The organism is Streptomyces sp. NPDC026538 (assembly GCF_055567535.1).
Genome location: NZ_JBVHQG010000005.1, coordinates 1 through 41,096, shown reverse-complemented (window position 1 = coordinate 41,096; position 41,096 = coordinate 1). Strand labels below are relative to the sequence as shown.

The 41,096-nt window shown below is 68.7% G+C and carries 47 protein-coding genes; 8 read left to right on the top strand and 39 right to left on the bottom strand.

The window, feature by feature from the left end; translation table 11 throughout:
- Nucleotides 1-110: 110 nt before the first annotated feature.
- Genes ACZ4N4_RS20645 through glmS form a run of 3 tightly spaced genes read right to left on the bottom strand, consistent with a single transcriptional unit; the run spans nucleotide 111 to nucleotide 3,889 of the window.
- Nucleotides 111-1,562, bottom strand: coding sequence for an NAD(P)H-hydrate dehydratase (locus tag ACZ4N4_RS20645; protein ID WP_467590712.1), 1,452 nt, complete (start codon nucleotides 1,560-1,562; stop codon nucleotides 111-113).
- A 54-nt stretch (nucleotides 1,563-1,616) separates the two neighbouring features.
- Nucleotides 1,617-1,988 carry a holo-ACP synthase gene (locus ACZ4N4_RS20640; RefSeq protein ID WP_453569179.1) on the bottom strand — a complete coding sequence of 124 codons (372 nt, stop codon included), beginning with the start codon at nucleotides 1,986-1,988 and terminating at the stop codon, nucleotides 1,617-1,619.
- A gap of 53 nt (nucleotides 1,989-2,041) precedes the next feature.
- The gene (gene glmS / locus ACZ4N4_RS20635) at nucleotides 2,042-3,889 is read right to left on the bottom strand and encodes a glutamine--fructose-6-phosphate transaminase (isomerizing) (RefSeq protein ID WP_453569181.1); all 1,848 of its coding nucleotides are present in this window, start codon (nucleotides 3,887-3,889) and stop codon (nucleotides 2,042-2,044) included.
- A gap of 526 nt (nucleotides 3,890-4,415) precedes the next feature.
- Between glmS and coaA the strand changes: the two genes are divergently transcribed.
- Both coaA and ACZ4N4_RS20625 read left to right on the top strand, forming a co-directional pair.
- Nucleotides 4,416-5,384 (top strand): type I pantothenate kinase, encoded by a 969-nt coding sequence (coaA, locus tag ACZ4N4_RS20630; RefSeq protein ID WP_453569182.1) that lies wholly within the window; start codon nucleotides 4,416-4,418, stop codon nucleotides 5,382-5,384.
- Nucleotides 5,385-5,421: 37 nt separating this feature from the next.
- Nucleotides 5,422-6,351 (top strand): DUF389 domain-containing protein, encoded by a 930-nt coding sequence (locus tag ACZ4N4_RS20625; RefSeq protein ID WP_467590708.1) that lies wholly within the window; start codon nucleotides 5,422-5,424, stop codon nucleotides 6,349-6,351.
- A gap of 112 nt (nucleotides 6,352-6,463) precedes the next feature.
- Here ACZ4N4_RS20625 and glmM read toward each other — a convergent pair whose 3' ends face one another.
- The 3 genes from glmM to rplM form a co-directional block, all read right to left on the bottom strand.
- The gene (gene glmM, locus ACZ4N4_RS20620; protein WP_450754208.1) at nucleotides 6,464-7,822 is read right to left on the bottom strand and encodes a phosphoglucosamine mutase; all 1,359 of its coding nucleotides are present in this window, start codon (nucleotides 7,820-7,822) and stop codon (nucleotides 6,464-6,466) included.
- 228 nt (nucleotides 7,823-8,050) lie between these two features.
- Complete coding sequence (rpsI, locus tag ACZ4N4_RS20615) at nucleotides 8,051-8,572, bottom strand: 30S ribosomal protein S9 (RefSeq protein ID WP_351714120.1); 522 nt, start codon at nucleotides 8,570-8,572, stop codon at nucleotides 8,051-8,053.
- 42 nt (nucleotides 8,573-8,614) lie between these two features.
- Complete coding sequence (gene rplM, locus ACZ4N4_RS20610) at nucleotides 8,615-9,058, bottom strand: 50S ribosomal protein L13 (RefSeq protein ID WP_046730621.1); 444 nt, start codon at nucleotides 9,056-9,058, stop codon at nucleotides 8,615-8,617.
- A 333-nt stretch (nucleotides 9,059-9,391) separates the two neighbouring features.
- Here rplM and ACZ4N4_RS20605 point away from each other — a divergent pair, with 333 nt between their 5' ends.
- The 6 genes from ACZ4N4_RS20605 to ACZ4N4_RS20580 all read left to right on the top strand — a co-directional run bounded on the left by ACZ4N4_RS20605 (nucleotide 9,392) and on the right by ACZ4N4_RS20580 (nucleotide 18,002).
- Nucleotides 9,392-10,270 (top strand): hypothetical protein, encoded by an 879-nt coding sequence (locus ACZ4N4_RS20605; RefSeq protein ID WP_453574744.1) that lies wholly within the window; start codon nucleotides 9,392-9,394, stop codon nucleotides 10,268-10,270.
- 154 nt (nucleotides 10,271-10,424) lie between these two features.
- A complete protein-coding gene (locus ACZ4N4_RS20600) occupies nucleotides 10,425-11,810 on the top strand; it encodes a glycoside hydrolase family 26 protein (protein ID WP_467590703.1) in 1,386 nt (461 codons plus the stop codon).
- A gap of 259 nt (nucleotides 11,811-12,069) precedes the next feature.
- Nucleotides 12,070-13,521, top strand: coding sequence for a glycosyltransferase family 2 protein (locus tag ACZ4N4_RS20595; RefSeq protein ID WP_453574740.1), 1,452 nt, complete (start codon nucleotides 12,070-12,072; stop codon nucleotides 13,519-13,521).
- A gap of 21 nt (nucleotides 13,522-13,542) precedes the next feature.
- Nucleotides 13,543-14,772, top strand: coding sequence for a glycoside hydrolase family 113 (locus ACZ4N4_RS20590; protein ID WP_467590700.1), 1,230 nt, complete (start codon nucleotides 13,543-13,545; stop codon nucleotides 14,770-14,772).
- 15 nt (nucleotides 14,773-14,787) lie between these two features.
- Nucleotides 14,788-15,885 (top strand): mannose-1-phosphate guanylyltransferase, encoded by a 1,098-nt coding sequence (manB, locus tag ACZ4N4_RS20585; RefSeq protein WP_467590697.1) that lies wholly within the window; start codon nucleotides 14,788-14,790, stop codon nucleotides 15,883-15,885.
- 35 nt (nucleotides 15,886-15,920) lie between these two features.
- The gene (locus ACZ4N4_RS20580) at nucleotides 15,921-18,002 is read left to right on the top strand and encodes an acyltransferase family protein (RefSeq protein ID WP_467590694.1); all 2,082 of its coding nucleotides are present in this window, start codon (nucleotides 15,921-15,923) and stop codon (nucleotides 18,000-18,002) included.
- A 13-nt stretch (nucleotides 18,003-18,015) separates the two neighbouring features.
- On the opposite strand, the gene truA is transcribed toward ACZ4N4_RS20580, so the two are convergent.
- The 33 genes from truA to ACZ4N4_RS20415 form a co-directional block, all read right to left on the bottom strand.
- Nucleotides 18,016-18,861, bottom strand: coding sequence for a tRNA pseudouridine(38-40) synthase TruA (truA, locus tag ACZ4N4_RS20575; RefSeq protein ID WP_467590691.1), 846 nt, complete (start codon nucleotides 18,859-18,861; stop codon nucleotides 18,016-18,018).
- Nucleotides 18,862-18,989: 128 nt separating this feature from the next.
- Entirely contained in the window at nucleotides 18,990-19,499 is a 510-nt protein-coding gene (gene rplQ / locus ACZ4N4_RS20570; RefSeq protein WP_453574730.1) for a 50S ribosomal protein L17, read from the bottom strand.
- Nucleotides 19,500-19,676: 177 nt separating this feature from the next.
- A complete protein-coding gene (locus tag ACZ4N4_RS20565) occupies nucleotides 19,677-20,699 on the bottom strand; it encodes a DNA-directed RNA polymerase subunit alpha (protein ID WP_003966937.1) in 1,023 nt (340 codons plus the stop codon).
- A 124-nt stretch (nucleotides 20,700-20,823) separates the two neighbouring features.
- Complete coding sequence (gene rpsK / locus ACZ4N4_RS20560; protein ID WP_003956432.1) at nucleotides 20,824-21,228, bottom strand: 30S ribosomal protein S11; 405 nt, start codon at nucleotides 21,226-21,228, stop codon at nucleotides 20,824-20,826.
- A gap of 70 nt (nucleotides 21,229-21,298) precedes the next feature.
- Nucleotides 21,299-21,679 (bottom strand): 30S ribosomal protein S13, encoded by a 381-nt coding sequence (rpsM, locus tag ACZ4N4_RS20555; protein WP_020941684.1) that lies wholly within the window; start codon nucleotides 21,677-21,679, stop codon nucleotides 21,299-21,301.
- Nucleotides 21,680-21,887: 208 nt separating this feature from the next.
- Nucleotides 21,888-22,001, bottom strand: coding sequence for a 50S ribosomal protein L36 (gene rpmJ, locus ACZ4N4_RS20550; protein WP_003998809.1), 114 nt, complete (start codon nucleotides 21,999-22,001; stop codon nucleotides 21,888-21,890).
- A 61-nt stretch (nucleotides 22,002-22,062) separates the two neighbouring features.
- The gene (infA, locus tag ACZ4N4_RS20545; RefSeq protein WP_003948620.1) at nucleotides 22,063-22,284 is read right to left on the bottom strand and encodes a translation initiation factor IF-1; all 222 of its coding nucleotides are present in this window, start codon (nucleotides 22,282-22,284) and stop codon (nucleotides 22,063-22,065) included.
- A 223-nt stretch (nucleotides 22,285-22,507) separates the two neighbouring features.
- Nucleotides 22,508-23,344: a type I methionyl aminopeptidase gene (map, locus tag ACZ4N4_RS20540; protein WP_453574728.1), complete on the bottom strand. Its 837-nt coding sequence runs from the start codon at nucleotides 23,342-23,344 to the stop codon at nucleotides 22,508-22,510.
- Between the two features lie 105 nt (nucleotides 23,345-23,449).
- Nucleotides 23,450-24,115, bottom strand: coding sequence for an adenylate kinase (locus ACZ4N4_RS20535; RefSeq protein WP_453574726.1), 666 nt, complete (start codon nucleotides 24,113-24,115; stop codon nucleotides 23,450-23,452).
- Entirely contained in the window at nucleotides 24,115-25,428 is a 1,314-nt protein-coding gene (gene secY, locus ACZ4N4_RS20530; RefSeq protein ID WP_450754184.1) for a preprotein translocase subunit SecY, read from the bottom strand. Before secY ends, ACZ4N4_RS20535 begins: the two co-directional genes overlap by 1 nt.
- Nucleotides 25,429-26,074: 646 nt before the next feature.
- On the bottom strand, nucleotides 26,075-26,530 hold the full coding sequence (gene rplO / locus ACZ4N4_RS20525; RefSeq protein WP_007443991.1) for a 50S ribosomal protein L15: 456 nt from the start codon (nucleotides 26,528-26,530) through the stop codon (nucleotides 26,075-26,077).
- 2 nt (nucleotides 26,531-26,532) lie between these two features.
- Complete coding sequence (gene rpmD / locus ACZ4N4_RS20520; protein ID WP_003974250.1) at nucleotides 26,533-26,715, bottom strand: 50S ribosomal protein L30; 183 nt, start codon at nucleotides 26,713-26,715, stop codon at nucleotides 26,533-26,535.
- Nucleotides 26,716-26,717: 2 nt separating this feature from the next.
- Complete coding sequence (gene rpsE / locus ACZ4N4_RS20515) at nucleotides 26,718-27,323, bottom strand: 30S ribosomal protein S5 (protein WP_016645168.1); 606 nt, start codon at nucleotides 27,321-27,323, stop codon at nucleotides 26,718-26,720.
- A gap of 36 nt (nucleotides 27,324-27,359) precedes the next feature.
- Entirely contained in the window at nucleotides 27,360-27,743 is a 384-nt protein-coding gene (rplR, locus tag ACZ4N4_RS20510) for a 50S ribosomal protein L18 (RefSeq protein WP_089099426.1), read from the bottom strand.
- 3 nt (nucleotides 27,744-27,746) lie between these two features.
- Nucleotides 27,747-28,286, bottom strand: a complete 540-nt coding sequence (rplF, locus tag ACZ4N4_RS20505; protein WP_360487416.1) for a 50S ribosomal protein L6 — start codon at nucleotides 28,284-28,286, stop codon at nucleotides 27,747-27,749.
- Between the two features lie 24 nt (nucleotides 28,287-28,310).
- Nucleotides 28,311-28,709, bottom strand: a complete 399-nt coding sequence (rpsH, locus tag ACZ4N4_RS20500) for a 30S ribosomal protein S8 (protein ID WP_089099428.1) — start codon at nucleotides 28,707-28,709, stop codon at nucleotides 28,311-28,313.
- A 213-nt stretch (nucleotides 28,710-28,922) separates the two neighbouring features.
- On the bottom strand, nucleotides 28,923-29,108 hold the full coding sequence (locus ACZ4N4_RS20495; RefSeq protein ID WP_003948630.1) for a type Z 30S ribosomal protein S14: 186 nt from the start codon (nucleotides 29,106-29,108) through the stop codon (nucleotides 28,923-28,925).
- Between the two features lie 5 nt (nucleotides 29,109-29,113).
- Nucleotides 29,114-29,671, bottom strand: coding sequence for a 50S ribosomal protein L5 (rplE, locus tag ACZ4N4_RS20490; protein ID WP_093499638.1), 558 nt, complete (start codon nucleotides 29,669-29,671; stop codon nucleotides 29,114-29,116).
- Nucleotides 29,671-29,994, bottom strand: coding sequence for a 50S ribosomal protein L24 (rplX, locus tag ACZ4N4_RS20485; RefSeq protein WP_030967306.1), 324 nt, complete (start codon nucleotides 29,992-29,994; stop codon nucleotides 29,671-29,673). The genes rplE and rplX overlap by 1 nt, the downstream gene beginning before the upstream one ends.
- A gap of 2 nt (nucleotides 29,995-29,996) precedes the next feature.
- A complete protein-coding gene (gene rplN / locus ACZ4N4_RS20480; RefSeq protein ID WP_003992364.1) occupies nucleotides 29,997-30,365 on the bottom strand; it encodes a 50S ribosomal protein L14 in 369 nt (122 codons plus the stop codon).
- Nucleotides 30,366-30,465: 100 nt separating this feature from the next.
- Nucleotides 30,466-30,753, bottom strand: coding sequence for a 30S ribosomal protein S17 (rpsQ, locus tag ACZ4N4_RS20475; protein ID WP_189268843.1), 288 nt, complete (start codon nucleotides 30,751-30,753; stop codon nucleotides 30,466-30,468).
- The gene (rpmC, locus tag ACZ4N4_RS20470; RefSeq protein ID WP_010036720.1) at nucleotides 30,753-30,977 is read right to left on the bottom strand and encodes a 50S ribosomal protein L29; all 225 of its coding nucleotides are present in this window, start codon (nucleotides 30,975-30,977) and stop codon (nucleotides 30,753-30,755) included. Before rpmC ends, rpsQ begins: the two co-directional genes overlap by 1 nt.
- Nucleotides 30,977-31,396 carry a 50S ribosomal protein L16 gene (gene rplP, locus ACZ4N4_RS20465; RefSeq protein ID WP_030788270.1) on the bottom strand — a complete coding sequence of 140 codons (420 nt, stop codon included), beginning with the start codon at nucleotides 31,394-31,396 and terminating at the stop codon, nucleotides 30,977-30,979. Before rplP ends, rpmC begins: the two co-directional genes overlap by 1 nt.
- A 5-nt stretch (nucleotides 31,397-31,401) precedes the next feature.
- Complete coding sequence (gene rpsC, locus ACZ4N4_RS20460; RefSeq protein ID WP_093499641.1) at nucleotides 31,402-32,229, bottom strand: 30S ribosomal protein S3; 828 nt, start codon at nucleotides 32,227-32,229, stop codon at nucleotides 31,402-31,404.
- Nucleotides 32,229-32,576, bottom strand: a complete 348-nt coding sequence (rplV, locus tag ACZ4N4_RS20455) for a 50S ribosomal protein L22 (protein WP_003974262.1) — start codon at nucleotides 32,574-32,576, stop codon at nucleotides 32,229-32,231. Before rplV ends, rpsC begins: the two co-directional genes overlap by 1 nt.
- A gap of 44 nt (nucleotides 32,577-32,620) precedes the next feature.
- Entirely contained in the window at nucleotides 32,621-32,902 is a 282-nt protein-coding gene (gene rpsS / locus ACZ4N4_RS20450) for a 30S ribosomal protein S19 (RefSeq protein WP_003992359.1), read from the bottom strand.
- Nucleotides 32,903-32,914: 12 nt separating this feature from the next.
- Nucleotides 32,915-33,751 (bottom strand): 50S ribosomal protein L2, encoded by an 837-nt coding sequence (gene rplB / locus ACZ4N4_RS20445; RefSeq protein WP_189268841.1) that lies wholly within the window; start codon nucleotides 33,749-33,751, stop codon nucleotides 32,915-32,917.
- 38 nt (nucleotides 33,752-33,789) lie between these two features.
- A complete protein-coding gene (rplW, locus tag ACZ4N4_RS20440) occupies nucleotides 33,790-34,209 on the bottom strand; it encodes a 50S ribosomal protein L23 (RefSeq protein ID WP_351318163.1) in 420 nt (139 codons plus the stop codon).
- Entirely contained in the window at nucleotides 34,209-34,865 is a 657-nt protein-coding gene (rplD, locus tag ACZ4N4_RS20435; RefSeq protein WP_351693717.1) for a 50S ribosomal protein L4, read from the bottom strand. The genes rplW and rplD overlap by 1 nt, the downstream gene beginning before the upstream one ends.
- An 8-nt stretch (nucleotides 34,866-34,873) precedes the next feature.
- Nucleotides 34,874-35,518 carry a 50S ribosomal protein L3 gene (gene rplC / locus ACZ4N4_RS20430; RefSeq protein ID WP_351318159.1) on the bottom strand — a complete coding sequence of 215 codons (645 nt, stop codon included), beginning with the start codon at nucleotides 35,516-35,518 and terminating at the stop codon, nucleotides 34,874-34,876.
- A gap of 17 nt (nucleotides 35,519-35,535) precedes the next feature.
- Nucleotides 35,536-35,844: a 30S ribosomal protein S10 gene (rpsJ, locus tag ACZ4N4_RS20425; protein WP_003948644.1), complete on the bottom strand. Its 309-nt coding sequence runs from the start codon at nucleotides 35,842-35,844 to the stop codon at nucleotides 35,536-35,538.
- 576 nt (nucleotides 35,845-36,420) lie between these two features.
- Nucleotides 36,421-37,011, bottom strand: a complete 591-nt coding sequence (locus ACZ4N4_RS20420; RefSeq protein WP_453574720.1) for a hypothetical protein — start codon at nucleotides 37,009-37,011, stop codon at nucleotides 36,421-36,423.
- Between the two features lie 41 nt (nucleotides 37,012-37,052).
- A partial coding sequence (locus ACZ4N4_RS20415; protein ID WP_467590674.1) for a DUF6531 domain-containing protein occupies nucleotides 37,053-41,096 on the bottom strand: 4,044 nt, incomplete at its 5' end.

Here is a 41,096-nt window from a genome sequence, read left to right as displayed (position 1 = left end):
TGCGCCCCCTCAGGGGCGCGGGGAACTGCGCGCTCAGCCCCCACCCACCCGCACCCGGACCACCCACCTGGCGGGACCGGGGCGGAGCTCCGTGACGGTGCGGTTCTCTCCTACCGAGTCGGGTGGGCGGGTGGGTAAACCCCCCGCCAGGCCGACGGCAACTCCGCAGCCACCGCAAGGGCGACCGTCGGCGCCCCCTCCGCCGCGAACCGCCCCGCGAGCCCGTGCAGATACGCCGCCACACTCCCCGCGTCCCGCCCGTCAAGACCGGACGCCAGCAGCGACCCCGCCAGCCCCGACAGCACGTCCCCACTCCCCGCGGTGGCCAGCCACGGCGTCCCCGTCGCGTTGACCCGCACGGCCGCCGCCCCGCCCGCCGCCGCCACCAGCGTCGTCGCCCCCTTCAGCAGCACCGTCGCCCGATACGCCGCCGCCAGCTCCCGCACCGCCGCGAGCCGGCCGGCCTCGACCTCCTCCCGCCGTACCCCCAACAGCGCCGCCGCCTCCCCGGCATGCGGCGTCATCAGCGTCGGCGCCGTACGAGCCCGCACCGCGTCCCGGTCGGCGAGCCGCAGCCCGTCCGCGTCCACCAGCACCGGCACGTCCGCCTCCAGCACCTCGGCGACGACCTCGGCATGGTCCCCGATTCCCGGGCCGGCCACCCACGCCTGCACCCGCCCGGCCTTGCGCGGCCCTCCCTCCGACACCAGCGTCTCGGGAAAGCGCGCCAGCACCTCGTCCGCGGCGGGCCCGACGTACCGCACGGCCCCGGCCCCGCCCCCCGACGCCCCCGCGACGGCGAGCACCGCGGCCCCGGGATAACGGGCCGAGCCGGCCGCGATCCCCACCACCCCACGCCGGTACTTGTCGCTCTCCGCCCCCGGCATCGGCAGCAGCCGCGCCACGTCCACGTCCTGCAACGCCTCCAGCTCGGCCTCCTCGGGCAGTTCGAGCCCGATGTCGACCAGCCGCACGGAACCGGCGTACTCCCGCGCCGGGTCGATCAGCAACCCCGGCTTGTGCGTCCCGAAGGTGACGGTCAGGTCCGCCCGTACGGCCGCTCCCCGCACCTCACCGCTGTCCGCCTCCACCCCGCTGGGCAGGTCCACGGCGACGACGGCGGCCCGCGACCGCTCCACCACGGCGACCAGCGCGGCCGCCTCGGGCCGCAGCCCGCCCGACCCGCCGATCCCCACGATCCCGTCCACGACGAGATCGGACCGCAGGATCAACTCCTCGGCGGCACCGGCGAGTACGGCCCTGCCGCCGGCCCGGCGCAGCGCCGCCAGGCCACCCGCGTGGGTGCGCTCCGGCGCCAGCAGTACGGCCGCGACCCCCGCGCCTCTCCGCGCCAGCCGCGCCCCGGCGTACAGTGCGTCGCCGCCGTTGTCACCGCTGCCGACCAGCAGCACCACCCGGCTGCCGTACACCCGTCCGAGCAACTCGGCGCAGGCGGCGGCCAGCCCCGCGGCGGCCCGCTGCATCAGCGCCCCTTCCGGCAGCCGCGCCATCAACTCCCGCTCGGCCGCCCGTACCGTCTCCACGCTGTAAGCAGTCCGCATGCCCCGAGTCTCCCCCGGAACCGCCGGGGGACGCATCCGCCCGCCGCGTCCGGGTCACCCCTCCGCGATCACCACCGCCGACGCCACCCCGGCGTCATGGCTGAGCGACACATGCCAGGACCGCACGCCGAGTTCCGCCGCACACGCGGCCACGCTCCCCTTCACGTGCAGGAGCGGCCGCCCGCTGTCCTCCACGACCACCTCCGCGTCCGTCCAGAGCAGTCCGGGCGGTGCGCCCAGCGCCTTGGCCAGCGCCTCCTTGGCCGCGAACCGGGCCGCGAGCGAGGCGATACCGCGCCGTTCGCCGCTCGAAAGGAACAACTCCCGCTCCACGAACAGCCGCCCGGCCAGCCCGGGAGTCCGCTCCAGCGACTCCCGGAACCGGTCGATCTCGGCGACGTCGATGCCTACCCCGATGATGCTCACCCGGGCACTCTACGAGCCGCCGGGCCGCCGCAGGGCCGCCCGGCCGCCTCGCCTCACTCCACCGTCACCGACTTCGCCAGGTTGCGGGGCTGGTCGACCTCGTTGCCGCGGGCCGTGGCCAGTTCGCAGGCGAAGACCTGGAGGGGGACCGTGGCGACGAGGGGCTGGAGCAGGGTGGGGGTGGCCGGGATGCGGATCAGGTGGTCGGCGTAGGGGACCACCGCCTCGTCCCCCTCCTCCGCGATCACGATGGTGCGCGCACCCCGGGCCCGGATCTCCTGGATGTTGGAGACGATCTTGTCGTACAGGACGGACCGGCCACGCGGCGACGGCACGACGACCACCACCGGCAGGTCCTCCTCGATCAGCGCGATCGGGCCGTGTTTCAGCTCGCCCGCCGCGAAGCCCTCGGCGTGCATGTACGCCAGTTCCTTGAGCTTCAGGGCGCCTTCGAGGGCGACCGGGTAGCCGACATGCCGGCCCAGGAACAGCACCGTCTTCTTGTCGGCGAGGGAGCGCGCGAGCGCCCGGACCGGCTCCATGGTCTCCAGGACCCGCTCGACCTCGCCGGAGATGTGCGACAGGTCCCGGATCACGGCGCTGACCTCGTCGCCCCACTTGGTGCCTCGTACCTGGCCGAGGTAGAGGGCGACCAGGTAGCAGGCCACCAACTGGGTGAGGAACGCCTTGGTCGAGGCGACCGCCACCTCCGGACCGGCGTGGGTGTACAGCACGGCGTCCGACTCGCGCGGGATCGTCGAGCCGTTGGTGTTGCAGATCGCCAGGACCTTTGAGCCCTGCTCCCTGGCGTGCCGCAGCGCCATCAGGGTGTCCATGGTCTCGCCGGACTGGGAGATGGCGATCACCAGGCTCCGCGAGTCCAGGATCGGGTCCCGGTACCGGAACTCGCTGGCCAGCTCCACCTCGCAGGGGATCCGGGTCCAGTGCTCGATCGCGTACTTGGCGATCAGGCCGGCGTGGAAGGCCGTACCGCAGGCGACGATGACGACCTTGTCCACCTCGCGCAGTTCGGCCGCGCCGATCCGGACCTCGTCCAGGGTCAGCGAGCCGTTGGCGTCGATGCGGCCCAGGAGGGTGTCGGCGACCGCCTTGGGCTGCTCGGCGATCTCCTTGAGCATGAAGTAGTCATAACCCCCCTTTTCCGCTGCCGACGCGTCCCAGTCGACGTGGTACGAGCGGACGTCCGCCGGGGCGCCGTCGAAGCCCGTCACCGTCACGCCGTCCCGGCGCAGCTCCACCACCTGGTCCTGGCCCAGCTCGATCGCCGCCCGCGTGTGGGCGATGAACGCGGCGACGTCCGACGCGAGAAAGGCCTCGCCCTCTCCAACGCCCACCACCAGCGGGGAGTTCCGGCGTGCGCCCACGACCACGTCCGGGTCGTCGGCGTGCACCGCGACCAGCGTGAACGCGCCCTCCAGACGCCGGCACACCAGCCGCATCGCCTCCGCGAGATCGGCGGTCACGGAGAACTCCTCCGCCAGCAGGTGCGCGACCACCTCGGTGTCCGTCTCGGAGGCCAGGTCGTGCCCGCGCTCCGCCAACTCGGCGCGCAGCGCGGCGAAGTTCTCGATGATCCCGTTGTGGACGACGGCGACCCGGCCCGCGTTGTCGAGATGCGGATGCGCGTTGGCGTCCGTCGGCCCGCCGTGCGTGGCCCAGCGGGTGTGCCCGATCCCGGTGGCACCGGCCGGCAGCGGCCGCTCCGTCAGCTCCTTCTCCAGGTTGACCAGCTTCCCGGCCTTCTTCGCCGAGGCCAGCCCGCCGTCGGCGAGTACGGCGACGCCCGCGGAGTCGTACCCGCGGTACTCCAGCCGCTTCAGCCCGGCGACCACCACATCGAGCGCCGACTGCGCCCCCACGTATCCCACGATTCCGCACATGAGCGGCAGCCTAAGTGCCGACCACCACCCGAACACGGCTCAGCGTGCCCGAAATCGGAAATTACACCGGGGTTCGCATCCGGCCGACCTCACACCACCGATACCGACCATCCGCACATCACCGACACGGGAACACCACAGGATCCCCAATCATCCCCCCTCGACGCACCCACCTCGGCGCCCTCGCCCGTGCGCGACTTCACGCCATCCATGCCTGAACCACTCGGTCGGCCAACGCGTGACGGTCGGCGAGAACTTCATCGGAGGCGCGGGGCGAGCCGACTCAAGGCGTATCCGAGTGCGGTCGAGCAGCTCCGCCGGCAGTGGCCGGCCGGTCAAGGCGACGGCCTGCTGGATTCGCTCGACAAGGACGGCCAGCCGACCGCCTACCTCTTCCGGTGCCGGGTCTGTGACACCCACCTCGCCCATGCCGAGGTCACATGATCAGAGCCGCACGTGACCCACCCCACCCCCCACCCCGTTCAAACTCCGTTAACAATGGAATGTGATCTCTCCGGTCTCCCCGATGCCCCGGAGCGCCCACCGGCACAGGCCGGAGGCGACTCCCTATGTCGATCTCACCCGTTCCGAGTGGAGCGCGCTGCGCGACAAGACGCCGTTGCCGCTCACCGCCGAGGAGGTCGAGAAGCTGCGTGGCCTCGGCGACGTCATCGACCTCGACGAGGTGCGGGACATCTATCTCCCGCTGTCCCGGCTGCTGAATCTGTACGTCGGGGCCACCGACCGGCTCAGAGGCGCCCTGAACACCTTCCTCGGCGAGCAGGGCTCCCAGGCCGGCACCCCGTTCGTCATAGGCGTGGCGGGCTCGGTGGCCGTCGGGAAGTCGACCGTCGCCCGCCTCCTGCAGGCCCTGCTCTCCCGCTGGCCCGAGCACCCGCGCGTCGAGCTGGTGACGACGGACGGCTTCCTGCTGCCTACCGAGGAGCTCGAAGCCCGCGGCCTGATGGCCCGCAAGGGCTTCCCCGAGTCGTACGACCGCCGGGCCCTGACCCGCTTCGTCGCCGACATCAAGGCCGGCAAGGACGAGGTCACCGCCCCCGTCTACTCCCACCTCATCTACGACATCGTCCCGGACCGCAAGCTCACCGTCCGGCGCCCGGACATCCTGATCGTCGAAGGACTCAACGTCCTCCAGCCCGCCCTCCCCGGCAAGGACGGCCGCACCCGGGTCGGCCTCGCCGACTACTTCGACTTCAGCGTGTACGTCGACGCGAGCGCCGAGGACATCGAGCGCTGGTACCTCAACCGCTTCCGCAAGCTGCGCGCGACCGCCTTCCAGAACCCGGACTCGTACTTCCGGAAGTACACCCAGGTCTCCGAGGAGGAGGCGGTCGACTACGCCCGCGGGCTGTGGCGCACCATCAACAAGCCCAACCTGGTCGAGAACATCGCCCCGACCCGCGGCCGCGCCACCCTGGTCGTCCGCAAGGGCCCGGACCACAAGGTGCAGCGACTGAGGCTGCGCAAGCTCTGAGACCCCGCCCGCCGGGAACGCCTGTTAGAAAGGCGCCATGCTGCATCTGCGCCTGATCACCCCGGCGGACCGCACGGACGCCGTGGTCCGGCTGATCGACACAACGGTCGGCACCACCCACCTCGTGGTTCTGCCGGGCGCCGCCCGCAACCCCGCCGGGGACGTCGTGATGTGCGACGTCGCCCGGGAGGCGGGCGACGAACTCATCGGCGCGCTCAGGGCGCTGGACCTCGACCGCACCGGCTCGATCGCCGTCGAGGACATCGACCTGAGCCTGTCGCACCGGGCCGACCGGGCCGAGGCGGAGGCACCGGGCGAGGCCGCGGACGCGGTGCTCTGGGAGGGGCTGACGGAGGCGACCCACGAGGAGTCCACGCTGTCGGTCACCTACGTCGCCTTCATCACCCTGGCCACGATGATCGCGGCCTGCGGTGTCGTTCTGGACAACGCGATCCTGATCGTCGGGGCGATGGCGGTGGGACCGGAGTTCGGCCCGCTGGCCGGCATCTGCACGGCGGTGGTGCGGCGCCGCCCCCGGCTGGCCCTGCGCTCCCTCACCGCACTGCTCGTCGGCTTCGCCGTGGCGATGCTGGGGACCGTCGGCTTCACCTATCTCATGGACGGACTGAACCTCTTCACCAGGGTGCAGCTGGCGGCGGAGCGCCCGAACACCAACTTCATCTACCGCCCCGACGCGTTCTCGTTCGTCGTGGCGGTCCTGGCCGGCATCGCCGGCATACTCTCCCTGACCTCGGCGAAGTCGGGCGCCCTGGTGGGCGTGGCGATCTCGGTGACAACGGTCCCGGCGGCCGCGAACGCGGCGGTGGCCTTCGCCTTCACCGAGTACCGCCAGGCCTGGGGCTCGGCGGAACAGCTGCTGCTGAACCTGCTGGGCATCGTGCTGGCGGGAACGGCGACGCTCATCGCCCAGAAGTACCTCTGGAAGCAGCAGCGTCAGCAGGCCTAGGGCGCGGGGCGGGGACATTTACGGCTCCGCCGCGTGGGCGCGCCCAGCCACGGACGACCCGCAGCCCGCAGCGCACACTCCCCGCCACCCACCCCGGACCCGGCGGGGCAACCTACCCCAGCGCGGACTTCACCGCGTCGGCCAGCCGCCCCGCCACTGACCGGGCCTGCTCGATGTCCGCAGCCTCGACCATCACCCGCACCAGCGGCTCGGTCCCCGAGGGACGCAGCAGCACGCGCCCCGTCTCCCCCAGCTCCCGCTCCGCCTCCGCGACCGCCGCCGCCAGGTCCCCGGAGGTCTTCACCCGGGACTTGTCGACGTCCGGCACGTTGATCAGCACCTGGGGCAGCCGTTCCATCACGCCCGCCAGCTCCCGCAGCGACCGCCCGGTCTGCGCGACCCGCGCGGCCAGCAGCAGCCCGGTCAGCGTGCCGTCACCGGTCGTCGCGTGGTCGAGGATGATGACGTGCCCGGACTGCTCGCCGCCGAGGGCGTACCCGTGCTCCTTCATCTCCTCCAGGACGTACCGGTCGCCGACCGCGGTCTGGACGAGGTGCAGCCCCTCCCGCTCCAGCGCCAGCTTGAAGCCGAGGTTGGACATGACGGTGGCGACGACGGTGTCGGCGCGCAGCACGCCCCGTTCGCGCATGGCCAGCGCCAGCACCGCCAGGATCTGGTCGCCGTCGACCTCCTCGCCGGTGTGGTCGACCGCGAGGCACCGGTCCGCGTCGCCGTCGTGGGCGATACCGAACGCGGCCCCGTGCTCGACGACCGCGGCCTTCAGCTTGCCGAGGTGCGTGGAGCCGCAGCCGTCGTTGATGTTGAGCCCGTCCGGCTCCGCGCCGATCGTGACGATCTCCGCGCCGGCCCGGCGGAACGCTTCCGGCGAGACCCCCGCGGCCGCGCCGTGCGCCTCGTCCAGGACGACCTTCAGCCCGTCGAGCCGGTTCGGGAGGACCGACAGCAGGTGGGCGACGTACTGCTCGGAGCCCTCGTCGTAGGACCGGACCCGGCCGACTCCCGAGCCGGTGGGCCGCTCCCAGGGCTCGCCGTGCCGGTGGGACTCGTAGACCGCCTCGATCCGGTCCTCCAGCTCGTCGGCGAGCTTGTGGCCGCCGCGGGCGAAGAACTTGATGCCGTTGTCGGGCATGGCGTTGTGGCTCGCGGAGAGCATGACACCGAGGTCGGCGCCGAGTGCGCCGGTCAGGTGGGCCACGGCGGGCGTCGGGAGGACACCGACCTTCAGCACGTCCACCCCGGCGCTGGCCAGGCCCGCGACCACGGCCGCCTCCAGGAACTCCCCGGACGCGCGTGGATCCCGTCCGACGACCGCCTTCGGCCGGTGGCCCTCGAACGTGCCCACCTCGGCCAGCACGTGCGCCGCCGCGACCGACAGCCCGAGCGCCATCTCGGCGGTCAGGTCCGCGTTGGCGACGCCGCGCACGCCGTCCGTGCCGAAGAGTCGTCCCACTTGTCCTCCTGAAGAAGCGTCCTTGCTGCCAGGAAATGATGGCAGGCGCTTAGTCATGCGATCACACCAGCCTTTGAGCGTCTTGTGTCGTTATACGCCCTTGACCGGGAGAAACGAACGCCCCGACGGCACATGTGGCGTGCCGCCGGGGCGTTCGGAGTACGCGCCGAGCCAGAACCCGGATGCGCGGGCCAGGCCCGTACGTGCGTACGAGCAGGCAGCGGGCGATTAACGCTTGCTGTACTGCGGAGCCTTGCGGGCCTTCTTCAGACCGGCCTTCTTACGCTCGACCGCACGGTCGTCGCGCTTGAGGAAGCCGGCCTTCTTGAGCGGGCCGCGGTTGTTGTCGACGTCGGCCTCGTTCAGCGCGCGGGCGACACCGAGACGGAGCGCACCGGCCTGACCGGAGACACCGCCACCGGCGATGCGGGCGACCACGTCGTAGCGGCCCTCGAGCTCCAGCACCTTGAAGGGCTCGTTGACTTCCTGCTGGTGCACCTTGTTGGGGAAGTAGTCCTCAAGGGTGCGACCGTTGATCTTCCACTTGCCGGTGCCCGGGACGATCCGGACGCGGGCGATGGCGTTCTTGCGACGGCCCAGGCCGGCGGCCGGCTGCGGGTCGCCGAAGCGGGAGGCGAGGGACTCGGAGGTGTACTCGCCCTCGACGGGGACGTCCGACTCGGTGGTGTAGCTGTCGATGTCGACGAGCTCAGTCTCTTCGACCGGCTGCTCAACAGTGGTCTCGGCCACGATTCTCCTCAGATTCTCTTCAGTCTTAGGGGGTGGCCGGACTTACTGCGCGACCTGGGTGATCTCGAACGGCACCGGCTGCTGCGCAGCGTGCGGGTGCACGTCACCCTTGTAGACCTTCAGCTTCGAGAGCATCTGACGGCCCAGCGTGTTCTTGGGGAGCATGCCCTTGACGGCCTTCTCGATGGCCTTCTCGGGGTTCTTGTCCAGCAGCTCGTCGTAGCGGACGGAGCGCAGACCACCCGGGTAGCCGGAGTGGCGGTACGCCATCTTCTGGGTCCGCTTGTTGCCGGACAGGTGCACCTTGTCGGCGTTGATGATGATGACGAAGTCACCGGTGTCGACGTGAGGGGCGTAGATCGGCTTGTGCTTGCCCCGCAGAAGGGACGCGGCGGTGGTGGCGAGACGACCCAGGACGATGTCCTGAGCGTCGATGACGTGCCACTGGCGCGTCACATCGCCGGGCTTGGGGCTGTACGTACGCACGGTTCGTAGCCTTCGCTTCGAGTGAATGGTCCTGAACAGGTCACCGAAACGATCACGACAGCCTGAGCCACTGCGGCGACGCATACCGCGTACGTGGGGTTGCTGGTCATCGGCCCGGTGGACCGGTGTAAGGGCCCGTCCCGTGAGAATGAGCAAGCCAATACACAACGAAGAGTCAGCGTACCGGGGCGCCCCCGGACGGGTCAAAACGAGCTCGCGCAGACATCGGAGGCGCGCGCCAGCGCCGGGATGCTCCACCGTGCCCCAAAGGTCCACTATCACCCTTCGTACTGTCGCACCGGCACCCCTCGACCCCCGTCTAAGATGCGCCCCATGAGCTATGGGCAGGGGGGACCCCAGTCCCAGTGGGATCCCTGGAAACCGCAGTCACAGCAGCCCTGGAGCGGCGGCGCCGACCAGACTCCGGACTGGGCCGCGCTCGCCGAGGCCTCGGAGACGCGCAACAAGCGGCGCAGAGTGCTGTTCATCGGCGGTGGCGTGGTCGCCACACTGGCGATCGGCACCGCCGTCGCCATGGCCGTGGTGTCCGCGAACGGCGACAACAACGCCTCCGGCACGCCCAGCAACCTGCCCGCGAGCGCCTCGCTGCCGAGCGAGTCGGTGGACCCGGCGCCGTCCTTCGCGCCGACCAGTGCGCCGCCGCCGCTGGATCCCGAGGACTTCATATCCAGCGCGAAGAAGGACACGGCGCCGCTCAGCGCCGAGACCCTCTTCCCGGGCACCCAGCTGACCATGGGCGAGACGGTGTACAAGAAGGGCGCCACGGCCGACACCAAGAAGTGCGCCACGGCCGCCAAGGGCACCCTGCCGAACGTCCTCACCAAGAACGACTGCACCCGGCTGCTGCGCGTCACCTACTTCAAGGACGGCGTCGCGGTCACGGTCGGCGTGGCGGTCTTCGACACCGACGCGCAGGCGGCCAAGGCCAAGACCGAGGCCGACAAGAAGGGCTTCGTCACCGCGCTGGCCGGTTCCGGGGCGAAGGCCTTCTGCGCCTCCGGCGTCTGCCGTACGACGACCAACTCCTACGGCCGGTACACCTACTTCACCACCGCCGGATTCCTCAACGGCAAGGACGTCACCACCAAGGACACCAAGGTCTTCCAGACCGGTGACGACCTGGCCGAGTTCACCTTCCGGCAGATCCGCAGGCGGGGCGAGGCCCAGGCGTCCGCGGCCGCGAACCGGTGACGTATCCCCGGAGCGCGTGAGAGCTCCAGGGCCCGACCGGTGATCTGAGCGACCGTCGCCCGGCTCACCGTCGCGCCCGCCCGGGCCCTGACCGGCGGCACAATGGCCTCCGGTTCGGTCGGGGCGGGAACGGGGGCGGGCGAGGGTCATGCGCATGCGGGGACGGGTCGGGCTCATCGGGGCGGGTGCGGCCGCCGGGCTGCTGGGGCCGCTGGCGCTGTGGCGGGTCTGGCGGGACGACGCGGACGGTGCGCGGGCCCCGCGGCTCGTCCCCACCGATCTGCGGGACCGCGACCCCGAGGCGACGCCCGCGGCACGCCGGGTCTACGCGCTGCTGGCCGGCCTGGAGAACGACGCCCGCCGCGGCCGTGCGAGCCGTACCGTCATCGGGCAGCACGTGGAGCTGCAGAACGAGCGCTACAACGCGGGGTACGGCGACTACCGGGGGACCAAACAGCCGGGCTACTACTACCGCAAGGCCCGGGACATCACCGGACGGCTGCCCGGTTTCGTGGAGCTGGACCTCGGGCCCGGTTACGGACAGCCGGGCTGGGCGGTGGGCACGGCACGCTCCTACTCCCGGGCCTGGCCGGCCTGCCGGCGCTTCTGGGGGTACACCGAGGACGCCGTGGACCTCGCGGTCGGCGTGTGGTCGGGCCTGCCCCGGGCCACCGACGGCTCCTACCGGCCCTCCGGCACGCACCAGGAGTGCGCCTCCGGCACCGAGGTCTCCCTGCCGCACAACGGCGGCGGCCCCGCGGGCCTGGTCGGCTTCTCCTTCCACCAGCCCTATCCGGGCAGCGCGGTCAAGGGGTTCGCGCAGACCCTGCTGCGCAACTCCCCCGGCGCGCGGGACAGCGGCTGGTTCGGCCGGGTGGTCACGGCGGGCAGCGCCGAGCACCGGGCCCTGCTGCACGATCTCGACTTTCTCGCGGACCACCTCGGCTATCTCGCCGACCAGGGGGTGCCGGTGCTGCTGCGCCCGTTCCACGAGATGAACACCCGGCCGGGCCACGGCTTCTGGTGGGCGGGGCAGGATCCCGCCGCCTTCCGGACGCTGTGGCGGATCGCCCACGACCACCTGGTGCACCGGCGCGGCCTGCACAACCTGATCTTCGTCTGGTCCCCGAGTTCCTGGGACGGTACCTACGGCCGGCACCCCGGGGCCTACTACCCGGGCGGCCGCTATGTCGACGTCGTCGGCGTGGACGCCTACAGCGACACCCCGGCCACACCGGCCGGCGGGGCCTGGACCGAGGTCTGGTACCGCGGCCTGGAGGAGTACCGCAGGCCGCGCGTCGTCGCCGAGTCCTTCTACGTCCCGCTGAACGCGGCCCAGCCCGAGACCCTCACCCGGACGCCGTGGGTGATGTGGACGGTGTGGGGCCAGGCGCTGTCGTACGACAATCTCGCCGCGCCCCGCGGGAAGAACGCCACGGCCGATGTGAAGCGGACCTACGCCTCACCGAGAGTGATCACCGGTGGACGCCCCGTCCGCGTTTGGGATGTGGACTGGGAGACGCTGCACAAAAGTCACTGAGGTTAACGTCTGAACACAATTTCCACACCCGCATTCCCATGTACCGCACATACATGCAAGGATCGCTGTTCTGTTCGGTCAGTGGTTCGGGCGCCCGGGGGGGCATCTGAGAGGCGGCTGACCGAGGCGCCTTCAAGAAGGCGCGGGGGGATCGATTCCCGGAACAGCACAGCGGTCATGGCGTGCTCCGCCCTGCCGCGGCCCAGGTCCGTCGATGCCTCCGCGCGCCACCGCTCTCACGGGGAGTTCCACAGCCGTCATGGCATCGACAACGGTCGACGGTGGTGCGCCGCAGTCGCGGCACACCACGAAACTGGCGAAGCGCACCGCTGCCTGGAAACCGGGCATCCTGCCGTTCCTGATCCCGCTGGTCTTCCTGACCCTGTTCAGCCTGTGGTCGTACACACCCAGCCACTCGCCGCTGGCGTGGCTCATCACCATCTGCTGGGCGCTCCCGGTTCCCGGTGTACTCGTGTCAGTCCAGGGGTTCTTCCTCATCCGCCGCCGGCTCCGCAAGTCGCACCTGATGACCCCGCCGGCCCAGGTGGACCAGGACTTCCTGATCGTCCTCGTCCCCACCATCGGACGGCACGACACCTACCCGGCCCTGGAGCGCTCCGTCCTCTCCTACGTGGAGCACCTCCCGGAGTGGTTCCCGTACATGCGCGTGGACGTGCTCACCGAGGAGGGCTGCGAGGCCGGCCAGCGGATCGACGAGCTGGCCGCGGTCAGTCCGCTGATCCGCGTGGTCACCGTCCCCAAGGCGTACGAGACCGAGAACGGCACCCGTTTCAAGGCCCGTGCCAACAACTACGCCCACGAGCTGCGCATCGAGGAGCGCGAGGCGCTCGACCACGTCTGGGTGCTGCACATGGACGACGACACCGGTGTCGGTCCCGACACCTCGGCTTCCCTCGCCCAGTTCATCAACCGCCAGCGCCGTGCGACCCCCGAAGAGGTCAAGCACATGGCGCAGGGCATCCTGACCTACCCGCGCGAGAACGCGGTGAGCCTGCTCACCTGGTTCGCCGACGCCATCCGCCCCGCCGACGACATCGCGCGCTTCCGGGCCTTCACCGGCCTCGGCACCCCGGCCGCCGGTGTGCACGGTGAGCTGCTCGTCATCCGGGCCTCCATCGAGGCCGAGATCGGCTGGGACTTCGGCCCCAAGGAGATCGTCGAGGACGCCCGGCTCGCCCTGACCTTCTGCCGTCTCTACCCGGGTCGCAGCGACTGGTTCAACGGCCGCTGCTACGGCGCCTCACCGGCCAACGCCAAGGACTTCATCAAGCAGCGTGAGCGCTGGGCCTGGGGCCTGGTCGCCCTCTGCTTCAACCGCAGGGTCCCGCTGCGCTACCGCTGGTTCCTGACCATCTGCGTGACGAGCTGGATCCTCGGGCCTCTTCAGCACGTCGGCACGATCATCTTCGTCGCCTGGTTCATCGGCGACATGAACACCTCGCCCGTGACCCAGTCCGTGGTCATTCTGTGGTCGATCAGCTTCGCGTACGTGATCTGGGCGTACTGGGAAGGGCTGCGGCTCAACGCGATCGCCTCCCTCAGCGGCCGGCGCAGGTGGTGGGAGCCCGTGGCGGTCCTCCTGCTGCTGCCCTACTTCTCCCTCATCGAAGGAATCGGGGGCATCAAGGGCCTCTGGAAGTTCCTCCGCCGCGAGGAGAACAAGTTCGTCGTCATCGCCAAGCCCGCCTGATCCGGAAGAGACCTCACACCCATGAAGCGCGCACGCCTGCCCATGCTCGCCGTGCTCCCCGTCACCGTCATCTCCCTCGTGGTCGCGGCACCCTTCGTGATCGGCGACCACCCCCTGCAGTGGTCGTCCGGATCCCTCATGCCCCACCTGGTGCTCGACGGCAGCGAGCCCACCCACCCGGCCGGGTCCAAGTCCGGCACCGGCACCGGCACCGCGGCCGCTCCGGGGAACACCGAAATCGCCAAGGTCGACAAGGAGTGGAAGAAGGGCATGCCGCAGTGGGGCGTCCAGCTCTACTGGGAGGACAACCCCGAGCACGCCCTCGACTACGTGGAGAAGCAGGCCCGGGTCCAGGCGAACTACCTGGTCGGCCTGCACGCCAACGCCGTCAGCGTCTCCTTCCCGTTCTTCACCGGGACCAAGTCCTCGACGAAGATCGTCGGCGGCACCAAGACCCCCACCCCCGAGCGGCTCGCCCGGGTACTGGCGATCTTCCACGAGGCCGGACTGCGCACGACCGTACGGCCGCTCATGGACGAGACATCGCTCGACATCGCGGACGGCAACTGGCGCGGGAACATCGCGCCCTCCAGCCGTGACGCCTGGTTCGCCTCGTACGAGAAGTTCCTGACGCCCTACCTGAAGGCGGCCCAGGGCGAGAAGGCGGCGACCTTCGTCATCGGCACCGAGCTGAACTCCATGGAGGGCGACGAGCGCTGGAACGCGCTCGTGGACAGGGCCGAGAAGGAGTTCACCGGTGAGGTCGCGTACGACGCGAACTGGGACAACTACGTCAGCGGCCCGATCTCCATGCCCGTCAGCCACCTCGGCATCGACGCGTACTTCCCCGTCAAGGTCGACGACGACGCCCCGGTGGACACCCTCGTCAACGGCTGGGACCACTGGCTGGACAAGAAGGCCACCGGCACCCTGCCGAAGATCACCGTCGCCGAGGCCGGCATCGGCGCCATGAACGGCGCCTACCACTCCCCCGGCAACTTCTACACCAAGCGCGCCGTCAACCTCCGGGTGCAGGCCAACTGGTACACCGCCGTCTGCCGGGTGGTCCAGGAACGGAAGATGAGCGGCGTCTACTGGTGGTCGATCTACTTCGACGACAACCCCAACGACAAGCCCGACGACAAGGTTGCCTCCCGGCTCGACTTCGCCGGTCGCCCCCTCTCCGAGAAGGCGATCAAGTCCTGTTTCACCTCCGACTACGCGGGCCCCGGGACTGACACCGCTAGCTGACCGAGCGAGGCAATCATGCAAGAAGCCATCATTCTGGTGGGCGGCAAGGGAACCCGCCTGCGCCCACTGACCAACCACACCCCGAAGCCGCTTCTCGGCGTCGCGGGCTCCTCCTTCATCCGCCACCAGGTGGCCAAGCTGATGGAGGCCGGGGTCGAGCACCTGGTGTTCGCCACCTCGTATCTCGCCAACCTCTTCGAGGACGAGTTCCGGGGCTTCTCCCGGGACCTGGAGATCTCCTACGCCGTCGAGGGGGTGCCGCTCGGCACCGGCGGCGCCATCCGCAACGCCGGCCGCCTGCTGCGCGGTCCGTCCGACGCCCCGGTGCTCGTCCTCAACGGCGACATCCTCTCCGGCGTGGACCTGCGCGCGATCCTGGACCGGCACGAGGCCCGGGAGGCGGACGTCACCCTGCACCTCACCCGGGTCGCCGATCCGCGCGCCTTCGGCCTCGTCCCCACCGACGGGAGCGGCCGGGTGCTCTCCTTCCTGGAGAAGCCGAAGACGGCCGAGGAGTGCGTCACCGACCAGATCAACGCCGGTTGCTACGTCTTCCGCCGATCGGTCCTCGACGCCATCCCCGCCGACCGCGAGGTCTCGGTCGAGCAGGAGACCTTCCCGGAGCTCGTCGCCCGGGGCGGCCGCGTCTTCGGCCACACCACCACCGACTACTGGCGTGACCTCGGCACCCCGCTGGCCTTCGTGCACGGCTCCGCCGACCTGGTCACCGGCCGGGCGACCTCGCCGCTGGTGGGCCCGCCCGCCGAGGCCCTGGTCCACCCCACGGCCACCGTCGACCCGACCGCCCGCGTCACCGGCGGCTCGACCGTCGGCCCGTACGCCGTCATCGGCCCGCACGTGGTCGTCGACCGCTCCATCGTCGGCGAGCGCGTCACCGTGGCCGAGGGCGCCCGGATCCATGAGTCCGTGGTGGACCACGACGCCTCCATCGGCAGCGAATCGATTCTTCGCGAGGCCGTGGTGGGCTGCCACTCCCACGTCGGCGCCGAGAACGAGCTGCCCGCCCAGTTGCGGCTGTCCTGCGGCATCCGCATTCCCGCCCAGGGGGTGCGCGTCAGCGGTACGGCTGCCGCCTGCCCGACGGCCCACTGAATTCCCCGGCTCGACCGGACAGTTACTGGAGAGACGTGACCACCCATCAAGCCACCCCGGTAGGCGACCCGACGGAGCCGCCCGCGCACCGGCCGGACCAGCGCCTCCACGGCGCCCCGAGGGAAGACCGGCTGCGGAAGTACCGCCCCGACCTGCAGGGTCTGCGTGCCGTGGCGATCACGATGGTCGTCCTGATGCACACGGGCATCCTCGGCATCCACGGCGGCGTCGACGTCAGCTTCACGCTCAGCGGCTTCCTCATCGGCAGCCAGCTGCTCGCGGAGATCGACAAGACCGGCAAGGTGTCGCTCGGCAAGTTCTGGGCCCGCCGGTTCCGGCGGCTCGCGCCGGGCGCCTCCCTCGTCATCGTCGTGACGGCCGTCGTGGCCTGGATCTACGCCAGCCCGTTCCGTTTCCGCGACTACATGTCGGACGGCTTCGCGGCTTCGCTGAGCTTCATCAACTGGCGCCTCGCCGAGAACGGCACCGACTACTTCGCCAACGACGGCAGCCAGTCGCCGTACCAGCACTTCTGGTCGCTGGGCATCGAGGAGCAGTTCTACGTCGTCGCGCCGCTCGCGCTCGTCGTCGTCGCCTGGTTCAGCCGGGTCGTCTTCCGCAGCCGCTTCTTCATCGGGCTCTTCCTGGCCACCGTGATCGGCGGCTCGCTCTATCTGTCGGTCACGCAGACCCACACCAACCAGCCGCTCGCCTACTTCGGCACCCAGACCCGCGTGTGGGAACTCGCCCTCGGCGTCTTCGTCGCCCTCAACGCCCGGCTCCTGTCCCGCATGAACCAGGGCCTGGCGGCGTTCCTCACCTGGGCCGGACTCGGCACCACCCTGGTCACCGCCCTCCTCATCACGGAGAAGACCCCGCTGCCCGGATACGCCGTGGGCGGCCCGGTGCTGGGCGCCGCCCTGGTCATCGCGGGCGGCTGCGCGGCGCCCCGCCACGGCGTCGAGCGGGTCCTGTTCAACCCCGTGACCGACTTCGTGGGCAACGTCAGCTACGGCTGGTACCTCTGGCACTGGCCGATGCTGATCCTCTGGCCCGAGATCGTCACCCGCGAGTTCACCTACTCCGACCGCTTCCGGGTCGCTGCGGGCTCCTTCGTGCTGGCCATCGCCACGCACTATCTGATCGAACGGCGACTGAAGGCCAACGCCAAGCTCGTGCAGATCCCGTGGCGCGGCATCCTCATCGGCCTGACCCTGACCGGCACCGCGGCCGCCGCCACGACCCTCGCCGTACGGGTGCCGCTCAACCTGTCGGTCCAGACCGCCTCCGGCGCCGCCGCCAACGGCTACCAGGGCATCGCCTCCGTCGAACAGGCCGTGAAGGAGCGCGACCATCCCCGGATCAGCGAGTCCGCCCTGCTCAAGGCCCCCCACGACCGCGGCGACCACGGCTGCATCGACGACCTGCTCATCACCGGCTACACCCTGCGCGACGAGTGCGTCATCGGCGACACCACGGCCAAGCGGACGATGGTGCTCATGGGTGACTCGCACGCCTACCAGTGGGGGAACGCGTTCAACGAACTCGGCAAGAAGCTGCACGTCAAGGTCATCACCGTGATCAAGAGCGGCTGCACCCCGGAGGCGTACCAGATCACCCGCGAGGACCTCGGACGCGACTACAGCGAGTGCACCAGCTGGCGGAAGACGGCCCTCGACAAGATCGACCAGCTCAAGCCGGACGTGCTCGTCGTCGCCAACCGGGTCCAGGGGACCACCACCGAGGAAGGCGCGGACCAGACCTTCAAGCGGCTGAAGGCCACCGGCGCGAAGCTGGTCTACCTCACGGACACGCCGTACCCGAACCGCTCCGTCCCGGACTGCCTCGCCCAGAACTCCGCCGACATCGGCACCTGCAGCCGTCCGTCCACGGAAATGATCGACCACGCCGAGTTCCGCCTCATGGAACGGGAGGCGGCCCAGAAGTACGGGTTCAAGGTCATCGACACGATTCCGGCCTTCTGCGCCGACGGGTACTGCCCGGCCGTGATCGGCGGACACGTCGTCTACTGGGACTACAGCCACATGAGCGGCAGCTACGCCCTTTCCCTGGCCCCGTACCTGGAGCCGAAGTTCAAGACGGTCCTCGCCGGCTGATCCGTCGCATCCGTCAGATCGACCGCACGCGCACCCGGCGCGCCTCCCGCTGCCTCTCCAGCAGCAGGCCGGCCGCCGGGTACGCGACCTCCTCCAGCGTCAGCCCGTGCGGCCGCACGACATGTACGGCGCTGTCCCGCACGCCCGCGTCAAGAACGCGCCGCGGCCACTCCACGCCCCGGTGCCCGTCCCCCACGAACAACAACGCCCCGACCATGGACCGCACCTGGTTGTGGCAGAAGGCGTCGGCCCGGACCTCGATCTCGACGACCCCGTCCGCCCGCCGGCTCACCCCGAAGCCGAGGATCTCGCGAATGGTCGTCGCCCCCTCCCGCTTCTTCGCGTACGCGGCGAAGTCGTGCTCCCCCACAAGGGACTTGGCCGCGGCGTCCATCGCCTCGACGTCCAACTCCCAGTCGTGCCACAGGACGTGATTGCGCAGCAGCGGATCCACACCCCCCGGCCGGTCCCCGACCCGGTACACGTACCGTCGCCACAGCGCCGCGAACCGCGCGTTGAACCCCGTCGGCGCCTCACCCAGCGCCCACACCCGCACATCCTTCGGCAGCCGCCCCGCGAGCCGCTTCAGCAGCTTCTCGCGCTGCTCCTCCCACACCCCGGCCGGCAGATCGACATGCGCGACCTGCCCCCGCGCGTGCACCCCGGCGTCCGTTCGCCCGGCCACGGTCAGGTCGTACGTCGTCTCCTGTGACCGGGTGACGATCCGCAGCGCCTCCTCGATCTCCCCCTGCACGGTCCGTTTCCCCCCGGCCTGCTTCGCCCAGCCGTGGAAGTGGGAGCCGTCGTAGGACAGGTCGAGACGGACGCGGACATAGCCGGGCTGAACTTCGTCACTCACACGGAGATCCTCTCAGGAACACAGAAGCGGGCCCGCCCCTCGAAAGGAACGGGCCCACTGAGGCGCCCCGATAGGGGCGCGGGGAACTGCGCGACCAGCCACTGAGGCGCCGCAGCCAAAGGACGGCCTTACGCCTCCTTCGACTCCTCGCCCTCGTCGGACTTGGCGTCCTCGACGACCTCGGTCTCCTCGACCTTGGTCTCCTCGGGCTTGACCTCGGCGTCCTTGGCGGCACGCTTCGTCGCGGCCTCGGCCTCACCCGTCGCCTGCTGCGCGACCGTCAGCGCCTCGACCAGCTCGATGACAGCCATGGGCGCGTTGTCGCCACGACGGTTACCGATCTTGGTGATACGGGTGTAGCCACCCGGACGGTTCTCGTACCGCGGGCCGATCTCGGTGAAGAGCGTGTGCACGATGCTCTTGTCCGTGATGACCTGGAGCACCTGACGGCGGTTGTGAAGGTCGCCCTTCTTCGCCTTGGTGACCAGACGCTCGGCGTACGGCCGCAGACGGCGGGCCTTCGCCTCGGTGGTGGTGATACGGCCGTGCTCGAACAGCGACTTCGCGAGGTTCGCGAGGAGCAGCTTCTCGTGCGCGGCGCTGCCGCCCAGACGGGCACCCTTGGTGGGCTTCGGCATGGTTCTTCTCCTGTGTGTCTGCTCCGGCCGTATCAGGTACCGGAGTCAGTATCCGAGCGGGCGGTCGCCCGTCGGAGATCCGGGGCGTCCCCGAAGGGGCGTCCCGGAGGGGGCGCGGGGAACTGCGCGATCAAGCACAGCGCACCCGCACCCGAGTACGGACCGCGGCCCGAGCTCTTAGTACTGCTCGGTCTCCACGAAGCCCGCGTCCGCGTCGTCGTCGGCACCGAAGGCGTCGGCGGCGGCGGTCGGGTCGAATCCGGGCGGGCTGTCCTTGAGGGCCAGGCCCATGCCGGCCAGCTTCGCCTTGACCTCGTCGATGGACTTCGCACCGAAGTTGCGGATGTCCAGGAGGTCGGCCTCGGAGCGCGCCACGAGCTCACCCACGGAGTGGATGCCCTCACGCTTGAGGCAGTTGTAGGAGCGGACCGTGAGCTCCAGCTCCTCGATCGGCAGCGCCAGGTCGGCGGCGAGGGCGGCGTCCGTCGGGGACGGGCCCATGTCGATGCCCTCGGCGTCGATGTTCAGCTCGCGGGCGAGACCGAACAGCTCGACCAGGGTCTTTCCGGCCGACGCCATGGCGTCACGCGGCCGCATGGCCTGCTTCGTCTCGACGTCGACGATCAGCTTGTCGAAGTCGGTGCGCTGCTCGACACGGGTCGCCTCGACCTTGTACGTGACCTTGAGCACCGGCGAGTAGATGGAGTCGACCGGGATACGGCCGATCTCCTGGCCCACCTGCTTGTTCTGCACGGCGGAGACGTAACCGCGGCCACGCTCGACCGTCAGCTCCATCTCCAGCTTGCCCTTGCCGTTGAGCGTGGCGAGGACCAGGTCGGGGTTGTGCACCTCGACGCCGGCCGGGGGCGCGATGTCGGCGGCGGTGACCAGACCCGGGCCCTGCTTGCGCAGGTACATCACGACCGGCTCGTCGTGCTCCGAGGAGACGACCAGCTGCTTGATGTTGAGGATCAGGTCGGTGACGTCCTCCTTGACGCCCGGCACGGTGGTGAACTCGTGCAGGACACCGTCGATGCGGATGCTGGTGACAGCAGCGCCGGGGATCGACGACAGGAGGGTGCGACGCAGGGAGTTGCCGAGGGTGTAGCCGAAGCCCGGCTCCAGCGGCTCGATCACGAACCGGGAGCGGAACTCGTCGACGACCTCTTCGGTCAACGAGGGACGCTGAGCGATCAGCATGTTGTGGATCCTTCAGTTGCGGGCGCCCGCTATTTGACGCCCTACTGGTACTGCAAGGGTACGGGCGATACGGCCCTTTTACGGAGCCGTACCGCCCGGAAACCTCAGGCCCGAAGGCGTCGCGTCAGACGCGGCGGCGCTTCGGCGGACGGCAGCCGTTGTGCGGGGTCGGGGTGACGTCCTGGATGGAGCCGACCTCGAGGCCCGTGGCCTGCAGGGAACGGATCGCGGTCTCACGACCGGAACCCGGGCCCTTCACGAACACGTCGACCTTGCGCATGCCGTGCTCCTGGGCGCGGCGGGCAGCCGACTCGGCGGCCATCTGCGCGGCGAACGGCGTGGACTTCCGGGAGCCCTTGAAGCCGACGTGGCCGGCGGAGGCCCAGGAGATCACGTTGCCGGACGGGTCCGTGATGGAGACGATCGTGTTGTTGAACGTGCTCTTGATGTGCGCGTGGCCGTGAGCGACGTTCTTCTTTTCCTTGCGGCGCACCTTCTTGGCAGCGCCCTGACGACCCTTGGGGGGCATCTAGTAACTCCTACGGGGAGGTGGTCGGTCCTACAGCGAAGACCGCTGATGAAGCGTTGTCCGCTGAGGACTACTTCTTGCCCGGCTTCTTCTTGCCGGCGATGGCGCGACGCGGGCCCTTGCGGGTGCGGGCGTTGGTGCTGGTGCGCTGACCGCGGACGGGCAGACCGCGGCGGTGACGCAGACCCTGGTAGCAGCCGATCTCGACCTTGCGGCGGATGTCGGCCTGGATCTCGCGACGGAGGTCACCCTCGGTCTTGATGTTGTTGTCGACGTACTCACGAATCGCGACCAGCTGCTCTTCAGTCAGGTCACGGACGCGGGTGTTCGGGTCGATGCCGGTCTCGGCCAGCGTCAGCTGGGAGAGCGTACGGCCGATGCCGAACACATAGGTGAGGGCGACTTCCACACGCTTTTCGCGCGGGATGTCAACACCGGAAACGCGTGCCACTTCAATGGCTCCTGGTGATCTTCGGAGGTCTTCCGCAGGACCGGATCCCAGCCGCCGGCCTCTTCTGTTTCAAAGAGTAGGTACGACCTGGGTCCCCGGCCTCCGAACCGGGGGTGTCGAGCCGTGTTCGGCTCGGGCCCTGCGTATGAACAAATTCAGCTTGCGTCGCGCGAATCTCTGCGATGGGTGCAGAGGGATCGGTCGTGCGTCAGCCCTGGCGCTGCTTGTGGCGCGGGTTCTCGCAAATGACCATGACCCGACCGTGACGGCGGATCACCCTGCACTTGTCGCAGATCTTCTTGACGCTCGGCTTGACCTTCATGGGATTGAGGTTCTCCGGGTCAGTTGCCGGCAGCCCCGCTCACACGGGACCTGGGCAAGATCTACTTGTATCGGTAGACGATCCGGCCACGCGTCAGGTCGTACGGAGACAGCTCCACCACGACCCGGTCGTCAGGGAGGATGCGGATGTAGTGCATACGCATCTTGCCGCTGATGTGTGCCAGGACCTGGTGGCCGTTCTGGAGCTCGACCTTGAACATCGCGTTCGGAAGAGACTCGACGACAGTGCCCTCGATCTCGATGGCACCTTGCTTCTTGGCCACGCTTCGCCCTTCGAATCGACTACCTTGATCGACTCCCGCACTTTCCCTTTCGGGCGCATGCGGACATGCGGGTGCACGAGAGCCGACGAGTCAGTCTACGTCAGCGCACCCCGAAAGACGAATCGAGAGATCCTGCCCCAGAAGACAGATCGTTAAGCGCGACCCGAAGGGGCGCGGGGAACTGCGCGAGCGACCCCCACGGCCCGCGGTGTCGAAAAAGTGCTCAGCCCAGGGGATCCGGCGCAGCCGTGATCCCGTGCTCCGCCAGCTTCGCCCTGCCCCCGTCGGGAGACGTCAGCACCAGGGGACCCTCTTCGGTCAGCGCAACGCTGTGCTCCCAGTGCGAGGACCAGGTCCCGTCGGTCGTGATGACCGTCCAGTCGTCCTCCAGCACCTCGGTCCGCGGCGTCCCCAGCGACACCATCGGCTCGATGGCCAGGCAGAACCCAGGGACCAGCTTCGGCCCCTTCCCTCGCCGCCGGTCGACGTAGTTCAGCAGGTGCGGGTCCATGTGCATCTCGGTGCCGATACCGTGGCCGCCGTAGTCCTCGATGATCCCGTACCGTCCGCCGCCGGGCTTCGGCTGCCGGCGGATGTACGTCTCGATCGCCCGGGAGACGTCGACGAGCCGGCTGCCCTGCTTCATCGCCGCGATGCCGGCCCACATCGACTCCTCGGTCACCCGGGAGAGTTCGATCAGCTCCGGAGCGTGACCGGAGCCCACGAAGGCCGTGTAGGCCGCGTCACCGTGCCAGCCGTCGACGATCGCACCGCAGTCGATGGAGATGATGTCGCCGTCCTTGAGGACGACGTCGTCGGCGGGGATGCCGTGGACGACCACGTCGTTGACGGACGTGCAGATGGTGGCCGGGAAGCCGCCGTACCCGAGGAAGTTCGACCTGGCGCCGTGCTCGGCGAGGACCTTGCGGGCCACCTCGTCCAGGTCCTTGGTGCTGGCACCGGGGACCGCCACTTCGCGGGTGGCCGCGTGGATCGCGGCTACGACCAGGCCCGCCGCCCGCATCTTGGCGATCTGCTCGGGGGTCTTGATCTGCACCATGGGGGGCCTGCGCTCTCCGTCACTCGCGTCAACGTCAACCGGATACCTGTACAACAGTACGGCCGCGGCACCCGAGGGGGCGCCGCGGCCGAAACCGCCGCAGAACTACTTCTTCTCGTCCTCGTCCCACCCGAGCGCTTCCAGCGCCCGCCGGGTGACCTCGTCCACCGGGCCCAGCGAGGAGATCGTACGGACCAGGCCCTGCGACTTGTAGTAGTCGATGATGGGCTCGGTCTGCGTGTGGTAGACCTCCAGCCGCGTACGGACGGTGTCCTCGGAGTCGTCGTCGCGCTGGTAGAGCTCGCCGCCGCAGATGTCACAGACACCCTCGACCTTCGGCGGGGTGTACGTGACGTGGAAGACGTGGGCGGAGTCGTTGCGGCAGATGCGGCGGCCCGCGATCCGCTTGACGACCTCGTCCTCGGAGACCTCCAGGTCGAGTACGGCGTCGAGCTTGATGCCCTCGCTCTTCAGCAGCTCGTCGAGAGCCTCGGCCTGCGAGACGTTGCGCGGGAACCCGTCCAGCAGGAAACCGCGGGTCGCGTCCGGCTGCTCCATGCGGTCCTTGGCCATGGCGATGGTGACCTCGTCCGGGACGAGGTTGCCGGCGTCCATGTAGGACTTCGCGAGTTTCCCGAGATCCGTCTGCTGGCTGATGTTGGCCCGGAACAGGTCGCCCGTGGAGATGTGCGGGATCTTCAGCTTCTCGGCGAGGCGAACGGCTTGCGTTCCCTTACCGGCACCAGGCGGCCCGACGAGGACGATTCGCATCAGCGGAGGAACCCTTCGTAATTGCGCTGCTGAAGCTGGCTCTCGATCTGCTTCACCGTCTCCAGTCCCACACCCACGATGATGAGGATGCTGGTACCACCGAACGGGAAGTTGTTGCTTGCCCCAAAGCCCACCAACGCCATCGTCGGCACGAGAGCGATCAGCCCCAGATACAGCGAACCCGGCCAGGTGATCCGGTTGAGCACGTACGAGAGGTACTCAGCGGTCGGTCGGCCAGCCCGGATGCCCGGGATGAAGCCACCATACTTCTTCATGTTGTCGGCTACTTCTTCGGGGTTGAAGGAGATAGCGACGTAGAAGAACGCGAAGAAAACGATGAGCAAGAAGTACGAAACGATGTAAACCGGGTGGTCGCCCTTGGTGAGGTTCGTGCTGATCCACTGCTTCCAGCCCGAGTTGCCGCCGGCGAACTGCGCCACGAGTGCCGGGATGTAGAGCAGCGACGAGGCGAAGATGACCGGGATCACACCGGCCTGGTTCACCTTGAGCGGGATGTACGTCGACGTACCGCCGTAGGACCGGCGGCCGATCATGCGCTTCGCGTACTGGACCGGGATCCGGCGCTGAGCCTGCTCGACGAAGACCACCAGGGCGACCATGACCAGGCCGACCGCGATGACGCTGCCGAACTCGATCCAGCCGCCGGCCAGGGTGCCCTGCTTCTTGATGGCCCACAGCGCGGACGGGAAGGTCGCGGCGATCGAGATGAACATCAGGATCGACATGCCGTTGCCGATGCCACGGTCGGTGATCAGCTCACCGAGCCACATGACGACGGCCGTACCGGCGGTCATGCAGATCACCATCGTGATGGTGGTGAAGATCGCCTGGTCCGGCACGATGCTGGAGGCGACCGTGCAGCCGTTGAAGAGCGCGCCGCTGCGGGCGGTGGCGACCAGGCCGGTGCCCTGCAGGATGGCCAGTGCCACCGTCAGGTAACGGGTGTACTGCGTGATCTTCGTCGTGCCCGCCTGGCCCTCCTTCTTCAGGGCTTCCAGGCGCGGGATGACCACGGTCAGCAGCTGCAGAATGATGCTGGCGGTGATGTACGGCATGATGCCGAGCGCGAAGATCGTGATCTGGAGCAGCGCACCACCGCTGAACATGTTGACGAGACCGAACAGGCCCTGGTTGCCGGAGGCCTCGTTCACACACGTCTGAACGGCTTTGTAGTTGACGCCGGGGATCGGGATATGGGTGCCGACCCGGTAGACCACGATGATGGCCAGCGTGAAGAGCAGTTTCTTGCGCAGGTCGGGCGTCCTGAACGCCCGGGCGAACGCGGTGAGCACGGTGCCTCCTGCGACCCCCGCGTGTGCGCGCGTGAGGTGGATGACTAAGGGTTTGATGGCCTGTGGAACGAGATTACGGCATGCCAAGACGGCGCTGGATACCAGCGGCCCAGCCTACCCATAGAGAGGTCCCTGCGGGACACCGTTCCGCATGGCTCTTCCGGAGCAATGTCTCGAACACGTGCGCCGTCGGGCCGCTTCCGGCCCCCGCAGTCCGAGTTCGGCCGCCGAGTCCGCCGCGGCCGGCCGGCCGACGTCCGCGTCGGTCCGCGACACCTCCTGTCGTGCAGCAGGGGGCCGCACTGCTGGTGAGGCGGGGGGTCACACGGCGTCTATCGCCGTCCCCGACCCGGATCCCGGGCTGGACGACGTCCCGGGCGTCCCACGGCCCAGCCGCCCGTGCGCGGCGTCCCCACCGCGCCTGCGTGCTCTCGGCCACCGCCGCCATTCCGGCACGGATTTCGGCGAACAGGTCGTGACCGTCACCCGTGTGGCGGGAAACAGTGGCGGCGGAAAGCACGGAACGCCCGTAGGGCCGTGAAAAAAAGCCCCTGGCGCCGTGAAGAAATGAGAACGGCCGGGGACGCCCTCTTGCGAGGGCCGTCCCCGGCCGTTTTCGCTGACCTGGGTCAGGTGTCTACCGGGCTCAGACGAGCTCGGTGACGGTGCCGCCGGCGGCGGTGATCTTCTCCTTGGCGGAGCCGGAGACGGCGTCGACCGTCACCTGGAGCGCCACGGAGACCTCACCCTGGCCGAGCACCTTGACGAGGCTGTTCTTGCGAACGGCACCCTTGGCGACGAGCCCCTCGACGGTGACCTCGCCACCCTCCGGGTACAGCGCGGCCAGCTTGTCGAGGTTCACGACCTGGAACTCGGTCTTGAACGGGTTCTTGAAGCCCTTCAGCTTCGGAAGACGCATGTGGAGGGGCATCTGGCCACCCTCGAAGCGCTCCGGAACCTGGTAACGGGCCTTCGTACCCTTGGTACCACGACCAGCCGTCTTACCCTTCGACGCCTCACCACGACCCACACGGGTCTTGGCGGTCTTGGCGCCCGGGGCGGGACGGAGGTTGTGGATCTTGAGCGGGTTGTTCTCCGCCATGATCAGTCGACCTCCTCGACCGTCACGAGGTGGCGGACGGTGTGCACCATGCCGCGGAACTCGGGGCGGTCCTCCTTGACGACCTGCGTGTTGATGCCCTTGAGACCAAGGGAACGCAGGGTGTCACGGTGGTTCTGCTTGCTGCCGATGTAGGACTTGACCTGCGTAATCTTGAGCTGCGCCATGATTACGCACCCGCCCCGGCACGTGCACGGAGAAGAGCCGCGGGGGCGACGTCCTCGAGGGGCAGACCACGGCGGGCCGCGATCTCCTCGGGACGCTGCAGGCCCTTGAGGGCCGCCACGGTCGCGTGCACGATGTTGATCGCGTTGTCGGAGCCCAGGGACTTCGACAGGATGTCGTGAACGCCGGCGCACTCGAGCACGGCACGCACCGGGCCACCGGCGATAACACCGGTACCGGGGGAAGCCGGCTTGAGCAGGACGACGCCCGCGGCCTTCTCACCCTGGATCGGGTGCGGGATGGTGCCCTGGATACGGGGGACCTTGAAGAAGTGCTTCTTGGCCTCCTCAACACCCTTGGCGATGGCGGCCGGCACCTCCTTGGCCTTGCCGTAACCGACACCCACGGTGCCGTCACCGTCGCCCACCACGACCAGCGCGGTGAAGCTGAAGCGACGACCACCCTTCACAACCTTGGCGACGCGGTTGATCGCGACAACGCGCTCAACGTACGCGGTCTTCTCGGCGGCAGCAGCGCCGCCGTCACGGCCCTTCCGGTCCCGCCGCTCGCCGCCACCGGCACCGCCACCGCGGCGCTGGGGTCCAGCCATTGGATTACCTCTCTCTTTCCGCTAGCTACAAGCGGCTCAGAACTTGAGCCCGGCTTCGCGGGCGGCGTCCGCCAGGGCGGCAATGCGCCCGGCGTACTGGTTGCCACCACGGTCGAACACCACGGCCTCGACACCGGCGGCCTTGGCACGCTCGGCGACCAGAGCGCCGACCTGCTTGGCCTGCGCGGACTTGTCACCCTCGCCACCGCGGACCGAGGTGTCCAGCGTGGACGCCGACGCCAGGGTGTGACCCTTGATGTCGTCGATCACCTGGGCCACGATGTGGCGGTTCGAGCGGGTAACTACCAGACGGGGACGCTCCGCCGTACCGGAAATGTTCTTACGGATCCGGATGTGGCGGCGCTTGATCGCGGCGCGCTTGTAGGCGTCGCCCTTGAGGATCTTCTGTCCGTATGCCATGGCTTACTTACCCGCCTTTCCGACCTTGCGGCGGATGACTTCGCCCTCGTACTTGACGCCCTTGGCCTTGTACGGGTCGGGCTTGCGCAGCTTGCGGATGTTGGCCGCAACCTCGCCGACCTTCTGCTTGTCGATGCCCTCGACCTGGAAGCGGGTCGGGTTCTCCACCTTGAAGGAGATGCCCTCGGGGGCCTCGACCAGGATCGGGTGGCTGTAACCGAGCGCGAACTCGAGGTTCGCACCCTTGGCGGTCACGCGGTAACCGACACCACTGATTTCGAGCTTCTTCACGTAACCCTGGGTCACGCCGGTGATCATGTTCGCCACCAGCGTGCGGGACAGGCCGTGCAAGGCCTTGCTCTGACGCTCGTCGTTGGGGCGGGTCACCGCGAGAGTGCCGTCCTCGCCCTTGGCGATGTCGATCGGAGCCACGATGGTGTGGGTCAGCTCGCCCTTGGGGCCCTTGACCTTCACCGTGCGACCGTCGATGGTGACGTCCACGCCGGCGGGAACCGCGATGGGGAGCTTGCCGATACGCGACATAGCTGTTTCCTCCGTTCCCTTCTGCTACCAGACGTAGGCGAGGACTTCCCCGCCTACGCCCTTCTTGCCGGCCTGCTTGTCGGTGAGGAGCCCGTGGGACGTGGAGATGATCGCCACGCCGAGGCCGCCCAGCACCTTGGGCAGGGAGGTGGACTTCGCGTACACCCGGAGACCGGGCTTGGAGATCCGCTTGATGCCCGCGATGGAGCGCTCACGGTTGGGACCGAACTTCAGGTCCAGCACGAGGTTCTTGCCGACCTCGGCGTCCTCGACCTTCCAGCCCGTGATGAAGCCCTCCTGCTGGAGGATCTCCGCGATGTGAGACTTGATCTTGGACGCCGGCATCGTCACGGAGTCGTGGTACGCCGAGTTCGCGTTCCGCAGACGCGTCAGCATGTCTGCGATCGGATCAGTCATGGTCATGAATTGGCCTGTGGCCTCTCTCGCCGGGGTTTCCTGGTGCGCCATCCCTCTCCCCGATCCGAGACGGGGCGGGTGCGGCGCGGTGGACCTACGGCGTAGTAAGTCGTACGGGCGACTGTCAGGCGCCCAACCCTCCAAGCCTAAGCCATGAAGGGGTGGGCGCCTGACACGCCCATTGCTTACCGAGAGCCTCCGGAATCCCTAAAAGGGGGATTACCAGGAGCTCTTGGTCACGCCCGGCAGCTCGCCGCGGTGAGCCATCTCACGAAGGCACACGCGGCACAGGCCGAACTTGCGGTACACGGAGTGCGGGCGGCCACAGCGCTGGCAGCGGGTGTAGCCACGCACACCGAACTTCGGCTTGCGAGCAGCCTTGGCAATCAGAGCCTTCTTCGCCATCTCGCTCACGCCTCCTTGAAGGGGAAGCCGAGGTGACGAAGGAGCGCGCGGCCCTCAGCGTCGTTGGTCGCCGTGGTCACCACGGTGATGTCCATACCCCGGGTGCGGTCGATCTTGTCCTGGTCGATCTCGTGGAACATGACCTGCTCCGTGAGACCGAAGGTGTAGTTGCCACGGCCGTCGAACTGCTTGGGGGACAGACCACGGAAGTCGCGGATGCGCGGCAGCGCGAGCGACAGGGTGCGGTCCAGGAACTCCCACATGCGGTCGCCACGGAGCGTGACGTGGGCACCGATCGGCTGACCCTCACGCAGCTTGAACTGCGCGATGGACTTGCGGGCCTTGGTGACGGCCGGCTTCTGACCGGTGATGGTGGTCAGGTCGCGGATCGCGCCCTCGATCAGCTTCGAGTCACGGGCGGCGTCGCCGACACCCATGTTGACCACGATCTTGACGAGGCCGGGGATCTGCATGACGTTCTCGTACTTGAACTCGTCACGCAGCTTGCCCGCGATCTCCTCGCGGTACTTCAGCTTCAGACGCGGAGCAGTGGTGGTAGCCATCAGATGTCCTCACCCGTCCGCTTGGCAACGCGGATCTTGTTGCCTTCGTCGTCGAAGCGGTAACCGACACGCGTGACAACCTTGTTGCCGTCCTTCTCAACGACCAGCTGGACGTTGGAGACGTGGACGGGCGCCTCGGTCGTGACGATGCCGCCGGCCTGCGAACCGCGAGCGGTCGGACCGGCCTTGGTGTGCTTCTTGACCCGGTTGACACCCTCGACCAGGACGCGGTCCTCGCGGGGGTAGGCCGCGATGACCTTGCCCTGCTTGCCCTTGTCCTTACCGGTGATGACCTGGACCAGGTCGCCCTTCTTGATCTTCATGCTTACAGCACCTCCGGAGCCAGCGAGATGATCTTCATGAACTTCTTCTCGCGCAGCTCACGGCCGACCGGGCCGAAGATACGGGTGCCACGAGGGTCGCCGTCGTTCTTCAGAATGACGGCGGCGTTCTCGTCGAAGCGGATGTACGAGCCGTCCGGACGGCGGCGCTCCTTGACGGTGCGAACGATGACCGCCTTGATGACGTCACCCTTCTTCACGTTGCCGCCGGGGATCGCGTCCTTGACGGTGGCGACGATGACGTCACCGATGCCCGCGTAGCGGCGACCGGAGCCACCGAGCACACGGATGCAAAGGATTTCCTTCGCCCCCGTGTTGTCGGCGACGCGCAGTCGCGACTCCTGCTGGATCACGTCTATCTCCTGTGTGTCTGCCGGTTCCCCGGGGGCCGTTCAGAGGAACGGCCCCCGGAGCCTGGCGGAACTGTCCTGCGAGGGGTGCCCCGCAGGAGACTTACTTGGCCTTCTCGAGGATCTCGACGACGCGCCAGCGCTTCGTCGCGGACAGCGGCCGGGTCTCCATGAGGAGGACACGGTCGCCGACGCCCGCGGCGTTCTGCTCGTCGTGCGCCTTGAGCTTGTTGGTACGGCGGATGACCTTGCCGTACAGCGCGTGCTTGACGCGGTCCTCGACGGCGACGACGACGGTCTTGTCCATCTTGTCGCTGACGACGAGACCCTCACGGGTCTTGCGGAAGCTGCCGCGCGCCTCAGTGTTCTCAGTCACGTTGCTCTCGCTCATCAGGCGCTCTCCACCGTCTCGATGCCCAGCTCGCGCTCACGCATCAGGGTGTAGATCCGCGCGATGTCCTTACGGACGGCCTTGAGCCGACCGTGGTTCTCGAGCTGACCCGTCGCCGCCTGGAAGCGGAGGTTGAACAGCTCTTCCTTGGCCTCGCGGAGCTTGTTCAGCAGCTCCTCGTTGCCCAGCTCGCGCAGCTCGGACGCCTTGGTACCGGCCGACATCACGCTTCACCTGCCTCGCGCTTGACGATCCGGCACTTCATCGGCAGCTTGTGGGCTGCGCGAGTCAGGGCCTCACGGGCGATCTTCTCGTTGGGGTAGGACAGCTCGAACATGACCCGGCCCGGGTGCACGTTCGCGATCCACCACTCCGGAGAACCCTTACCGGAACCCATGCGGGTCTCGGCAGGCTTCTTCGTCAGCGGGCGGTCCGGGTAGATGTTGATCCAGACCTTGCCGCCACGCTTGATGTGGCGGGTCATCGCGATACGAGCGGCCTCGATCTGGCGGTTGGTCACGTACGCCGGCGTGAGGGCCTGGATGCCGTACTCGCCGAACGCGACCGTGGTACCGCCCTTGGCCTCACCACGACGCTTCGGGTGGTGCTGCTTGCGGTGCTTGACCCTACGGGGGATCAGCATGTCGGTCAGGCCTCCGTTCCGGTGCTCTCAGCAGCCGGAGCGGCAGCGGCCTCGGCCTGGGGGGCCTCGGCAGCGGGAGCCTGCTGCGGCTTGCGACCGCGCCGCTCGCCACCACGGCCACCACGGGCCGGGCGGTCACCAGCGCCACCGCCACGGGCCGGGCGGTTGCCGGCGCGGGCTGCGGCGTTCTCGGCGCGGACCTCGGCGATGTTCTTGACATCGCCCTTGTAGATCCAGACCTTCACACCGATGCGGCCGAAGGTCGTCTTGGCCTCGAAGAAGCCGTAGTCCACGTTCGCGCGGAGCGTGTGCAGGGGCACACGGCCCTCGCGGTAGAACTCCGAGCGGGACATCTCGGCGCCGCCGAGGCGGCCACCGCACTGGATCTTGATGCCCTTGGCGCCGGCCTTCATGGCGGACTGCATGCTCTTGCGCATGGCCCGACGGAAGGAGACGCGGGAGGAGAGCTGCTCGGCGACGGCCTGGGCCACCAGCTGAGCGTCCGTCTCCGGGTTCTTGACCTCGAGGATGTTCAGCTGGACCTGCTTGCCGGTCAGCTTCTCCAGGTCACCGCGGATGCGGTCGGCCTCGGCGCCGCGGCGGCCGATGACGATGCCCGGACGCGCGGTGTGGATGTCCACGCGGACACGGTCACGGGTGCGCTCGATCTCAACCTTCGAGATACCGGCGCGCTCCATGCCGGACGTCATCATCCGACGGATGGCGACGTCTTCCTTGACGTAGTCCTTGTACAGCTTGTCGGCGTACCACCGGGACTTGAAGTCCGTGGTGACACCGAGCCGGAACCCATGCGGGTTAACCTTCTGGCCCATTACCGGGTTCCTTCCTTGCTGCTGACGACCACGGTGATGTGGCTGGTCCGCTTGCGGATCCGGTAGGCACGGCCCTGAGCACGCGGACGGAACCGCTTCAGGGTCGGACCCTCGTCGACGTACGCCTCGGAGATGAAGAGGCTGTCGGCGTCGGTGTGGTCGTAGTTGTGCGCGGCGTTGGCGATGGCGCTGTCGAGCACCTTGCCGACCGGCACGGAGGCTGCCTGCGGAGCGAATCGCAGAACAGCCTGAGCCTCCGTGGCATCCATGCCACGGATAAGGTCCACCACGCGGCGGGCCTTCATGGGCGTAACGCGGATGTACCGCGCCTGGGCCCTGGCTTCCATGGTTGTCCCTCTCAGTTACTTACGTGTCTGAATGCGATCCGCTACTAGCGGCGCTTCGACTTCCGGTCGTCCTTGACGTGGCCCCGGAAGGTGCGGGTCGGCGAGAACTCGCCGAGCTTGTGGCCGACCATCGACTCGGTGACGAACACCGGGATGTGGGTCTTGCCGTTGTGCACCGCGAGGGTGTGACCCAGCATGGCCGGGACGATCATCGAGCGGCGGGACCAGGTCTTGATGACGTTCTTGGTGCCGGCTTCGTTCTGGGCGTCCACCTTCTTGATCAGGTGGTCGTCGACGAAGGGCCCCTTCTTCAAGCTACGAGGCATCTCAACCAGTCCTTAACGCTTCTTGTTCGTCTTGCGGCGGCGGACGATGTACTTGTTCGACGCCTTCTTGGGCGAACGAGTACGACCTTCCTTCTTGCCCCACGGGGAGACGGGGTGACGACCACCGGACGTCCGGCCCTCACCACCACCGTGCGGGTGGTCGACCGGGTTCATGACGACACCACGGACGGTCGGGCGAACGCCCAGCCACCGCTTGCGGCCGGCCTTGCCCCAGTTGATGTTCGACTGCTCGGCGTTGCCGACCTCACCGACGGTGGCGCGGCAGCGCGCGTCCACCATGCGGATCTCGCCGGACGGCATACGGAGGGTCGCCATGGCGCCCTCACGGGCGAGCAGCTGCACCGAGGCACCCGCGGAACGGGCGAACTTGGCGCCACCACCGGGACGGAGCTCGATCGCGTGGATCGTGGTACCGACCGGGATGTTGCGGAGGGCCAGGTTGTTGCCCGGCTTGATGTCGGCCCCGGGACCGTTCTCCACGGTGTCGCCCTGCTGCAGGTTGCGCGGGGCGAGGATGTAGCGCTTCTCGCCGTCCGCGTAGTGCAGCAGCGCGATGCGCGCGGTGCGGTTGGGGTCGTACTCGATGTGCGCGACCTTCGCCGGCACGCCGTCCTTGTCGTGACGACGGAAGTCGATCACTCGGAAGGCGCGCTTGTGTCCGCCACCCTGGTGGCGAACGGTCACACGACCGGCGTTGTTACGGCCGCCCTTGCTGTGCAGCGGGCGGACCAGCGACTTCTCCGGCGTGGACCGCGTGACCTCGACGAAGTCGGCGACGCTGGCGCCACGACGGCCCGGCGTAGTCGGCTTGTACTTGCGGATTCCCATTTCTCAGTCCTCGTCCGATATCGGACGATCCGACCCGCTTACGCGGTCGGACCGCCGAAGATGTCGATACGGTCGCCCTCGGCGAGGGTCACGATCGCGCGCTTGGAGCCCGCGCGCTGACCGAAACCGGTCTTGGTGCGCTTGCGCTTGCCCTGGCGGTTGAGGGTGTTGACCCCGGTGACCTTGACGTCGAAGACCGCCTGGACGGCCTGCTTGATCTGGGTCTTGTTGGCGCCCGGGGCGACGATGAACGTGTACTTGCCCTCGTCCAGAAGCGCGTAGCTCTTCTCCGAGACGACCGGCTTGAGCAGCACGTCACGGTGGTCCGTGAAGGACTTGCTCAGCGGGGTCTCGACGGTGTTCTTGCCCTCGGCGGCGTGACGGCGCGCCTTGGCGACGCGCGCGGCCTTGGCGGCCTTGGCAGCCTTCGAGGCGATGCTCGGGTGACGGGTAGCCATCAGACCTCGGTCCCTTCGGTGTCGTTGGCCTTCGGGCCGGCGACGAAGGACTCGAGAGCGGCCTGGGTGAAGACCACGTCGTCCGAGACGATCACGTCGTACGTGTTCAGCTGGCCCGGCTCCAGGATGTGGACCTGGGGCAGGTTGCGGGCGGACAGCCACGCGGCCTCGTCGGCGCGGTCGACGACCAGGAGCAGGTTCTTGCGCTCCGAGATCTTGCCGAACAGCGTGCGAGCGGCCTTGGTGCTGGGGTTCTCGCCCTCGACCACGCCGGAGACGACGTGGATGCGGTTGTGGCGCGCCCGGTCGGTGAGGGCGTGACGCAGAGCGGCAGCCTTCATCTTCTTCGGGGTGCGCTGCGAGTAGTCACGCGGCTGCGGGCCGTGGACGACGCCACCGCCGGCGAACTGCGGGGCGCGGGTCGAGCCCTGACGGGCGCGGCCGGTGCCCTTCTGGCGGTACGGCTTCTTGCCGCCACCACGGACCTCGCCACGGGTCTTCGTCTTGTGCGTGCCCTGGCGGGCGGCCGCGTTCTGCGCGACGACGACCTGGTGGATCAGCGGGATGCTGACCTTCTCCACGCCGAAGATCTCCGCGGGGAGCTCGACGCTTCCGGTCTTCTCGCCGGCAGGCGAAAGGATGTCAACAGTGCTCATCGGTTACCTCAGGCCCCCTTGGCCGCGGTGCGGACCAGGACGAGGCCGCCGTTCGGACCGGGAACCGCGCCCTTGATGAGCAGCAGACCCTTCTCCGCGTCAACGGCGTGGACGGTCAGGTTCTGGGTGGTGACACGCTCGTTGCCCATGCGACCCGCCATGCGGAGGCCCTTGAACACGCGGCCCGGGGTGGCGCAGCCACCGATGGAACCGGGAGAGCGGTGCTTGCGCTGGGTGCCGTGACCGGCGCCGAGGCCCTTGAAGTTGTGACGCTTCATGACACCGGCGAAGCCCTTGCCCTTGCTCTTGCCGGTGACGTCGACCTTCACGCCGGCCTCGAAGACCTCGGCGGTGACTTCCTGACCGAGGGTGTACTCGGTGGCGTCGGCCGTCCGGATCTCGACGAGGTGACGACGGGGGGTGACGTCGGCCTTCGCGAAGTGACCCTTGAGGGGCTTGTTCACCTTGCGCGGGTCGATCTCGCCGAAGGCGAGCTGGACGGACTCGTAGCCGTCGACGTCGTTGGTGCGGACCTGGGTGACGATGTTGGGGCCGGCCTTGACGACGGTGACCGGGACGACACGGTTGTTCTCGTCCCACACCTGCGTCATGCCGAGCTTCTCGCCCAGGATGCCCTTGATCTGCTTAGCCATTCTCAGATCACCGGCCCTCAGAGCTTGATCTCGATGTCGACACCGGCCGGGAGGTCGAGTCGCATCAGAGAGTCAACGGTCTTGGGGGTCGGGTCGAGGATGTCGATCAGGCGCTTGTGCGTGCGCATCTCGAAGTGCTCGCGCGAGTCCTTGTACTTGTGCGGCGACTTGATGACGCAGTACACGTTCTTCTCAGTGGGCAGCGGCACCGGGCCCGCGACCGACGCACCAGTGCGGGTCACCGTCTCGACGATCTTCTTCGCCGAGGAGTCGATGACCTCGTGGTCGTAGGCCTTGAGCCGGATGCGGATCTTCTGTCCCGCCATGGCTACTCAGTAGTCCTGTCTCTTCTTACGCTCCGGAACCCGGCGGATTCCCTCTGCTGCCTTCGTTCTCTCCGACCCACGCGGTCGGGCGTGTCGCGCTCCCGCTGACACAGATGCCCCTTGTTCGAACATCCCTGCGGGGAATGCACACGGCCCTTCCGGAACCGCAAGCCGGGGGCGGAAGGCCCACCGGGCGCCTGGTCGGTGCCGCACTCCACTTCCCGAAAGATTCCCGTACGTCCGCCCCAGTGCTGCCGTGGTGGCAGTTAGGACGACGAGTACTGTGGGACTCGCTTCCGGTCCTCCCGGCGGGAGGCGCGCAGCATCAACACTCGACCGAGCAACTCCGACAGTCTGCCATACGGGACAGGGGGCTGGCCAATCGAGCCGGAGACAATACCCCCAGGGTGACGTAGGTCAAACACCTGCCCAGACCATCGCCGTCCCGCTGCCGGTCCCGCGAGGGTGACTCCCTTGTGATTCCGTACCTGCCTCGTCGCAGGACAGGCTGGTTTTCGTCTTGATCAGGGCACGCACGCCGGGAGGTCCGTCGTCGTTGCCGAGGCCCGCTGTCGGTCAGAATCCCCACGGGTCGGGATGGGGCTTGGCCGCGGGCTCCTCCGACCAGGTCAGGCGGGCCTCGATCTGGTCCCCGGTGAGCCCGAGGAGCCGATCGGCGGCCCAGCCGTTCCACTGAACGGCGCGGGGGAACTGCGGCAGCCGGAAGGCGGGCAGCCGGGTCGGCAGTGCCTCGGGACGGTACACGGGCTTCTTGATCTCGCCGTTCCGCTTCGGCTTGGACGACCTGCGGAGATCGAGGCAGTCGACCACCTGGTCGACGAGGTACAGGACGTAGTCGTCGCCCTTGCCGTTGCGGATCTCGACGGGTACCAGGCTCCCGGCCGACAGCAGCTCGTCCCCGAACCCCTCGGCCAGACGGCGGCTGAGCACGGGCGCTCCGGGACTGCCACTGGGGAACTCGCTCCTGGGCGCGGAGTCGTCCATCCATTCGGCACGCAGCCCGGTGGGCCGGTCCGCTTCGTCCCCGCTCCGCTGCCACCGCATCAGCCTGCTCTGGTCGGCACCATCCAGACGCAGCGTCTCGTAGTCGCTCAGGCTCGGCAGGAGCCGGTAGACCGCCAGACTCCGCTGTGGCACGTCAGACATCGCGTCACCATCCGTGTTCGTCGTCGCGTCGGCAGACCTCATCATGGCCCCGTCCAGACCGCACCCGGTCCCGGCTGCCCGCCCGCCAGTTCCTTCTCGACCTGCTGACCGATGGACCGCAGTTCCCGGCGCAGCGCACCGCGGATGGCTCGCGCGCCGTATCCGTCGTCCTTCATCGTCCGCTCCACGGTCTCCAGCCGGGTGTTCAGACGCTGCAGGAACGCCTTGCGGTGGGTGAAGTTGTGCGGTCGCGGATGCCCCAGCGGTATGCCGTTCGCCGCGTCGTTGATGTCGACGCCGTACTTCTCCAGGAGCGCCCGGCTCGCCGCCGCCCCGTTGCGCTTCATGCCGGACGGCACGATGTGCGCTGCGGCCTCGCCCGCGCTTTTCGCACGGCCTTCCCGCGCCAGGTTCTTGGCGAGCAGGTCCGCGTTCTCGGCACAGGTGAGAAGGCCCAGGTAGTCGAGCCAGCACAGCGGGTTGGGCACATAGGCACGAGGGTTCGGGCCGGCGTCGAGGCCCAGCGGGTCGGCGGTGACGTAGGCAGCGGTGACCGGGTCGTAGTAGCGGAAGAAGTTGTGGTGGAGCTGCGATTCGGGGTCGAAGTACTGGCCCGGGAAGCGCAGCGGGGTGGACGCGGCGTGAGTGCCCTCCCGCCCGGTGAGGCCCCACAGGGTGGTGTCCGCGCGCCAGGCGACGGCACCGTCCTCGGTGAGGAGTTCGGTGGGGGTGCCGACGACGTCGGTGACGATGGCGTAGAAGTGCTCGTCGATCACTTCCTGTGGGGCGTCGGCCGGGCTGGTGCGGTGCGTCTGGCTCAGCGGCCGGACGCCGTCGCGCTCCCAGGTGAGCGTGGTGGACCCGCCGGAGTCGGCCTGGACCGTGGTCTGCTCGACGAGGTGTGCCCCGTCCCAGGTGAAGCGGGTCTCTTCGGCGACCCGCTGCCCGTCGGCCGTCAGCCGCTGCTTGGCGATACGGCGGCCCAGCGGGTCGTGGAGATAGCGCCACACCGTGCCGTCGGGGGTGACGACCGAGGTGAGCCGGTCGTCCGCGTCCCAGCTGTAGTGCCAGATGTCGGGTTTTCTGGACAGCCGCGTCCTGCGGCGCATGACGACACGTCCGGCCGCGTCGTACTCGTAGTGGATCCCGCCCGCGCGCAGCACACGGTCGCCCTGGTGGGCTCGTGCGCCACGAGCCTCCGCGGCCGGGTAGCGGTCGGGCCAGGTGGCGCTGGTCTGGTTGCCCTGCTCGTCGTAGGCGTAGGACTCCGTCCACTCCGCCGCGCGCACCTTGAGGACACGCCCGGCCGGATCGAGGTCGAAGGTACGGCGTCCGGTCGCGCGGTCGTCGAGCGCGGTCACGTGGCCGTCGGGACGGTAGGTGTAGGTCCGGTGAGTCAGCGGCTGCGGGCTGCCCTCGGATGTGGTCCGCTGTTCGGTGAGCCGGTCGCCGCTGTCCCAGGCGTGGGTGAGGGTCAGTGCCGGACCCATCGTCCTGGTGGTCTCACGTCCCAGGCCGTCATGGGCGAAGGCCAGGACATGGCCGTCTGCGGTCAGTTCCGTGCGTTGCCCGGCCGCGTCGTAGGTGTACATCGTGACGGTGCCGCTCGGGGTTGTCCGGCGGACCGGGTGGCCCAGTACGTCATACGCCGTGGCCAGGGTCCGCCCGTCGACGGTCTCGGCCGTGATGCGACCCGCGCGGTCGTAACTGCAGGAGAGGGTGGCCTCCGGAGCCACCGCGTGCAGCAGTCGGCCGGCGCGGTCGTGCCGGTAGGTGGTGGTACTGCCGTCCAGCGTGGCGCTGATCTGGTTGCCGGCGTCGTCGTACGCGAACTCCGCACGCTGGCCGACGGCGTTTGTCCGGCTGAGCAGCTGACCTGCGGGGTCGTACGCGTAGGCGAGCGTACGACCGTCGAAGTCGGACTCCGCGACCAGGTTGCCGACGGCGTCGTAGCGGTAGTCCCAGCTCCGTCCGTGGGGCCCGGTCACTTGGAGGAGCCGCAGTTCCGTGTCGTGGAGGAAGGTGTGGCGGACCCCCTCGGGTGTGGTGCGGGCGGTGATCAGGTCGAAAGGCCCGTAGCTGAAGCGGGTGGTGCGGCCCAGCGGGTCGGTGTGCGTGAGCTGGTTGCCCTCCCCGTCGTAGGACCAGCGCCACGTGCTGCCGTCCGGATCGGTGCGCGAGGTGAGGTGGCCCTCCGTGGAGTAGGACCGCAGGGTGGTCCCGCCCATCGGGTCGGCTACGGATGTGCACCGGCCGAAGGCGTCGTACCCGTACGTGAAGCGGGCGCCGAGCGGGTCGGTGGCGGAGGTCCGCTGTCCTGCCGCGTTGCTGGTGAAGGTGTGGACCGCGCCGGCGGCGTCGGTCAGCGAGGCGAGGGCACCCGTCCGCTCACGGGTGAAGACGGTGACCGCTCCGTCGGCCGTCGTCAGCGAGGTGCAGTTGCCGTGGTCGTCCCAGTCCTGCCGCAGCACCGCTCCGTCGTACTCGGTGATCTCCACCGGGAGCCCGAGGTCGTTGTAGCGGGTTGTCGATACCGATCCGTCGGGGAGCCGCACGGCGGTCAACAGGCCCGCGCCGTCCCAGTCCATGCGCAGCGTCCGGCCGAGCTGGTCCGTGCGGCTCAGCAGCCGGTCCCGGTGGTCCCATTCCTGGGTCACGGTGTGGCCGAGGGCGTCGGTCTCGGCGATCAGCTGATAGGCGTCGTTGAACCGGTAGTACGTGGCATGGCCCAGCGAGTCGACGGCGACCGTGCGGTGGGCCTCGTCGTCGTAGGCGAAGGTGTAGGAGAGACACCCGTCCATGCCGTGTCCGGCCACGCACCGGCCCGTGTCGTCGTACTCGAACCGGTACCAGACGCCGTTGCGGTCCTCCCAGCGTGTGATGCGCCGGGCGTCGTCGTACGCGAAACGCAGAGGCCGGTCGAAGGAGTTGTGGACGGCCGACAGGTTGCCCCGGTCGTCGTAGCCGTAACGGACCAGGGCCGGCCGCTCGGGATGGCTGACCAGCGCGAGTTCGATGATCCGGCCGCTCTCGCAGGTGACCCCGATGCGGTAGCCGCCGTGGTGGAGGATCTCCCTCGGTGTGCCGTCCTCGCGGTAGGCGACGCGGATCGTGTTGCCGTTGCGGTCGGCGACCTCCGCCAGAGGAAGCTCGCCGACGGGCTGCTCGGGCAGCGGCCGGAAGCGCAGGGTCTGCCCGGTCTCGGGCCGGTAGACGGCGTATCCGCTCGGATCGCCACGGTCCAGGCTGAGCGGCCAGGCGGGGCCTTCCACCGGCAGCACGGGCACGTCGGCTTCCGGCACCGGATAGTGCAACACCATGCCGTCGTCGACGGCGAGCCGTACCCCGGTCTCGTCGAGCATCACGCGCTGGTCGAGCGTGCACGTCCAACTCGGTCCGAGGAGACGGCCGTTGCGAACACTGGTGCGGTAGTGGCGCTCCAGGAGGAGCGGGAGTACGCCGTCCAAGGCGATGTCCGCCGCGGACATGACCATCTCCCCGGTGGCCAGGTCGATCGGATCCCCGCGGGTGATGAGTTTCTGCATCTGCCGGCCAAGCGCCCGCGTGCTCTTGCCCAGCCCCTTCACCCCGAGCGCCATGCCCTTGAGACCGGTCTTGCCCAGCCCCCGCAACCCCTTCAGTCCCTTGGCGAGCTTGCCGAGGCTGGTGATGCCCTTGCCGCCGGGTATGCAGTCCAGGGCGGCGAACGCCACGTCCCATAGAGACGCTTGGCCCTTGGAGTACTTGTAGAGCGTGTCCGCGAGGACGACGAGCGCGGCGACGAGGACGATCGCGCCGAGGATCGGCCCGCCGATGATCATCGCGATGATGCCGACGACCGCGACGACGACCTTGCAGACCGTGACGATGGTGTCCCAGTTGTCCTCGAACCAGTGGCCGACGTCCTGCCACCAGTGCCGGTTGGGGATCCCCGCGTCGGAGGCCTCGTCGATCTTCCGCTTCGCCTCGCCCGCCGCGTCGTCGCGCATAGTGCGGGCGTCCTCGGCCATCTTCTTCGCGGCGTCGAGGGCGTTCTGCGCGGTGGTGACGTCCGACTGGGCCTTGGTGTGCGCGGACTTGGCGCT

Excerpts from the sequence above, each read along its gene's own strand:
- ACZ4N4_RS20645 (WP_467590712.1), bottom strand. The coding sequence starts at position 1,562 with ATGCGGACTGCTTACAGCGTGGAGACGGTACGGGCGGCCGAGCGGGAG.
- glmS (WP_453569181.1), bottom strand. The coding sequence starts at position 3,889 with ATGTGCGGAATCGTGGGATACGTGGGGGCGCAGTCGGCGCTCGATGTG.
- coaA (WP_453569182.1), top strand. The coding sequence starts at position 4,416 with ATGCCCCGGAGCGCCCACCGGCACAGGCCGGAGGCGACTCCCTATGTC.
- ACZ4N4_RS20625 (WP_467590708.1), top strand. The coding sequence starts at position 5,422 with ATGCTGCATCTGCGCCTGATCACCCCGGCGGACCGCACGGACGCCGTG.
- ACZ4N4_RS20605 (WP_453574744.1), top strand. The coding sequence starts at position 9,392 with ATGAGCTATGGGCAGGGGGGACCCCAGTCCCAGTGGGATCCCTGGAAA.
- ACZ4N4_RS20600 (WP_467590703.1), top strand. The coding sequence starts at position 10,425 with ATGCGGGGACGGGTCGGGCTCATCGGGGCGGGTGCGGCCGCCGGGCTG.
- ACZ4N4_RS20595 (WP_453574740.1), top strand. The coding sequence starts at position 12,070 with ATGGCATCGACAACGGTCGACGGTGGTGCGCCGCAGTCGCGGCACACC.
- ACZ4N4_RS20590 (WP_467590700.1), top strand. The coding sequence starts at position 13,543 with ATGAAGCGCGCACGCCTGCCCATGCTCGCCGTGCTCCCCGTCACCGTC.
- manB (WP_467590697.1), top strand. The coding sequence starts at position 14,788 with ATGCAAGAAGCCATCATTCTGGTGGGCGGCAAGGGAACCCGCCTGCGC.
- rplQ (WP_453574730.1), bottom strand. The coding sequence starts at position 19,499 with ATGCCGAAGCCCACCAAGGGTGCCCGTCTGGGCGGCAGCGCCGCGCAC.
- ACZ4N4_RS20565 (WP_003966937.1), bottom strand. The coding sequence starts at position 20,699 with ATGCTGATCGCTCAGCGTCCCTCGTTGACCGAAGAGGTCGTCGACGAG.
- rpsK (WP_003956432.1), bottom strand. The coding sequence starts at position 21,228 with ATGCCCCCCAAGGGTCGTCAGGGCGCTGCCAAGAAGGTGCGCCGCAAG.
- rpmJ (WP_003998809.1), bottom strand. The coding sequence starts at position 22,001 with ATGAAGGTCAAGCCGAGCGTCAAGAAGATCTGCGACAAGTGCAGGGTG.
- map (WP_453574728.1), bottom strand. The coding sequence starts at position 23,344 with ATGGTGCAGATCAAGACCCCCGAGCAGATCGCCAAGATGCGGGCGGCG.
- ACZ4N4_RS20535 (WP_453574726.1), bottom strand. The coding sequence starts at position 24,115 with ATGCGAATCGTCCTCGTCGGGCCGCCTGGTGCCGGTAAGGGAACGCAA.
- rplO (WP_007443991.1), bottom strand. The coding sequence starts at position 26,530 with ATGGCGGAGAACAACCCGCTCAAGATCCACAACCTCCGTCCCGCCCCG.
- rpmD (WP_003974250.1), bottom strand. The coding sequence starts at position 26,715 with ATGGCGCAGCTCAAGATTACGCAGGTCAAGTCCTACATCGGCAGCAAG.
- rpsE (WP_016645168.1), bottom strand. The coding sequence starts at position 27,323 with ATGGCTGGACCCCAGCGCCGCGGTGGCGGTGCCGGTGGCGGCGAGCGG.
- rplR (WP_089099426.1), bottom strand. The coding sequence starts at position 27,743 with ATGGCATACGGACAGAAGATCCTCAAGGGCGACGCCTACAAGCGCGCC.
- rplF (WP_360487416.1), bottom strand. The coding sequence starts at position 28,286 with ATGTCGCGTATCGGCAAGCTCCCCATCGCGGTTCCCGCCGGCGTGGAC.
- rpsH (WP_089099428.1), bottom strand. The coding sequence starts at position 28,709 with ATGACCATGACTGATCCGATCGCAGACATGCTGACGCGTCTGCGGAAC.
- ACZ4N4_RS20495 (WP_003948630.1), bottom strand. The coding sequence starts at position 29,108 with ATGGCGAAGAAGGCTCTGATTGCCAAGGCTGCTCGCAAGCCGAAGTTC.
- rplE (WP_093499638.1), bottom strand. The coding sequence starts at position 29,671 with ATGGCTACCACCACTGCTCCGCGTCTGAAGCTGAAGTACCGCGAGGAG.
- rplX (WP_030967306.1), bottom strand. The coding sequence starts at position 29,994 with ATGAAGATCAAGAAGGGCGACCTGGTCCAGGTCATCACCGGTAAGGAC.
- rpsQ (WP_189268843.1), bottom strand. The coding sequence starts at position 30,753 with ATGAGCGAGAGCAACGTGACTGAGAACACTGAGGCGCGCGGCAGCTTC.
- rpmC (WP_010036720.1), bottom strand. The coding sequence starts at position 30,977 with ATGTCGGCCGGTACCAAGGCGTCCGAGCTGCGCGAGCTGGGCAACGAG.
- rplP (WP_030788270.1), bottom strand. The coding sequence starts at position 31,396 with ATGCTGATCCCCCGTAGGGTCAAGCACCGCAAGCAGCACCACCCGAAG.
- rpsC (WP_093499641.1), bottom strand. The coding sequence starts at position 32,229 with ATGGGCCAGAAGGTTAACCCGCATGGGTTCCGGCTCGGTGTCACCACG.
- rplV (WP_003974262.1), bottom strand. The coding sequence starts at position 32,576 with ATGGAAGCCAGGGCCCAGGCGCGGTACATCCGCGTTACGCCCATGAAG.
- rpsS (WP_003992359.1), bottom strand. The coding sequence starts at position 32,902 with ATGCCTCGTAGCTTGAAGAAGGGGCCCTTCGTCGACGACCACCTGATC.
- rplB (WP_189268841.1), bottom strand. The coding sequence starts at position 33,751 with ATGGGAATCCGCAAGTACAAGCCGACTACGCCGGGCCGTCGTGGCGCC.
- rplW (WP_351318163.1), bottom strand. The coding sequence starts at position 34,209 with ATGGCTACCCGTCACCCGAGCATCGCCTCGAAGGCTGCCAAGGCCGCC.
- rplD (WP_351693717.1), bottom strand. The coding sequence starts at position 34,865 with ATGAGCACTGTTGACATCCTTTCGCCTGCCGGCGAGAAGACCGGAAGC.
- rplC (WP_351318159.1), bottom strand. The coding sequence starts at position 35,518 with ATGGCTAAGCAGATCAAGGGCATCCTGGGCGAGAAGCTCGGCATGACG.
- rpsJ (WP_003948644.1), bottom strand. The coding sequence starts at position 35,844 with ATGGCGGGACAGAAGATCCGCATCCGGCTCAAGGCCTACGACCACGAG.
- ACZ4N4_RS20420 (WP_453574720.1), bottom strand. The coding sequence starts at position 37,011 with ATGTCTGACGTGCCACAGCGGAGTCTGGCGGTCTACCGGCTCCTGCCG.